General features: G+C 72.8%; 58 protein-coding genes and 3 tRNA genes (2 of these 61 running past the window's edge). 28 read left to right on the forward strand and 33 right to left on the reverse strand.

Going from position 1 to position 55457, the window contains the following annotated elements:
* The 6 genes from K8U61_RS20005 to K8U61_RS20030 all read right to left on the reverse strand — a co-directional run.
* A protein-coding gene (locus tag K8U61_RS20005; protein ID WP_224124826.1) for an ABC transporter permease crosses the window boundary here: on the reverse strand, positions 1-250 show its start. It extends 2417 nt beyond the left edge of the window; the window shows 250 of its 2667 coding nt (coding positions 1-250); it begins with the start codon at positions 248-250; its stop codon lies off the left edge, out of view.
* Positions 247-3411 carry an FtsX-like permease family protein gene (locus tag K8U61_RS20010; protein WP_224124827.1) on the reverse strand — a complete coding sequence of 1055 codons (3165 nt, stop codon included), beginning with the start codon at positions 3409-3411 and terminating at the stop codon, positions 247-249. Before K8U61_RS20010 ends, K8U61_RS20005 begins: the two co-directional genes overlap by 4 nt.
* A gap of 24 nt (positions 3412-3435) precedes the next feature.
* On the reverse strand, positions 3436-4107 hold the full coding sequence (locus tag K8U61_RS20015; protein WP_224124828.1) for an ABC transporter ATP-binding protein: 672 nt from the start codon (positions 4105-4107) through the stop codon (positions 3436-3438).
* Positions 4104-5039 carry an ATP-binding cassette domain-containing protein gene (locus K8U61_RS20020; RefSeq protein ID WP_224124829.1) on the reverse strand — a complete coding sequence of 312 codons (936 nt, stop codon included), beginning with the start codon at positions 5037-5039 and terminating at the stop codon, positions 4104-4106. The genes K8U61_RS20015 and K8U61_RS20020 overlap by 4 nt, the downstream gene beginning before the upstream one ends.
* Positions 5040-5129: 90 nt before the next feature.
* Positions 5130-5765, reverse strand: a complete 636-nt coding sequence (locus tag K8U61_RS20025; RefSeq protein ID WP_224124830.1) for a response regulator transcription factor — start codon at positions 5763-5765, stop codon at positions 5130-5132.
* Positions 5766-5914: 149 nt separating this feature from the next.
* Positions 5915-6283, reverse strand: a complete 369-nt coding sequence (locus tag K8U61_RS20030; protein WP_224124831.1) for a metallopeptidase family protein — start codon at positions 6281-6283, stop codon at positions 5915-5917.
* 64 nt (positions 6284-6347) lie between these two features.
* Between K8U61_RS20030 and K8U61_RS20035 the strand changes: the two genes are divergently transcribed.
* Complete coding sequence (locus K8U61_RS20035; protein ID WP_224124832.1) at positions 6348-7226, forward strand: DUF1295 domain-containing protein; 879 nt, start codon at positions 6348-6350, stop codon at positions 7224-7226.
* The gene (locus K8U61_RS20040) at positions 7223-8335 is read left to right on the forward strand and encodes an FAD-dependent oxidoreductase (RefSeq protein WP_224124833.1); all 1113 of its coding nucleotides are present in this window, start codon (positions 7223-7225) and stop codon (positions 8333-8335) included. Before K8U61_RS20035 ends, K8U61_RS20040 begins: the two co-directional genes overlap by 4 nt.
* A gap of 21 nt (positions 8336-8356) precedes the next feature.
* Here K8U61_RS20040 and K8U61_RS20045 read toward each other — a convergent pair whose 3' ends face one another.
* Positions 8357-8920, reverse strand: a complete 564-nt coding sequence (locus K8U61_RS20045; protein WP_224124834.1) for a TetR/AcrR family transcriptional regulator — start codon at positions 8918-8920, stop codon at positions 8357-8359.
* 59 nt (positions 8921-8979) lie between these two features.
* Here K8U61_RS20045 and K8U61_RS20050 point away from each other — a divergent pair, with 59 nt between their 5' ends.
* A complete protein-coding gene (locus K8U61_RS20050) occupies positions 8980-9984 on the forward strand; it encodes a hypothetical protein (protein WP_224124835.1) in 1005 nt (334 codons plus the stop codon).
* Here the strand turns inward: K8U61_RS20050 and K8U61_RS20055 are convergent.
* From K8U61_RS20055 to K8U61_RS20075, 5 genes are all read right to left on the reverse strand, one after another.
* A complete protein-coding gene (locus K8U61_RS20055) occupies positions 9977-11140 on the reverse strand; it encodes an alpha-hydroxy-acid oxidizing protein (RefSeq protein WP_224124836.1) in 1164 nt (387 codons plus the stop codon). The genes K8U61_RS20050 and K8U61_RS20055 overlap by 8 nt on opposite strands.
* 27 nt (positions 11141-11167) lie before the next feature.
* Entirely contained in the window at positions 11168-11683 is a 516-nt protein-coding gene (locus K8U61_RS20060) for a calcium-binding protein (RefSeq protein WP_224124837.1), read from the reverse strand.
* Positions 11684-11700: 17 nt separating this feature from the next.
* The gene (locus K8U61_RS20065; protein ID WP_224124838.1) at positions 11701-12402 is read right to left on the reverse strand and encodes a helical backbone metal receptor; all 702 of its coding nucleotides are present in this window, start codon (positions 12400-12402) and stop codon (positions 11701-11703) included.
* On the reverse strand, positions 12399-15533 hold the full coding sequence (gene icmF, locus K8U61_RS20070) for a fused isobutyryl-CoA mutase/GTPase IcmF (RefSeq protein WP_224124839.1): 3135 nt from the start codon (positions 15531-15533) through the stop codon (positions 12399-12401). Before icmF ends, K8U61_RS20065 begins: the two co-directional genes overlap by 4 nt.
* Positions 15534-15604: 71 nt before the next feature.
* Complete coding sequence (locus K8U61_RS20075) at positions 15605-16261, reverse strand: hypothetical protein (RefSeq protein ID WP_224124840.1); 657 nt, start codon at positions 16259-16261, stop codon at positions 15605-15607.
* Between the two features lie 211 nt (positions 16262-16472).
* On the opposite strand from K8U61_RS20075, the gene K8U61_RS20080 reads away from it, so the two are divergent.
* On the forward strand, positions 16473-17165 hold the full coding sequence (locus tag K8U61_RS20080) for an acyltransferase (protein WP_224124841.1): 693 nt from the start codon (positions 16473-16475) through the stop codon (positions 17163-17165).
* 119 nt (positions 17166-17284) lie between these two features.
* Here K8U61_RS20080 and K8U61_RS20085 read toward each other — a convergent pair whose 3' ends face one another.
* From K8U61_RS20085 to K8U61_RS20095, 3 genes are read right to left on the reverse strand one after another with little or no spacing between them, the layout of a single operon-like run.
* Entirely contained in the window at positions 17285-18010 is a 726-nt protein-coding gene (locus tag K8U61_RS20085) for a ZIP family metal transporter (RefSeq protein ID WP_224124842.1), read from the reverse strand.
* 7 nt (positions 18011-18017) lie between these two features.
* Positions 18018-18956, reverse strand: coding sequence for a metallophosphoesterase (locus K8U61_RS20090; protein WP_224124843.1), 939 nt, complete (start codon positions 18954-18956; stop codon positions 18018-18020).
* Between the two features lie 17 nt (positions 18957-18973).
* Positions 18974-19459: a MarR family winged helix-turn-helix transcriptional regulator gene (locus K8U61_RS20095; RefSeq protein WP_224124844.1), complete on the reverse strand. Its 486-nt coding sequence runs from the start codon at positions 19457-19459 to the stop codon at positions 18974-18976.
* A gap of 64 nt (positions 19460-19523) precedes the next feature.
* Between K8U61_RS20095 and K8U61_RS20100 the strand changes: the two genes are divergently transcribed.
* Positions 19524-20822, forward strand: coding sequence for a chloride channel protein (locus tag K8U61_RS20100; RefSeq protein WP_224124845.1), 1299 nt, complete (start codon positions 19524-19526; stop codon positions 20820-20822).
* Here the strand turns inward: K8U61_RS20100 and K8U61_RS20105 are convergent.
* Together K8U61_RS20105 and K8U61_RS20110 are read right to left on the reverse strand one after the other, a co-directional pair.
* Positions 20809-21276, reverse strand: coding sequence for a nitroreductase family deazaflavin-dependent oxidoreductase (locus tag K8U61_RS20105; protein ID WP_224124846.1), 468 nt, complete (start codon positions 21274-21276; stop codon positions 20809-20811). The genes K8U61_RS20100 and K8U61_RS20105 overlap by 14 nt on opposite strands.
* The gene (locus tag K8U61_RS20110; RefSeq protein WP_224124847.1) at positions 21276-21866 is read right to left on the reverse strand and encodes a TerD family protein; all 591 of its coding nucleotides are present in this window, start codon (positions 21864-21866) and stop codon (positions 21276-21278) included. Before K8U61_RS20110 ends, K8U61_RS20105 begins: the two co-directional genes overlap by 1 nt.
* Positions 21867-21933: 67 nt before the next feature.
* On the opposite strand from K8U61_RS20110, the gene K8U61_RS20115 reads away from it, so the two are divergent.
* A complete protein-coding gene (locus tag K8U61_RS20115; protein WP_224124848.1) occupies positions 21934-22332 on the forward strand; it encodes a PGPGW domain-containing protein in 399 nt (132 codons plus the stop codon).
* Here the strand turns inward: K8U61_RS20115 and K8U61_RS20120 are convergent.
* Complete coding sequence (locus K8U61_RS20120; protein ID WP_224124849.1) at positions 22317-22982, reverse strand: TetR/AcrR family transcriptional regulator; 666 nt, start codon at positions 22980-22982, stop codon at positions 22317-22319. The two genes, K8U61_RS20115 and K8U61_RS20120, sit on opposite strands and share 16 nt — an antisense overlap.
* Positions 22983-23037: 55 nt before the next feature.
* Between K8U61_RS20120 and K8U61_RS20125 the strand changes: the two genes are divergently transcribed.
* Positions 23038-23526 carry a cupin domain-containing protein gene (locus tag K8U61_RS20125; RefSeq protein WP_224124850.1) on the forward strand — a complete coding sequence of 163 codons (489 nt, stop codon included), beginning with the start codon at positions 23038-23040 and terminating at the stop codon, positions 23524-23526.
* A gap of 3 nt (positions 23527-23529) precedes the next feature.
* Here K8U61_RS20125 and K8U61_RS20130 read toward each other — a convergent pair whose 3' ends face one another.
* Complete coding sequence (locus tag K8U61_RS20130) at positions 23530-24633, reverse strand: fumarylacetoacetate hydrolase family protein (RefSeq protein ID WP_224124851.1); 1104 nt, start codon at positions 24631-24633, stop codon at positions 23530-23532.
* Positions 24630-25484, reverse strand: a complete 855-nt coding sequence (locus tag K8U61_RS20135; protein ID WP_224124852.1) for a hypothetical protein — start codon at positions 25482-25484, stop codon at positions 24630-24632. Before K8U61_RS20135 ends, K8U61_RS20130 begins: the two co-directional genes overlap by 4 nt.
* A 72-nt stretch (positions 25485-25556) precedes the next feature.
* On the opposite strand from K8U61_RS20135, the gene K8U61_RS20140 reads away from it, so the two are divergent.
* The gene (locus tag K8U61_RS20140) at positions 25557-26732 is read left to right on the forward strand and encodes a homogentisate 1,2-dioxygenase (RefSeq protein ID WP_224124853.1); all 1176 of its coding nucleotides are present in this window, start codon (positions 25557-25559) and stop codon (positions 26730-26732) included.
* Positions 26733-26751: 19 nt separating this feature from the next.
* Here the strand turns inward: K8U61_RS20140 and K8U61_RS20145 are convergent, their stop codons facing one another.
* A complete protein-coding gene (locus K8U61_RS20145; protein ID WP_224124854.1) occupies positions 26752-27441 on the reverse strand; it encodes an IclR family transcriptional regulator in 690 nt (229 codons plus the stop codon).
* 142 nt (positions 27442-27583) lie between these two features.
* On the opposite strand from K8U61_RS20145, the gene K8U61_RS20150 reads away from it, so the two are divergent.
* Genes K8U61_RS20150 through K8U61_RS20170 form a run of 5 tightly spaced genes read left to right on the forward strand, consistent with a single transcriptional unit; the run spans position 27584 to position 32412 of the window.
* Positions 27584-28042 carry a nuclear transport factor 2 family protein gene (locus K8U61_RS20150; protein WP_224124855.1) on the forward strand — a complete coding sequence of 153 codons (459 nt, stop codon included), beginning with the start codon at positions 27584-27586 and terminating at the stop codon, positions 28040-28042.
* Positions 28039-28869 (forward strand): SDR family NAD(P)-dependent oxidoreductase, encoded by an 831-nt coding sequence (locus K8U61_RS20155; protein ID WP_224124856.1) that lies wholly within the window; start codon positions 28039-28041, stop codon positions 28867-28869. The genes K8U61_RS20150 and K8U61_RS20155 overlap by 4 nt, the downstream gene beginning before the upstream one ends.
* Entirely contained in the window at positions 28862-29641 is a 780-nt protein-coding gene (locus tag K8U61_RS20160) for an SDR family NAD(P)-dependent oxidoreductase (protein ID WP_224124857.1), read from the forward strand. Before K8U61_RS20155 ends, K8U61_RS20160 begins: the two co-directional genes overlap by 8 nt.
* Positions 29641-31065, forward strand: a complete 1425-nt coding sequence (locus tag K8U61_RS20165; RefSeq protein WP_272491977.1) for an FAD-dependent oxidoreductase — start codon at positions 29641-29643, stop codon at positions 31063-31065. Before K8U61_RS20160 ends, K8U61_RS20165 begins: the two co-directional genes overlap by 1 nt.
* 24 nt (positions 31066-31089) lie before the next feature.
* Positions 31090-32412 (forward strand): MFS transporter, encoded by a 1323-nt coding sequence (locus K8U61_RS20170; RefSeq protein ID WP_224124858.1) that lies wholly within the window; start codon positions 31090-31092, stop codon positions 32410-32412.
* A gap of 75 nt (positions 32413-32487) precedes the next feature.
* On the opposite strand, the gene K8U61_RS20175 is transcribed toward K8U61_RS20170, so the two are convergent.
* Positions 32488-33270, reverse strand: coding sequence for a hypothetical protein (locus tag K8U61_RS20175; RefSeq protein WP_224124859.1), 783 nt, complete (start codon positions 33268-33270; stop codon positions 32488-32490).
* An 80-nt stretch (positions 33271-33350) separates the two neighbouring features.
* Between K8U61_RS20175 and K8U61_RS20180 the strand changes: the two genes are divergently transcribed.
* Positions 33351-35717: an FdhF/YdeP family oxidoreductase gene (locus tag K8U61_RS20180; RefSeq protein WP_224124860.1), complete on the forward strand. Its 2367-nt coding sequence runs from the start codon at positions 33351-33353 to the stop codon at positions 35715-35717.
* 14 nt (positions 35718-35731) lie between these two features.
* Positions 35732-36703: a pirin family protein gene (locus K8U61_RS20185; RefSeq protein WP_224124861.1), complete on the forward strand. Its 972-nt coding sequence runs from the start codon at positions 35732-35734 to the stop codon at positions 36701-36703.
* On the opposite strand, the gene K8U61_RS20190 is transcribed toward K8U61_RS20185, so the two are convergent.
* The 3 genes from K8U61_RS20190 to K8U61_RS20200 form a co-directional block, all read right to left on the reverse strand.
* Positions 36687-37088: a DUF779 domain-containing protein gene (locus K8U61_RS20190; RefSeq protein WP_224124862.1), complete on the reverse strand. Its 402-nt coding sequence runs from the start codon at positions 37086-37088 to the stop codon at positions 36687-36689. The genes K8U61_RS20185 and K8U61_RS20190 overlap by 17 nt on opposite strands.
* Positions 37089-37092: 4 nt before the next feature.
* On the reverse strand, positions 37093-38616 hold the full coding sequence (gene exaC / locus K8U61_RS20195) for an acetaldehyde dehydrogenase ExaC (RefSeq protein ID WP_224124863.1): 1524 nt from the start codon (positions 38614-38616) through the stop codon (positions 37093-37095).
* A gap of 87 nt (positions 38617-38703) precedes the next feature.
* Complete coding sequence (locus tag K8U61_RS20200) at positions 38704-39957, reverse strand: GAF domain-containing protein (RefSeq protein WP_224124864.1); 1254 nt, start codon at positions 39955-39957, stop codon at positions 38704-38706.
* Between the two features lie 87 nt (positions 39958-40044).
* Between K8U61_RS20200 and K8U61_RS20205 the strand changes: the two genes are divergently transcribed.
* Entirely contained in the window at positions 40045-40620 is a 576-nt protein-coding gene (locus tag K8U61_RS20205; protein WP_224124865.1) for a DNA-3-methyladenine glycosylase I, read from the forward strand.
* Here the strand turns inward: K8U61_RS20205 and K8U61_RS20210 are convergent.
* The 4 genes from K8U61_RS20210 to zwf are packed head-to-tail and all read right to left on the reverse strand — an operon-like array spanning position 40601 to position 45428.
* The gene (locus tag K8U61_RS20210; RefSeq protein WP_224124866.1) at positions 40601-41440 is read right to left on the reverse strand and encodes an alpha/beta fold hydrolase; all 840 of its coding nucleotides are present in this window, start codon (positions 41438-41440) and stop codon (positions 40601-40603) included. The two genes, K8U61_RS20205 and K8U61_RS20210, sit on opposite strands and share 20 nt — an antisense overlap.
* 22 nt (positions 41441-41462) lie before the next feature.
* A complete protein-coding gene (gene eda, locus K8U61_RS20215) occupies positions 41463-42047 on the reverse strand; it encodes a bifunctional 4-hydroxy-2-oxoglutarate aldolase/2-dehydro-3-deoxy-phosphogluconate aldolase (RefSeq protein ID WP_263427480.1) in 585 nt (194 codons plus the stop codon).
* 13 nt (positions 42048-42060) lie between these two features.
* Entirely contained in the window at positions 42061-43935 is a 1875-nt protein-coding gene (gene edd, locus K8U61_RS20220) for a phosphogluconate dehydratase (protein WP_224124868.1), read from the reverse strand.
* The gene (zwf, locus tag K8U61_RS20225) at positions 43932-45428 is read right to left on the reverse strand and encodes a glucose-6-phosphate dehydrogenase (protein ID WP_224124869.1); all 1497 of its coding nucleotides are present in this window, start codon (positions 45426-45428) and stop codon (positions 43932-43934) included. The genes edd and zwf overlap by 4 nt, the downstream gene beginning before the upstream one ends.
* A gap of 88 nt (positions 45429-45516) precedes the next feature.
* Here zwf and K8U61_RS20230 point away from each other — a divergent pair, with 88 nt between their 5' ends.
* The 6 genes from K8U61_RS20230 to rpmG all read left to right on the forward strand — a co-directional run bounded on the left by K8U61_RS20230 (position 45517) and on the right by rpmG (position 49083).
* A complete protein-coding gene (locus K8U61_RS20230) occupies positions 45517-46746 on the forward strand; it encodes an ROK family protein (protein WP_224124870.1) in 1230 nt (409 codons plus the stop codon).
* A 50-nt stretch (positions 46747-46796) separates the two neighbouring features.
* Positions 46797-47177 (forward strand): DoxX family protein, encoded by a 381-nt coding sequence (locus tag K8U61_RS20235; RefSeq protein ID WP_224124871.1) that lies wholly within the window; start codon positions 46797-46799, stop codon positions 47175-47177.
* Positions 47177-48574, forward strand: a complete 1398-nt coding sequence (locus K8U61_RS20240; RefSeq protein ID WP_224124872.1) for an amidase — start codon at positions 47177-47179, stop codon at positions 48572-48574. The genes K8U61_RS20235 and K8U61_RS20240 overlap by 1 nt, the downstream gene beginning before the upstream one ends.
* Before the next feature lie 74 nt (positions 48575-48648).
* A tRNA-Thr gene (locus tag K8U61_RS20245) sits at positions 48649-48721 on the forward strand.
* Positions 48722-48794: 73 nt separating this feature from the next.
* A tRNA-Met gene (locus K8U61_RS20250) sits at positions 48795-48871 on the forward strand.
* 41 nt (positions 48872-48912) lie between these two features.
* On the forward strand, positions 48913-49083 hold the full coding sequence (gene rpmG, locus K8U61_RS20255) for a 50S ribosomal protein L33 (protein WP_224124873.1): 171 nt from the start codon (positions 48913-48915) through the stop codon (positions 49081-49083).
* A gap of 61 nt (positions 49084-49144) precedes the next feature.
* Here the strand turns inward: rpmG and K8U61_RS20260 are convergent, their stop codons facing one another.
* Positions 49145-50098 carry a hypothetical protein gene (locus tag K8U61_RS20260; RefSeq protein WP_224124874.1) on the reverse strand — a complete coding sequence of 318 codons (954 nt, stop codon included), beginning with the start codon at positions 50096-50098 and terminating at the stop codon, positions 49145-49147.
* Positions 50099-50118: 20 nt separating this feature from the next.
* On the opposite strand from K8U61_RS20260, the gene K8U61_RS20265 reads away from it, so the two are divergent.
* From K8U61_RS20265 to K8U61_RS20275, 3 genes are read left to right on the forward strand one after another with little or no spacing between them, the layout of a single operon-like run.
* On the forward strand, positions 50119-50520 hold the full coding sequence (locus K8U61_RS20265) for an FAS1-like dehydratase domain-containing protein (protein ID WP_224124875.1): 402 nt from the start codon (positions 50119-50121) through the stop codon (positions 50518-50520).
* The gene (locus K8U61_RS20270) at positions 50517-50891 is read left to right on the forward strand and encodes a MaoC/PaaZ C-terminal domain-containing protein (protein WP_224124876.1); all 375 of its coding nucleotides are present in this window, start codon (positions 50517-50519) and stop codon (positions 50889-50891) included. The genes K8U61_RS20265 and K8U61_RS20270 overlap by 4 nt, the downstream gene beginning before the upstream one ends.
* Positions 50884-51900 carry a UDP-N-acetylmuramate dehydrogenase gene (locus K8U61_RS20275; RefSeq protein ID WP_224124877.1) on the forward strand — a complete coding sequence of 339 codons (1017 nt, stop codon included), beginning with the start codon at positions 50884-50886 and terminating at the stop codon, positions 51898-51900. Before K8U61_RS20270 ends, K8U61_RS20275 begins: the two co-directional genes overlap by 8 nt.
* Before the next feature lie 7 nt (positions 51901-51907).
* On the opposite strand, the gene K8U61_RS20280 is transcribed toward K8U61_RS20275, so the two are convergent.
* The 3 genes from K8U61_RS20280 to K8U61_RS20290 are packed head-to-tail and all read right to left on the reverse strand — an operon-like array spanning position 51908 to position 54755.
* Positions 51908-52411 (reverse strand): DUF4190 domain-containing protein, encoded by a 504-nt coding sequence (locus tag K8U61_RS20280; RefSeq protein WP_224124878.1) that lies wholly within the window; start codon positions 52409-52411, stop codon positions 51908-51910.
* A 12-nt stretch (positions 52412-52423) separates the two neighbouring features.
* On the reverse strand, positions 52424-53449 hold the full coding sequence (locus K8U61_RS20285) for an adenosine deaminase (RefSeq protein ID WP_224124879.1): 1026 nt from the start codon (positions 53447-53449) through the stop codon (positions 52424-52426).
* A 13-nt stretch (positions 53450-53462) separates the two neighbouring features.
* A complete protein-coding gene (locus K8U61_RS20290) occupies positions 53463-54755 on the reverse strand; it encodes an aspartate aminotransferase type Ic (RefSeq protein ID WP_224124880.1) in 1293 nt (430 codons plus the stop codon).
* 136 nt (positions 54756-54891) lie between these two features.
* Between K8U61_RS20290 and K8U61_RS20295 the strand changes: the two genes are divergently transcribed.
* From K8U61_RS20295 to nusG, 3 genes are all read left to right on the forward strand, one after another.
* Positions 54892-54964 (forward strand) — tRNA-Trp (locus tag K8U61_RS20295).
* 57 nt (positions 54965-55021) lie between these two features.
* Complete coding sequence (gene secE, locus K8U61_RS20300; RefSeq protein ID WP_224124881.1) at positions 55022-55258, forward strand: preprotein translocase subunit SecE; 237 nt, start codon at positions 55022-55024, stop codon at positions 55256-55258.
* 38 nt (positions 55259-55296) lie between these two features.
* Positions 55297-55457, forward strand: partial view of a transcription termination/antitermination protein NusG gene (gene nusG / locus K8U61_RS20305; RefSeq protein WP_224124882.1) — the start only. It continues 715 nt past the right edge of the window; the window shows 161 of its 876 coding nt (coding positions 1-161); it begins with the start codon at positions 55297-55299; the stop codon falls past the right edge of the window.

Below are 55457 nucleotides of genomic sequence, written 5' to 3' on the forward strand. Positions count from 1 at the left end.
GGGGGTCGCGGGTGAACCCGACCGATCCGTAGGGGTCGCGCGGCAGCGTGGCGACGACGGCGCCGTCCAGCCCGGCGTCGCGCACCGCCGCGACGATCGCGCGGTCCGCCGCGCCGTCGCTGACGGGCCCGACCGCCGCGGTCAGCAGGGTCGTCACCGCCACCACCAGGCCCATCAGGACGAGGAGGGGCGCGTCGCTGCGCAGTCGGCCGGCGATGGTCGGGCCGTGCCAGTGCGGTCGCCGGCTCATTCCGCGTCTCCCGCGTGCAGGCGGGCGGGGTCGGCCCGGCGTACGTGCGCCACCGTGAGCACCACGGCGATGCCGAGTGCGCCGACGAGCGCCGAGCAGACGAGCAGCGCCTCGGCTCCCCACGGCCAGGCGCCCACGGCGGCCGGGACCGGCGCGGCCCCGACGTCGGAGCGGATCAGCAGCGGGCTCAGGACCGCCGACGTCGTCAGGCCCACGAGCGCGCCGACGACCACCAGGGGGAGGAGGAACGCGGCGTTCTCAGCGAGGAGCACCCGCCGGGCGTCCCGCGACGACAGGCCGAGCGCGCGCAGGCGGGACACCTCGGTGGAGCGTCGCTGCCGGTCGCTGGCCAGGAGCAGGCCCACGCTGAGCAGCAGCATCAGCGTCGCGGCGGCGACCAGGGTCAGCAGCGCGGTCGGTACGGCGACCCGCAGTGGCCCGGTCGAGAGCCGGGCGGCCGCCTCGGTCCGGCTGGTGACCTCGCCGACCCCGAGCCGCTCCGCCACGCGCACGGTCGCGGGCGTCGGGTCGCCGATCCACCAGGCGTCGTAGCCCGGGTCGAGGTCGCCGGCGTCGACCAGGGCTCGGGTGAGCAGGTCACCGTCGGCGAGCACCGCCGGCCGGCCCGGGGCCGACGGGACGTCGGGCACGATCGCGGCCACTCGCAGCGGCACCGAGGTGCCGTCCAGGCTGGCGGTCAGCCGAGTGCCGATCGGGGCGTCGAGGTCGTCGACCAGGTCCTGCGACACGGCCACGGGTACGTCGGGCTCGACCGGGATGCCGGTCGCCAGCAGGGTGTTGCTCGCCCAGCTGAAGTAGGTGAGGTCCGCGTCGGCGGTCGTGGTGACCACGGTGTCGTCGCCGTCGGGTGCGACGGCCACATCGGCCAGGCTGAGCACGCTGTTCTCGCCGGTGGGCAGCGCGCCCCACGAGGTGCCGGCCGGCGCCGCCTCCGGGCCGGGGATCCGGAGGGAGACCGACAGGTCCGCCGTCATCGGGGCGCCCGGCCCGTCGAGGTCGAGCCGGACGCCGACGAGCTCCTGCCTCGGGCTGATCGGGCCGAGCCACGACACGGGGTGCACCCGCCCGTCCATGGGCACGGGCACGGCGTCGACCGAGCTGCGGATGCCCGCCGGGTCCTGGAGGACGGCCGTCACCCTCACCTGCAGGGCCGCGCGGGCCGGGGCCTGTCCGTCGACCTCGATGCCGGCGCCGTCCGCGGGCAGGTGGATGCCCTGCACCGGCTCCGTCGGAGCCAGACCGGCCCCGACCTGCGCCCAGGACCGTCCGCCCTCGAGGCGGCCGCGCAGCAGCGTCCCGGCCTGCGTCGTGTCGACGGCGACCAGGACCGGGGGCTCGCCCTTCTGCCCGACGTAGCTGCCGAGGGTCAGCGGCCGGTCGATGACGGGCGAGACCGCGGGGCCGAGCGCGCCGCGCTCCGCCGCGGACTCCACGGCCGTGGTCGCCCGCCGCCCGGCCGTCGCCGCGGGGTCGAGCGACAGGTCGGTCCCGAGGAGCAGCGCCGCCTGGTCGTCCTGCGACCGCTCCCAGGTCGCGTGCAGCCCGAGCCCGAAGGTGGCGGCGGCGACGGCGGCGGCGATCGCCACCATGGCGGTGCCCGAGTGGGGTCGACGCGCGGCCTGCTGGGCCGCGAGCGGCAGCACCAGGCCCCGCGAGCGCGTGCCGGCCCGGGCGGCGACGCCGAGCGCGAGCGGGACCAGGCGGACCACCAGCACGGTCACCGCCGCCAGGCAGAGCACGGGTGCGACGGTCACCACGACGTCCCCGTCGGAGCTCGCCGACGGGGTGGAGCGCAGCTGCAGCCAGCAGACGACCACCACGGCGGCGAGCAGGAGGTCGAGGCCCCCGCGGAGGACCGCGCGGTGCCGGGCGCTCCGGTCGGTCGCGGTGCCCGTGTCCAGCGCGGTCGGGACCAGGCTGAGGGCCAGTGCGAGGCTGCCGGCCAGCACGCACGCCACCAGCGGCCACGTGATCGTCGGCCCCTGGGTGAGCCCGGCGGCCTCGAGACCCGAGAGGCGGGTGAGCCCGGCGTGGACGAGCGAGGCGGCGGGCACGGCGATCACCGCGGCCGCGGCCGCGAGGAGCCCCGCCTCCGCCAGGGCGGCCCCGACCTGCTGGCGCCGACTCAGTCCCAGCGCGACGAGCAGGGCGCGCTCGTCGTCGCGGCGCGAGGCGACGAGCCAGCCCGCCAGGATCGCGGCCGCCACGGACAGTGCCACCCCGAGCAGCACGACCACCAGCACGGTCGACCGGGTGGTGGCCTGCTGGGCGTCGATCCGGTCGAGGGTGCCGGGCAGGTTCGACGCCACCCGGGTGATCTGCACGTCGTCGCCGACGCCCGCGGTCAGCTCGGCCGACGCGCGACCGAGGCCTCGGACCGCGTCGTCCAGGGTGGAGCGCTCGGCCAGCGTGAGCGTCGGGTGGGCGGTGACGCGCAGCCCGGTCACGTAGGAGCCCGAGGCGCGGAACGCCGCGTCCTCGACGAGGACCGGCCCGTACGCCGCGGGCGACGCCGATCCGTGCGTCCAGGTCCCGATCCCCTGTCCCGACAGGGGATCGGTCTCCCATCCGCGGCCGGGTCGGGCCTCGAACGTGCCGACGACCTCGACGGTGAGGGTCTCCGCGGCGCTCGTCACGCCGGTCAGGCCGAGCTCGTGACCCATCGTCACCGTGTCGCCGAGGTGCAGCCCGAGCAGGCGGGCGGCCGCGGCCGGGACGACGGCCTCGGGTCGCGGCGTACGCGTGTCGCGCGGCCAGTGCCCGCTGGTCAGGACGGCGCGGCTGCGGGTGTCGCTGTCGGTCCCGAGGTAGGCGACGCGGTCGCCGTCGAGCTGTCGCATCGGCCCCACCGCGCTGGCCGTGACCGTCGGGCGCATCGGAGCCAGGACGTCGGTGACGACGCCCTGCGCCTGGGACCGGGCGTCCGCGAGGGCGCTGCCGGGGAGGTCGACCAGGTAGGCCGTCACGTCGACGTCGTCGGGCTGCGCGCGCTCCACCTCGGCGTGGAAGGCACGCGCCTGCGTCGCGGTCAGCAGCAGGGTGCAGACACCCACGAGGCAGGCCGCTGCCGCGATCAGCCCGACGACGGCGGCGAGCATCCCGCGCTGCACCCGGGCGCGCCGGAGAGCCAGGGTCAGCACGGGTCGGTCATCGGGCGCGGCACCCTAGACGCGCCCGTCCGCGATGGTCAGGACCCGGTCGGCGAGCGCCATCATCGTCGGGTCGTGGGTCGCCACGACGGCGGTGACGCCCTCGGAGTCGACGATCGCCCGCAGCAGCGCCATCACGGCCAGGCCGGTGTCGGCGTCGAGCTGGCCGGTGGGCTCGTCCGCCAGGAGGAGGCGCGGCGAGCCGGCGAGCGCCCGCGCGATCGCCACCCGTTGCTGCTGGCCGCCGGACAGCTCCCCGGGGCGCTGCGCCGCATGGTCGCGCAGCCCGACCAGGTCGAGGAGCAGGGCGACCCGCTCCTCGCGCTCGGCGACCGGCATCCGCCGCATCCGCAGCGGCACCCCGACGTTCTCGCTCGCGGTCAGCGCCGGGATCAGCCCGAAGGTCTGGAAGACGTAGGAGATGGTCTCGCGGCGCAGGCGGCTGAGCCCCTGGTCGTCGAGCGCGGTGACGTCCGTGCCGGCCACGTGCAGCGTGCCGGAGTCCGGCTTGTCGAGGCCGCCGAGCAGGTTGAGGAGGGTGGTCTTGCCCGATCCCGAGCGACCGGCCACGGCCACCATCTCCCCGGGCCGGACGTCGAAGGAGACCTCGCGCAGGGCGTGCGTCGTCGTGGGTCCCGACCCGTAGGTACGGCGCAGCTCCCGCGCGGCGATGATCGGCTCGGTCACGGCTGCTCGCCGCGGACGTCGGAGCGGTCGTCGGAGCGGATCTCCACGTGGTCGGCGGTCAGGGCGAGCCGGACCCGACGCGTGAGGGCGAGCGCCTCGCGGAACTCCCGGGGCACCTGCACCCGGCCCGCGCGGTCCATGACGGCGTACTCCTCGGCGACGCCCGGGACGTCGCCGGTCGCCTCGCCGCGGAGGATCTCGCTGCTGGTCCGCCCGTCGCGGATCGCGACGCTGCGGGCGACCTGCCCGCTCACCGCGGCGTCGTGGGTGACGACCACGACGGTCGCCCCCAGCTCGCGGTTGGCGGTCCGCAGCGCGGCGAACACCTCGGCGGCGGTCTCGCTGTCCAGCTCGCCGGTCGGCTCGTCGGCGAGCAGCACGCGGGGCTGGTTGGCGAGGGCGACCGCGATCGCCACGCGCTGCTGCTGACCACCCGACATCTGGTGGGGCCGGCGGTCGGCGCAGTCCGCGACCCCCAGGGTCTCCAGCACGCTGTCGGTGCGGGCCCGCCGCTCCTGGCGGCGTACGCCGGCGATGGTCAGGGGGAGGTCGACCACCTGCCGGGCCGTCAGGTAGGGCACCAGGTTGCGCGCCGACTGCTGCCGCACGAACCCGACGACGTGCCGGCGGTAGTGGACCCGTTCGGGGCGGCCCATGTCGACGAGGTCGTGCCCGGCCACCCGTGCGCGGCCCGCCGTCGGTGCGTCGACGCCCGCGAGGACCTGAAGCAGCGTCGACTTCCCGGACCCGGAGGCCCCGACCAGCGCGATCATCTCGCCCTCGTGCACCAGCAGGTCGAGACCCTGGAGCGCCTGCACCTCGACGCTCGCGGTCTGGTAGATCCGCACGAGGTTGTCGCACACGATGAGCGCGTCGTGCCCGAACTCCGCCTCCCGTGGGGCAGCCGCCGGCAGCGCGAGCTCTCGTGCCATGCGTTCCTCCCGTCGACGACCCGCGTGATCGTAACCACACGCCGGTCGCGACGTACCCCGATCGGACGGGGCCGACGCCATGGGGGTCCGTCAGTCGGTGGAGCCGAAGCCGTGGCGGATCGCCCAGCCGACGGCGGCGCCCCGGCTCTGGACGCCGATCTTGCGGTAGGCGGTGCGGATGTAGGACTTCACCGAGTTGATGCTGACGAAGAGCTCGGCGGCGATCTGCTGGTTGGACCGGCCGCGCGCGATCAGCGCGATCACCTGGACCTCGCGCTCGCTGAGCCCGAGGTCGCCACCGAGCTGGTTGGCCCGGGCCGCCGAGGCGGAGGAGCCGACGGTGGGGTTCTCGCCGGGGTCGCCGGCCCGCCAGCCCGTCGCGGCGGACTCGACGGCGGCCAGCAGCTCCTTCTCGTCGGCGCCGATCGAGAAGAAGCCGTCGACGCCGGTGGTCAGGGCCGTGCCGACCAGGTCGGGACGCAGGTCGTGGCCGACCGCGAGGACCTTCGACGCGGTCATGTCGACGAGGTAGCCCAGCGGGCCGGTGTCGCCGTCGAGCAGGGCCATCACGTCGTAGAGCACGACGTCGGGGTCCGGGTCGCCGGGGTGGGTCGGTGTCGGGACCACCGCGACCTTGTCGGGATGCCGGGAGAGGAGGGACATGATGCCCTCGCGGACGATCTCCTGATGGCTGTAGACACCAACACTGACGGGCTGGCTGGTCATCGGTTGCTTCCTCTTCCTGCTCTCACCGTCCAGTCGAAACACTGTTCAGGTACCCGTGGCCGGGCGCGCGGCAAACGTGGCGCGGGCCATGCCCGGCCGTGGTGGGAGAGGGAACGTGTTCGAGACGCGGCCGCGTCGACGGCGCGGCCTCAGGCCCAGCCGAGCTCGCGCAGCCGGGCCTCGCCCAGCCCCATGGCGTGCCCGACCTCGTGCACCAGCACGGTGCGCACCTTGGTCGGCACGTCCTCGGCCCGGGCGCACACCTCGACGATCGGGACCCGGTAGAGGGTGATCGTGTCCGGCAGGGTGCCGGGTGCGCGGCCGTAGTGGCTGGTGCGGGGGACGCCGCGGTAGAGGCCGAGGAGGAGGGTGCCGGGCTTGCGCTCGGCGGCCGGCTGCTCGTCCTCGACGAGCACGGCGATCTCCGCCACGACCGGCTGCACCCACGCGGGGAGCGAGTCGAGCGCGTCGACGACCATCGCCTCGAAGGCGTCGAGCGGGACGGCGGCGGGATCCATGACCTGAGTATGTCGAGCGGATCCTAGACAAGAACGTGTTCTAGTTCTCCGCTACCGTCTGCCCATGAGCAAGAGCGCCTCGCTGGTGCGCGTGGGCATCGCCTACCTGGTCGCGGTCGCGGTCGGTGCGGCCTGGCTGTGGTGGGGCCCGGACACGTCGCACCTCTGGCTGGACGGGCTGATCGCCGACTCCCTCGCGACGCTGGTGATCTTCGGCTTCAGCCGGGCCCACCACAACTCCAGCTTCTACGACGCCTGGTGGAGCGTGCTCCCGCCGCTGCTCGCGGCGTACTGGTGGTGGGCCGGCCCGCTCCCGCTCGACGACACCCGCTCCTGGCTGGTGCTCGTCGTCATCCTGGTCTGGGCGGTCCGGCTCACCGGCAACTGGGTCTACGCGTTCCCCGGCTTCCCGCACGAGGACTGGCGCTACCCGCTGCTGCGCGACGGCAAGGGCGCGATGGAGCCGCTGGTCGACCTCTTCGGCATCCACCTCGTGCCGACCTGGCAGGTCTTCCTCGGCATGACGCCCGTGTACGTCGCCGTCACCCACGGCGGCCGCGACGTGGGGTGGCTCGACGCGGTCGCGGTCGTCATCGGCATCGGGGCGGCGCTCCTGGAACTGGTCGCCGACGGGCAGATGTACCGCTTCGCGCGCACCAAGCAGCCCGGCCAGTGCCTGGACCAGGGTCTGTGGGGCTGGTCGCGGCACCCCAACTACTTCGGCGAGATCAGCTTCTGGTTCGCGCTCGGACTCTTCGGCCTGGCCGCCTCGCCCGCCGACTGGTGGTGGGTCTTCCTCGGCGCCATCGCGATGGTCGCGCTCTTCCTCGGCGCCAGCATCCCGATGATGGAGCAGCGCTCGCTCGAGCGCCGCCCGCAGTACCAGGACGTCATCGACCGCGTGTCCAAGCTCGTGCCCCGACCCCCGCGAGTGCGCACGTGACCCGGCCCCGGGTCGTGGTCGCCGGCCTCGGCGACAGCGGCCTGCTCACCGCCCGCCACCTCTCCCGGTACGTCGACGTCGTCGGCATCTCCAGCAAGCCCGCGCTGGTCAGCGGGCAGGAGCTCGGGATGCGGCTCGCGACCCCGGAGGCCTGGGCACGGGAGTACCTCGTCGGCTTCGAGCGCTACCGGAAGCTCGACGCCGTACGCCGGGTGCACGGCACCGTCACCGGCCTCTCGACCGCCGACCGGCAGGTGACGGTCGCGCTCGCGGACGGGTCGACGCAGGTCGAGCCGTACGACGTCCTGGTCATCTCGACCGGGGTCACGAACGGCTTCTGGCGCCGGCCCGACCTCCAGTCCGCGGAGCAGGTCGACGACGCGATCACCGGGGCGCACCGGCAGCTCGCCGACGCCGATGCGATCAACGTCATCGGTGGCGGGGCAGCCGCCGTCAGCGCCGCTGCCCACCTCGCGCTCGCCTGGCCGGACAAGCCGATCGCCCTCTACTTCCCCGGTGAGCGCGCCCTGCCCCAGCACCACGGGCGGGCGTGGTCGACGGTCGCGCACCTCCTCGAGGACCGCGGCGTGGCGCTGCACCCCGGCCACCGGGCGGTGGTGCCCGACGGCTTCGACCTCGACCGGATCACCACCGAGCCGGTCGCCTTCAGCACGGGCCAACCGGACGCCCCGGCCGGTGCGACCGTGTGGGCGATCGGGCGGGTCGCGCCGAACACGTCCTGGCTGCCGCCGGACCTGCTCGACCAGCAGGGCTTCGTCCGGGTCGCGCCCGACCTCTCCGTGATCGGCGCCCCCGACGTCTTCGCGATCGGCGACGTCGCCGCGACCGACCCGCTGCGCGGATCGGCCCGCAACCGGGCCGACCGGCTGCTCGCCCGCAACGTCCGCCGGCACCTGGCCGGGCGGCCGCTCGACACCTACCGCCCCGCGCGCCGCCGCTGGGGATCGGTGCTCGGCTTCCAACCCGACGGGCTGCGGGTCTTCACCCCGACCGGGCGGTCGTTCCGCTTCCCGGCGTGGTCGATCCAGACCGTGCTCCAGCCCTGGATCGTGCGGCGCGGGATCTACGGCGGCGTACGGCGGCGCTGACCTGCCGGGCCGGTGCCCGCGTCAGAGCAGGCCGGCGGCGCGGATCGTGGCGTCGAGGTCCTGGGGGCCGAGCGCGCCGGCGCGGACGATGTAGCCCTGGCAGACCAGGAGCATGGCGCGTGCGGTGTCCGTCGCGGTGCCGCGGTCGCCGCCGGTCGCCTCGAGCCAGCGGTCGGCGGCCACCTCGAAGGCCGCCTCGATCGCCGCGACGCGCCGCTGGACGACCTCCCGGATGCCCGGGTCGGAGGCCGCCTCGCCCCAGATCTGCAGCACGGCGCCGAAGGGCATCGCGTCCTCCTCGAGCCCCGCTAGCCACCAGCGCACGACCTCGAGCGGCGGGCGGGGGGCCTGGTCGTCGGCGAGCAGGCGGTCGGCCCGCTGGCCGATGACGTGCTCGGCCACCCGCTCCACGAGCTCGTCCTTGGTCGCGAAGTGCGAGTAGACCGATCCGGCGGAGAGCCCGGACTCCCCGATGATCTCGGCCATGGTCAGTCCGCGCAGCCCGCTCCGGGCGATCACCCGGAGCGTCGCCGCGGTGATCTGGTCGCGGCGGGCCTGACGGTAGGCGTCGCTCACTCTGGGCACGCCGCGAGGTTAGCGTGTACGGTGCCCTAAACAAAACGTTCATTCTGTTTGGAGATGTCATGTCGTCGCACCCGGAGACGGCCGCACCGCGGTCCCGCCCCGCCGCCGCCCTCGTCATCGGCGTCCTCGCCGGCGCGATCGTGGCGGTGGTCGCGCTCGCGTTCCTGTGGCCGGTCGCCACCTCGGAGACCGGCGGACTGCCGGTCGGCGTGGTCGGCGGGTCCCTCCCGACGGGCGCCGACCTGCCGGTCGACGCGACGTCGTACGACACCCGTGACGACGCCGTCGCCGCGATCCGTGAGCGGGAGGTGTACGGCGCCTACGTCCTCGGCGGCGCCACCCCGGAGGTGCTGGTCGCCAGCGCGAACGGGTCCGCGACCGTCTCCGTCGTGGAGGGCGTCGGCCGGCAGCTGGCGGCGGCGACCGGCGGTCAGCCGACCGTCACCGACGTCGTCCCGCTCTCCGACGACGACCCGACCGGCGCCGGCCTGAGCGCGATGGGCTTCCCGCTGGTCCTCGGTGGGATCGTCGGCGGCGTCGTGGTCTCCCTCCTCGTCGCCGGCGTCACGCGGCGCCTGCTCGCCCTGGTCGTGTACGCCGTCGCCGGCGGCCTGCTGGTCGCGGTGGTCACCGGCCCCCTGCTCGGCATCCTCGGCGGCCACTTCTGGCTGGAGGCGCTGGCCATCGGTGCCGGCATGCTCGGCACCGCCTCGACGGTCGTCGGCCTCAATGCCCTGCTCGGTGCGCCCGGGATCGGCGTCGGCGCCGTCCTGACGATGCTCGTCGGCAACCCGATCTCCGGCGCCTCGATGCCCTACCAGTTCATCACCGGGCCCTGGGGCTCGATCGGGCAGTACTTCGTCCCCGGGGCCGCAGCCAGCCTGGTCCGCGAGGTCAACTACTTCCCGGACGCCTCCAGCCTCCACGAGTGGGTGGTCCTGCTCGCGTGGATCGGCGCGGGCGTCCTGCTCTCGGTGCTCGGTCACTTCCGCAGCTCCACCCCGGTGCACCTCCCCGAGGGCGAGCTCGAGCATCCGCACGGAGCGCACGCAGCGGTCAGGTGACGCGGACGAGCACCTCGCGCGTGAGCTCGGTGATGCTGGCGTAGCCGTTGAGACCCATCGTGAGGTCGGCCTCGGCCAGCAGGCAGGACAGCACGAACTCGATGCCGGCCTGGCCGCCGAGCACCGCGCCGTACCCGTAGGGGCGGCCGATGCCGACCGCGGTCGCGCCGAGGGCGAGCGCCTTGACGACGTCGGCACCGGAGCGGACGCCGGAGTCGAAGAGGACGGGCATGTCGTCGGCCGCGTCGACCACCGCCGGCAGCAGGTCGAGGGCCGGGGCGCTCGCGGCCTGGCGACCGCCGTGGTTGGAGCAGTAGATGCCGTCGACGCCCGCGTCCTTGGCGCGGCGTACGTCGTCGGGGTGGCAGATGCCCTTGAGCAGCAGCGGCAGGTCGGTCAGCCCCCGCAGCCAGGCGAGGTCGTTCCAGGTCAGCGTCGGGTTGCCGAACATCAACGCCCACGCGATCGCCGCCGCGCCGGGGTCCTCCTCGGGCGTGGCCTGGAGGCGGGACCGGAAGACCGGGTCGGAGAAGTAGTTGGCCAGGCAGTAGCCGCGCAGCTGCGGGAAGGTCGCGTGCTGCAGGTCGCGCGGCCGGAAGCCGAGGGTCCAGGTGTCGAGGGTGACCACGATGCCCTGGAAGCCGGCCGCCTCCGCGCGGTGGACGAAGCTCTCCGCGACCTCGCGGTCGTGGGGCGTGTAGAGCTGGAAGAAGCCCGGGGTGTCGCCGAGCGCCGCGCCGACGTCCTCCATCGGGTCCTGCATCAGCGTCGAGGCGACCATCGGGATCCCCGAGCTGGCGGACGCCGCGGCCGCGGCGAGGTCGCCGTGCTCGTCGTCGGTCATCACGCCCAGGACGCCGATCGGCGCCATGAAGACGGGTGCGGGGTAGCGATGGCCGAAGAGCTCGACCGACAGGTCGCGCTCGGCCGCACCCGACAGCATCCGGGGGAGCACGCCCCACCGGTGGAAGGCGTCGATGTTGGACTGCTGGGTGTGGCCGTCGCCGGCGCCGCCCGCGACGTAGTCCCAGAGCCGGTGCTCCATCTTCTCCTGCGCGGCCGCCTCCAGACCCGCGAAGGTGAGCGGGTACGGCGGCAGCTGGCCGCCGAGGCCGGCGAAGTAGAGCCCGATCTGGAAGTCGGCGAAGTTGGCCATGCCGGGTATCCAACCACCGGCCGCCGGCTACTCGCAGCCGGTGGCGAGCTCCACGTAGCAGGCGTCGGTGCCGGCGCCGCCGCGGCCGCGGTCGGTGCCCGGGCCGCCGTCGAGGTAGTCGGGGCCGGCGGCACCGAAGAGCCGGTCGTCGCCGGCCGCGCCGTCCAGGTGGTCGGTGCCCTCGCCTCCCCGGAGGACGTCGTCGGCGTCGCCGCCGTCGAGGAGGTCCGAGCCGGGGCCGCCCACGAGCCGGTCCTCGCCGCCGTGCCCGCGGAGCCGGTCGTCGCCGGCGCCCCCGCAGAGCAGATCGTGGCCGCGGAGGCCGAGGAGCCGGTCGTCGCCGCCGAGGCCGACGATGACGTCGTCCCCGCGGGTGCCCGTCAGCTCGTCGTCGCCGTTGGTGCCCACGATGGTCGCCACCTGCCCGCCGCAGGTGGGTCGGGCCGCGTGCCCGGCCTCCGGCAGCAGCACCACGAGGGCGGCGACCAGGGCGAGCACGCTCCCGCGCGCGACGGTCCGAGATGACAGGTGCCGAGATGACATGTGGAGCCCCCGTTCGGTCAGGGCGTCAGGCTACGTGCCTCCAGCAGCGACGGGCCGTACCACGTGATCAGCCGCCCGCTCACGAGCCGCGTCGGCGTCCGCTCGAACGCCTCGGGTCCGTCTGCGGGGGTGAAGACGTAGGGCTCGTCGGGGAGCAGCACGACGTCGGCGCCGACGACGTCCAGGTCGGCGACCTCGACCTTCGGGTAGCGGTCCTGGTGCGTCGCGTAGACGTTCTCCCAGCCGAGCCGGCGCAGCAGGTCGCCGGTGAAGGTCCGGCTGCCGACCACCATCCAGGGGTCCCGCCAGATCGGCACCGCGACCCGGGCGGTGACCGGCGGCATCGGGCGCGTCCAGAAGTCGCGCGCCTCCTCGAGCCAGGCCGGCCGCGGCCAGCCGAGCACGTCGTCGAAGAGCTCGTCGTACGCCGCGAACGCCGCCGGCACGGTCTCGATCTCGGTCACGTGGACGGCGATGCCCGCGTCCCGGAGGCGGCGTACGTCGAGCTCGCGGTTCTCCTCCTTGTTGGCGACCACCACGTCGGGCTCGAGCGCCCGGATCGCCGCGAGGTCGGGGTTCTTGGTGCCCCGCACGCGGACCACGTCGAGGTCGCCCGGCTGGGTGCACCACTCGGTCGCCCCCACCACCGCCTCCGGCCGTGCGTCGGCGAGTGCCTCCGTGATGGAGGGGACCAGGGAGACGACGCGTTCGGCGCTCACACGTTCCGACGATAGGCCCCGCCGACCTCGAAGAACGCCTCGGTCACCTGGCCGAGCGAGCAGACCCGGGCGGCGTCCATGAGGACGGCGAAGACGTTCTCGCCGGAGGTCGCGGCCTCCTTGAGGCGGGCGATCGCTGCGGTCGCCTCGTCGCGGTGGGCGTCCTGGAAGTCGTGCACGCGGCGCAGCTGCGACTCCTTCTCCGACGAGGTCGCGCGGGCCAGCTCGACGTGGTCGGGGGTGCCGTCGTCGCCGCCGGGCTTGCGGAAGGTGTTGACGCCGATGATCGGCAGCGAGCCGTCGTGCTTGCGGTGCTCGTAGAGCATCGACTCGTCCTGGATCCGGCCGCGCTGGTAGCCGGTCTCCATCGCACCGAGCACGCCGCCGCGCTCGTTGATGGCGTCGAACTCCTTGAGCACGGCCTCCTCGACGAGGTCGGTGAGCTGGTCGATGATGAAGGAGCCCTGGAGCGGGTTCTCGTTCATCGCGAGGCCCCACTCGCGGTTGATGATCAGCTGGATCGCCAGCGCGCGGCGCACCGACTCGGCGCTCGGGGTGGTCACGGCCTCGTCGTACGCGTTGGTGTGCAGGCTGTTGGCGTTGTCGTAGATCGCGATCAGCGCCTGCAGCGTGGTGCGGATGTCGTTGAAGTCCATCTCCTGCGCGTGCAGCGACCGGCCGCTCGTCTGGACGTGGTACTTCAGCTTCTGCGAGCGCTCGTTGGCGCCGTACCTCTCCTTCATCGCGACCGCCCAGATGCGGCGCGCGACGCGGCCGATCACGGAGTACTCCGGGTCCATGCCGTTGGAGAAGAAGAAGGAGAGGTTGGGTGCGAAGTCGTCGATGTCCATGCCGCGAGCGAGGTACGACTCGACGTAGGTGAAGCCGTTGGCGAGCGTGAACGCCAGCTGGCTGATGGGGTTCGCCCCGGCCTCGGCGATGTGGTAGCCGGAGATGCTGACCGAGTAGAAGTTCCGCACGCCCTGCTCGATGAACCACTCCTGGATGTCGGCCATGCAGCGCAGGCTGAACTCCGTCGAGAAGAGGCAGGTGTTCTGGCCCTGGTCCTCCTTGAGGATGTCGGCCTGCACCGTGCCGCGCACCGTCTTGAGCGCCTCCACCGGGTCGATGCCGCGCTCGCGGGCCTGGTCCATCGCGGTGTTGAGGAAGAACGCGAGCACCGTCGGCGCCGGGCCGTTGATCGTCATCGACACCGACGTGGTCGGCGACAGCAGGTCGAAGCCGTCGTATAGCTCCTTCATGTCGTCGAGCGTCGCGACGCTGACGCCGGAGGTGCCGACCTTGCCGTAGATGTCGGGGCGCTCGTCGGGGTCGCGGCCGTAGAGCGTCACCGAGTCGAACGCCGTCGACAGCCGGGTCGCCGGCTGGCCCTCGGAGAGCAGCTTGAAGCGCCGGTTGGTGCGCGCCGGGTCACCCTCGCCGGCGAACATCCGGGCCGGGTCCTCGCCCTCGCGCTTGAGCGGGAAGACGCCGGCGGTGAAGGGGTAGCGGCCGGGGAGGTTCTCGCGCCGCCAGAAGCGCACCAGCTCGCCGTGGTCGGCGTACGACGGGAGCGCGACGCGGGGCACGAGGTTGCCGGAGAGCGACTCGCGCCCGGGGATCGCGGCGTACTCCTCGACGACGGCGGGCCAGCCCGCGACCTGCTCGGCGACCTCGTCGGGCAGGGCGCTCCGGGTCTTGTCGAGCAGGGCGGTGACGTCGCCGTTGTCGGGCAGCTCGGCGGCGACCGCCTCGACCTGCTGGGCCTTGCGCGCGAGGAGCGCGAGCTCGTCGGTGCGGTCGTGGTAGTCACGCACGGTCGCGGAGATCTCGGAGAGGTAGCGGACCCGCTCACCCGGGATGACCTGCCGGATCCGGGTCGAGTGCCGCACGTCGACGCGGTCGAGGGTGCCGTCCTCGAGCGGCAGGCCCTGCTCGGCCAGCAGGCCGCGGAGGTGCTGGTAGAGCGCGGTGACGCCGTCGTCGTTGAAGGTCGCGGCGGACGTGCCGAAGACGGGCATCTCGGTCGGCTGCTTGCCGAAGGCCTCGCGGTTGCGGACGAGCTGGCGGCCCACGTCGCGCATCGCGTCCTCGGCGCCGCGGCGCTCGAACTTGTTGATCGCGACCACGTCGGCGAAGTCGAGCATGTCGATCTTCTCCAGCTGGGACGCGGCGCCGAACTCCGGCGTCATCACGTACATCGACACGTCCACGAACGGCACGATCGCCGCGTCGCCCTGGCCGATGCCGGGGGTCTCGACGACGACGAGGTCGAAGCCGGCGGCCTTGAGCACGTCGACCACGTCGGGGAGGTGGTCGGGCAGCTCGTGGGCCCCGCGGGTGGCCAGCGAGCGGAAGAAGACGCGGTCGCCGTCGACGGAGTTCATCCGGATCCGGTCGCCGAGCAGCGCGCCGCCGCCCTTGCGCCGGGTCGGGTCGACGGCCAGCACGGCCACGCGGACCTTGTCCTGCTGGTCGACGCGGAGCCGGCGGACGAGCTCGTCGGTCAGCGAGGACTTGCCGGAGCCGCCGGTGCCGGTGATGCCGAGCACCGGGACCGTACGGCGCGCCGCGGCGTCGCGGACCGCGCCCAGGAGGTCGTCGGGCAGCCGGCCCTCCTCGGCACCGGTGATCGCCCGGGCGACGGCGAAGCGGTCCCCGCTGAGCACCTGGTCGGCGTCGACCTGGCGCTGTGCCCACAGGTCGGTGTCGCAGTCGGCGACGACGGAGTTGATCATCCCGGTGAGGCCCATCCGCTGGCCGTCCTCCGGGGAGAAGATGGTGACACCCGACGCGCGCAGCCGGGTGATCTCGTCGTGCACGATCACGCCGCCGCCGCCTCCGACGACCTTGACGTGGCCGGCGCCCTGGGCGCGCAGGAGCTCGACGAGGTACTCGAAGTACTCCACGTGTCCGCCCTGGTAGGACGACACCGCGACGCCCTGGACGTCCTCCTCGATCGCTGCGTCCACGACCTCCTGGACCGAGCGGTTGTGGCCCAGGTGGATCACCTCGCAGCCCTGCGACTGGAAGATCCGCCGCATGATGTTGATCGACGCGTCGTGGCCGTCGAACAGGCTCGAGGCCGTCACGAGGCGGACCGGGTTCTGCGGCACGTGGAGGTCGGTCATACGGAGATAGTAGGACGTCCTAGTATTTTTCGGAAACGAGACCCCGGTCACCCGCTCGGGGTCCCGCAGGCTCAGGCGTTCGCGACGCCCGGGATCCGGTAGCCGTTGATCGAGTCCGACCACCCGGCGTACTGGAGCCCCCACTCGCGGGTCAGCCGCTCGAGCTGGATGGTGCCGACGACGCCGTAGCCACCGGCATCGGAGGAGCGGACCCGGCCGTCGCCGAGCGAGATCGCGACGTGCCCGTGCCCGCTGCTGCCGCCGAGCCAGTAGACGGCCGCGCCCTTCGGTGGGCTCGTGTCGCCGGGGTGGCGGTCGGAGGCGTGCTCCCACGCCGTGGCGGCGTCGTCGTAGCGCGAGGGGATGTCGGCCTGCTCGCGGGTCCAGCCGAGGCACTGCCCGGGCACGTTGTACGACGAGGCCTCGGCCGCCGCGACGGTCTCGGCGGCGTCGCTGGTCGCGACCGGGATCGAGGGCTCGACCGGCTTGCGCACCAGGCGGACCGCATCGACGACCCGCTCGGCCGGCGGGGTGACGGAGGCGGTGACCGGCGCGACCGCGGCCTGTGTGGCCTGTGCGGCCTCCGGGGCGTCCGGGGCGTCCGGGGTCGGGTCCGCGTGCCGCACGCCGGCGACGACACCGGTGGAGGTGACGGCGACGACGGCGAGGGTCGACAGGACCCAGGTGGGGGCGTGGGCGAGACGGGTGACGGGACGGGACAGGGGCAACGCTGGCTCCTTCGATCGGGCCAGCGGTCCTGGCTGAGCGAGTGAGGAAAAGGGGCGCGCAGCGGGTCATCGCCCGCCGCAGGCGCCACGGGGTCCAACGTCCCGGGCGGCGCCTGTTATCCCGAATCGGACGTGATCAGTCGCATATACGCGGGGAGGAGGACGTGGTCTCGGCCACACAGGGCGCCCCGGACCGTTAGCCTCGCGGACCGTGAAGACGTTCGTGAGGCGCCTGGCCGGCTCGGCCGTGCACGCCGCGTGGGGCTGGATCGATCGCTTCGGCGAGATCGTGCCGGGCACCCGCGCCGCCGACGCGTTCGGCAGCTTCGGGCCGGGCACCAACATCGACTTCCCGCCCGCGACCCTGATGGGCACCCGCTCGATCCACCTCGGCTCCGGCACGCTGATCGGCCGCCACGTGACGCTCTCGGTCGGCTACGGCCCGGACGACCCGGGCGCGCCCGAGCGTGGCCTGGTGATCGGCGACCGATGCGTCATCGGCGCCCGGTGCTCGATCGTGGCGCACACGTCGATCGAGATCGGCGACGACGTGTGGTTCGGCCAGGACGTCTTCGTCTGCGACTCCAGCCACGGCTACCTCGACCCGGACCTCCCGATCGGCGAGCAGTTCGGCGAGCAGCTGCCGGTCTCGATCGGCGCCGGCACCTGGGTCGGCCACGGCGCGATCATCCTGCCGGGCGCCCGGATCGGCCGGAACGTCGTGGTCGCCGCCGGCTCGGTCGTCCGCGGCGAGGTCCCCGACCACACGGTGGTCGGCGGGGCGCCCGCCAAGCCGCTGCGCCGGCTCGAGCCGGGAGTCGGCTGGGTCGGCACCCGCGGCGACGTACGCCCGGTGATCCGCGGCCCCTTCGGGGAGGCGACCCCCGGCCTCGACGCCGGTTGACGTCGAGTCGAGGGTTTCCGCGGGTCGAGTCGAGGGTTTCCGCAGGAGACACGTCGAAGACCCTCGACTCGGCGGACGGAAAACCTCGACTCGGCGGACGGAAAACCTCGACTCGGCGGTCACTGCAGGACGGTGAGCACGCCGGCGACCAGGAAGCCGACCACGGTCAGCAGCCCGACCAGGCGGCCGCCGTGCCGGTAGGACTCCGGGATCATCGAGTCGGCGAGCATCATCAGGACCGCGCCGCCGGCGAACGCGCTCGCCCAGGTGCCGAGGTGGTGCAGGTGGTCGGCCACCAGGTAGCCGAGCAGCGAGGCCGCGCCGCACGCGAGCGTCAGCAGCGTCCACATGACGGTGATCCGCCGGTCGGGGGTGCCGGCCTCCTGCAGCGAGGTGGTGCCGGCGAGGCCCTGCGGGATGTTGGAGACGAAGATCGCCGCCACGAAGGCGACGCTGATGTCGCCGCCCAGGGCCAGGCCGAGCCCGAGGATGAAGGCTTCGGGGATGCCGTCGAGCAGCGCGCCGAGGAACATCGCCATCCCGGACCCGCCCTCGCCGCCGCCCTGGGCGACGGTCGAGCGTGCCGCGCCGCCGCGGCTGTCGATCAGCCGGTCGCCGCCGTAGTAGACGACGGCGCCGACCAGGGCCCAGGCGATGATCTGCCAGCCGTCGGTGAGGGTCTGCTCGGGGATCAGCTCGTAGGCGACGGCGGCCAGCAGGGTGCCGCCGCCGAAGCCCATCATCAGGCCGATCGCGCGCTCGGACCGGCCGAGCGGGCGGGCGAGCAGCTGGCCGAGGTAGAGGGCGGCCGAGGAGCCGAGTCCCCAGAGGAGTGCCGAGATCACGCGCGGCTCAGATCGCCCCGGGGATCGTGAGCTCGCCCGTGTAGAGCGGGGAGTCCTTGCGCGACAGGAGCTCGCGTCGCTCGTCCGGGCTCATCGCCGCGACCTGGGCGCGTACGTCGGACGGGAAGCCGCTGACCTCCTGCGCCTCGTCGACCGGCACGATCGTGTGGACGACCCGGTCGTCGTAGAGGTGCACCATCGTCATGGCCTGGTGGCCGTCGACGCCGGAGACGAACCGCGCGAGCGGTGCCGGGTCGGAGGTGTAGCAGGTGGCGGACGCGACCGAGACGGGGATGCCCGCGAAGGTGGAGTAGGTCGAGTAGTGGAAGTGTCCGCCCAGGATGGCGCGCACGTCGGTGCCGTCGAGCACCTCGGCCAGCCGGTGCTGGTCGTAGAGCTCGATCACCTCGGCCGCCGGCATCATCGGGATCGGGATCGGCGGGTGGTGCATCGCGAGCAGGGTGCCGTACGGCGCGGGCGTCGCGAGCGCGTCGGCGAGCCAGGCCAGCTGGTCGTCGGTGATCTCGCCGTGGTGGTAGCCGGGCACGCTGGTGTCGAGGGAGACGATCCGCAGGCCGGCGACGTCGTGGACCCGGTCCTGGGTCTGCTCGTCGGGGGCCTCGGCGCCGAAGAGCTCGGCGGCGTACGACGCCCGCTCGTCGTGGTTGCCCATCACCCACACGACCTCGGCCCCGAGCTCGTGCGCGAGCGGCTCGACCAGCTCACGCAGCCGCGCGTAGGCCGCGGGCTCCGCCTTGTCGGCCAGGTCGCCGGTGAGGACGAGCGCATGGGGGAGTGGGTCGAGCCGGGCGATCCGGGCCAGCGCGAGCGCCAGCCCGATCTCGGTGTCGACCACGCCGTACTGCTTCGCCCCGCCCGCGAGCAGGTGCGGGTCGCTCAGGTGGGCGACCGTGTGTCGCGGTGGCGGGTACTGACCGAGCTGCACATCGCCACGCTAGCCGCTCAGTCGCCGACGAGGGACCAGCCCCAGAGACTCCCGGCGACGGCATCCGGCTCGCCGGCGGCGTCCGTGAAGGCCCGCAGCGCGTCGACCGCGGCGCTGCGGGTCTCGGGCGGCATGCGGCGCACGATCGTCTGGATCTCGCGTCGCCGTCGGCGGGTCACCAGGTCGACGACCTCCGCGCCCGCCGCGGTGAGCGTCACCACGACCTCGCGCCGGCTCCTGGGGTTGGGCTGCCGGTCGACGAGACCGGCAGCCTCCAGTCGGTCGACCATCCGCTGCGTGGTCGACGCGTTGACTCCCAGGAGCTCGGCCAGCCCACCCTGTCGGAGCGGGCCGTGCGCCGAGAGGACGACGAGGGTGCGGAACTGAGTGACCGTGACCCGACCCTCGATCTCGGCCAGGGATCGCGCCGCGACGCCGACCAGCACCCGCGAGGCGGTGAGCAGGCCGGTGACGACGTCATCCGTGGACGCTTTCTCATGCACACAGCAACTATTGCATACTGCAACAATGCGAGCCTCTCTTCCCCGTAGCGCGTCGGACACCGGCATGTTGGCCCTGGCACTCACGATCGGGGCCGGCGCCGGACTCGGCGCGGTGGCGTTCCGGTGGCTGGTGCTGACCTTCACCAGGGTCTTCTCGGGTCACGACGACTACTCCGACGCGGGACATGCCGCGCACCCGTGGCTCCCGGGCCTCGGCCCGTGGTTCGTCGTGGCCGCACCGGTCGTCGCCGGTCTCCTCTACGGCCCGTTGGTGCACGCCTTCGCCCGTGAGGCCCGTGGGCACGGCGTCCCCGAGGTCATGGATGCCGTCGCTCGGCGTGGAGGGCGCATCCGTCCGCAGGTGGCGGTGGTCAAGGCCCTCGCGTCGGCGCTGTGCATCGGCGGCGGTGGCTCCGTGGGTCGCGAGGGGCCGATCGTGCAGATCGGGTCGGCGCTCGGCTCGACGTTGGCTCGCCTGGTCCGCTCCGACGTCGAGCACACCCGCCTGATGGTCGCGTGCGGCGCGGCGGGCGGGATCGCGGCGACCTTCAACGCGCCGCTCGCGGGCGTCTTCTTCGCGATGGAGCTGATCCTCGTCGACTTCGCGGCCCGCAGCTTCGGCATGGTGGTGATCTCGTCGGTCACGGCGAGCGTGATCGGACGCGCGATCCTGGGGAACGACCCCTTCCTGACGCTCCCCGAGTTCCGCGTCGAGCACGTGTCGGAGTACCTCCTCTTCGCCCTGCTGGGTGTGCTCGCCGGACTGGTCGGCGTCGGCTTCACGAGGGCCCTCTACGCGATCGAGGACGCCTGCGACGCCGTCTGGCGCGGGCCGGAGTGGCTGCGCCCCGCGGTCGGCGGGATCGTCCTCGGGCTCCTCCTGCTCGCGCTCCCCGAGATGTACGGCGTGGGCTACCCGGTCCTCGGGAACGGCGTCGCCGGCGCCTACACGGTCGGGTTCCTCGTGGTGCTCCTGCTCGCGAAGGTGGTCGCGACCAGCCTCACGATCGGCATCGGTGGGTCGGGTGGTGTCTTCGCCCCGAGCCTGTTCATCGGCGCGATGCTGGGCGCGGCGTTCGGGCAGTCCGCCCAGGCGCTCCTGCCCGGCGTCGTCGGGGCGGCCGGAGCCTACGGGCTGATCGGCATGGGCGCGGTCTTCGCGGGCGCGGCCCGGGCTCCGATCACCGCGGTGGTGATCATGTTCGAGCTCACCGGCGAGTACACGATCATCCTGCCGCTGATGGCGGCGATCGTGCTGGCCACCGGCATCAGCCACCTCGTGTCGGCGGACTCGATCTACACGCTCAAGCTGCGGCGGCGCGGCGTCGATCTCGCGGCGGCCGTGCCGGTCACCTCCGGGTGAGGCGGAAGACCGGGATCAGCCGGTCGGTGCGCTCCTCGTACTTCGCGAAGTTGGGCCAGGTGCGCAGCATCACCTGCCAGGCCGCGGCCCGGTCGGCGTCGTGCAGCTCGGTCGCGGTGACCGGAACCTGCTTCCGGTCCCAGGTGATCTCGGCCTCGCCGGCGGCCCGGATGTTGCCGACCCACACCGGCATGTTCGGTCCGCCGAAGTAGGAGCCGGCGATCAGCCAGGTGTCGCCGTCGGGGACGCAGAGCAGCGGCGTGGTCCGGGGGATGCCGCTCTTGCGGCCGACCACGGTCAGCATCAGGTTGGGCAGGCCGGCGATGTCGAGGATGGTCACCCGTCCACCCGTGACCTTCTGCAGGTTGCGATCCGTCCACACGACCTGCGGCAGCAGCTTGGGCATCCACGGGATCGCGCCGATGCGGATCGCGAGCGGGGTGAGCAGACCCATCAGAGGAACCTCTCGAGGACGGCGACCGAGTCGGTCGGCTTGGTGGCGTCGACGCCCTCGCCGATGGCGAAGACCCGCCAGGCGCCCGCGTCATCGGGGTCGCGGACCAGCTTGGCCATCACCAGGCCGGTCTGCGGGACGCCGAGGGTGAGGGTGAAGCGGGCGATCTCGGTGCCCTCGCCCTCGCCGCTGTCGTCGACCAGACGGCAGTAGGCGTTGGCGATCCACTCCAGCGAGTGGCCCTGGTAGCTGGAGACGAGGAAGACGATGGTGTCGACCGGCGGGTGGACGCGGCCGAGGTCGACGTCGATCTGCTCGTCGTCGCCGCTCCCGCTGCCGGTGAGGTTGTCCCCACGGTGCACGACGGAGCCGTCGCGGGTCGCGAGGTTGTTGTAGAAGGCCACGTCGAAGAGGCGGCCGCCGGAGAACTGGAAGGCGGTCGCGTCGAGGTCGATGTTGCGGCTGCCGCCGGCACTGAGGGCGCCGGCGCCGGGCGCCTGGTCCCAGCCGACGCCGACGCGGAGCCGGCGTACGGGCGTGCCGTCAGCGGTCGCGACCGCGACCTCCTGGCCCTTGCTGAGCTCGATCACGACGCCGAACCTACCCACGTCGGCGGCTTCAGGAACGTCTCAGGGGAGACGGGGACCATGGGTGCTGATGCAGCACCATCTCTCGCCCCGCTCCCAGGCCTTCCTCGACCGGATCGACGCCTGGTCGGACGCCGGACCCCTGCGGTCCGTCGCGGTCCGGGTCGGGGTCACCGTCCTCGGTCCGCTCGTGGTGCTCGCCGGGCTCGCGATGACGGTGCTGCCGGGCCCGGGACTCGTGGTCATGGTGCTCGGCCTCGCCCTGCTGGCCCTGGAGTACCAATGGGCCCGCTCGGTGCTCGGCGGCGTCGGCGGTGTGGTCACCTGGGCCCGAGAGCTCGTCCTGCCGCGAGGCGCGTCGCCCCGTCGCCGGGCCTTCGGCCTGGCCGTCGTCGGCGCCGGGGTGGTCGCGACGACGCTGCTGACCGCCACGATCTCGACGTATGTCGGAGCTCAGGCCTTCGCCTGAGGGCGATCGGCGAGCAGGGTGCGCTGCAGCACGTCGGCCAGGAGGTCGGCGTAGCTCTCCGGCGGGTAGCCGCGCCCGGCGAGCAGGGTGAACCACTCCGGGCTGTTCAACGACCAGATCAGGTCGGCGACCTGGTCGTCGCCGAGGTCCTCGCGGAGCCGCCCGGTCGCCCGGAGGTCGGCGGCGAGGAGGCGCATGTGTGCGGCGCGCCGGTCGGAGAGCGCCTGGTACTGGGCAGCGCACTCGGGCTCGGTGCGGCCGGCCTCGCGGAGCGCCAGCGCGAGGGGCACCGTGCGCGGGAGCAGGCGGCCCAACGCGGTGGCGTAGGTCCGCAGCATCTCCTCCGCGGAACCCGCGGCGCGGACCGCCCGGACGTAGTCGCGCTGCTCGGCAGGGAGTGGGGCTGGTCCCTCGGCCAGCGCCATGTCGTGGACCGCCAGCAGCAGTCGCGGTTTGCGCCCGACGGTGGTGTAGACGGTGTCGACCGAGACGCCCGCCCGGGCGGCCACGTCCTGGACCGAGGTCGCGGTGTACCCGTGCTCCGCGAAGAGGTCGCGCGCGGCGGCCAGGATCGCCTCCCGGGTGCGCTCGGCCGCCGCGCGACGCCGGCTGCCGTCGTACCTCCGGGGTGCGTTGACGTGGTCGGACACGGTGCCTATCGTATTGATCCGAGACAACTTCGGATGAATGTGTGGGCGGTGTGTCATGGCCGAGCAGCTCGTCTTCCGTGAGCCGGGTGGTGGACGTGCCACCTGGGCGATGCAGTCGCTCTTCGAGCACCTGCTGGAGCCCGGCGAGAGCGACCGGCTGGGCGTCGCACTCGTCACCCAGCCGCCCGGTGTGGCCACCCCGCTGCACCGGCACGACCGCGAGGCCGAGGCGTTCTACGTGCTCGAGGGTCGGCTCAGCTACCAGGCCGGGGAGGAGCTCCTCGAGCTCCACGCCGGCTGCTTCATCCACCTGCCGCAGGGCGTGCCGCACGCGTTCCGCATCCGCGGGGACGCGCCGGCCAGATTGCTGGCACTCACGGCACCGGCCGGCCTCCTGCACCTCTACGACGAGGTCGGCATCCCGGCGGCCGAGCGGCGCCTGCCCGGCGAGGACGGCCTCACTCCCGAGGTCGAGATCCCGCGTTGGATCGAGGTGGGCCCACGCTACGGGCTCGAGGTCGTCGGTCCGCCGATCCCGGAGTAGGCGTCAGCGGGCGGGCGCGATCCGTCCGGTCACGTCGCCGAGGGCGATCCGGCCGCCGTCGGTGCCGGGCGCGGAGTAGCGCAGCGTGACGTCGGCGCCGTCGGCGAGGAACGCCGACTCGTCTCCCCAGCCGATCTCCAGGAACGACCCCCGCTGGTCCGTCTCGGGACCGCTGATGGTGCCCGAGCCGTAGAGGTCGCCGGTGCGCAGGCGGGCGCCGTTGACGGTCATGTGGGCGAGCATCTGGGCCGGCGACCAGTACATCGAGCGGTAGGGCGGCCGGCTGACGACCGCGCCGTCGACGACCACCTCGACGTCGATGTCGAGGCCCTTCGTGGCACCAGGACCCAGGTAGGGCAGGGGCTCCGGGTCCTGGCCGGGCAGGTCGACCCAGGCCGCGTCGAGCGCCGCGAGCGGCGTCACCCAATGGGAGATCGAGGTGGCGAAGGACTTGCCGAGGAAGGGGCCGAGCGGCACGTACTCCCAGGCCTGGATGTCGCGCGCCGACCAGTCGTTGAGCCCGACGACGCCGAAGACGTGGTCGGCGAATGCGTCGTAGGGGACCGGCGTGCCGAGCTCGGAGCCGACGCCGACGACGAAGCCGAGCTCCGCCTCGATGTCGAGCCGCGCGGACGGGCCGAAGGCACCGCCGGGCCGCTGCCCGCTCGGGCGTACGACGGGGGTGCCCGACGCGACGACCGTGCCGGCGCGGCCGTGGTAGCCGACCGGCAGGTGCTTCCAGTTGGGCAGCAGCGGCTCCTGGTCGGGCCGGAAGATCCGGCCGACGTTGGAGGCATGGTGCTCCGACGCGTAGAAGTCGACGTAGTCGGCGACGTCGATCGGCAGGTGCAGCTCGACGTCGGCCAGCGGCACGCGGTGCTCGCCGGACTCGGCGTAGGACCTGGCCGCCTCACGGGTCTCGCGCCAGACCTGCGGGCCGAGGCCGAGGAAGGCGTTGAGCGACGGGCTGGTCAGCTCGGGCCGGCCGGTCGCCGCGGCCAGGTCGACGACGGCGTCCTCGTGGCGGACGCCGATCCGGCGCTCGCCGCCGGCGACGGAGAAGACGCCGTACGGCAGGTGGTCGAGGCCGAAGCCGGGCGTGGTCACGAGAGGTCCTCCAGGAGTCCGAGGGCGAGCAGGTCGTCGAGCGGCTCGGAGATCGAGCAGGACCCGAACGAGGTGAACCAGCGGCGCGCGCCGGCGAGGTCGGCCTCGGCGGCGGCCTCGACCAGGGCGGCCGGCTCCCGCTGCTCGAGCGTCGCGACGACGTCATCGCGCGAGCCGCCGTCGAAGGCGAGCCGGGTCGCGAGCAGCACGTTGAGGAAGCCGTGGTGCTCGAAGCCGTCGTCGCCGGTGTGGCGTACGGCGCGGTGCAGCCCGGCCGTGCACTTGAACGGCGTCTCCCGGTCGAGTGCCGCATCGATCCAGGCGGCCACCGTCGGGGCGTCGGGGAACGCCTCCGGCGCCAGCCCACCGGTGCGGAACTTGAGCCGGTGCTCGGCTGCCGCCACCTCGTCCGCGGCGGCGAGGAAGCCCCGCTCGGAGCAGGAGGCGGGGATCTCGACGAAGACGGGCACGTGGTCGTCCAGGATGCCCTCGCTGCGGGCGGCGTCGACCGCAGCGACCACGCGCCGGGCCGCGCCCGCCGGGTCGTCCGGGTCGCGCAGCGCGAGCTCGAGGCCCTCGATCGCGACGTGCAGCTTGCGACCCAGCGTCGCGGTGCCGGCGATCTGCCCGGCGCCGCCGGTCACCACGACGGACAGGGCGAGCGGCGTCGCCTTGAGCGCGGGGATGTCGGTGTCGCGCACGACGAAGGTGCCGACGAGATCGGCGTACCAGTCGTGCCGCCTCTCCTGATGGGCGGCCGCGGCGTCGGCGAGCGGCGCGTCGCCGGGCGGGAAGATCGCTGCATCGTCGACGAGGGCGGACCAGGGGGCCGGGAGTGCTGTGGTTGACATCGCGGGTACCGTAGCACGCAGCATGAATATCGAACGATAGCGTTCGATAAACGGACAGGCGATGAGGCAGTGATGGCGTACTACCGGCAGGTCGGCGAGGTCCCGCAGAAGCGACACACCCAGTTCCGCGACCCGGACGGCAAGCTCTTCTACGAGGAGCTGATGGGGGAGGAGGGCTTCTCCTCCGACTCCTCGCTGCTCTACCACCGCGGGGTGCCGTCGGCGATCGTGGCGGCCGAGGTCTGGGAGCTGCCCGACCAGTCGCGCACGCCCAACCACCCGCTCAAGCCCCGCCACCTCAAGCTGCACGACCTCGCGACCGGGACGGACGCCGTCGCCGACCGGCGCCTCGTGCTCGGCAACAGCGACGTGCGGATCGGGTACGTCGCGACCGGCGCGGAGCCGTCGGCGTACTACCGCAACGCGATCGGTGACGAGTGCGTGTACGTCGAGGCCGGGTCGGGCGTCGTCGAGACCGTGTTCGGGGTGCTGCCCTACCGGACCGGCGACTACGTGATCGTGCCGCGGGCGACCACGCACCGCTGGGTGCCCGCCGAGCCGAGCCGGCTCTACCCGATCGAGGCCAACAGCCACGTCGCGCCGCCGAAGCGCTACCTCTCCCGCTACGGCCAGCTCCTGGAGCACGCGCCGTACTGCGAGCGCGACCTGCACGGCCCGACCGAGCCGTTCCTCGTCGAGGGCACCGACGTCGAGGTGCTGGTGAAGCACCGCGTCAACGGCCAGGTCGTCGGCACTCGGATGGTCTACCCGACCCACCCCTTCGACGTCGTCGGCTGGGACGGCTGCCTCTATCCGTACACGTTCAACATCGACGACTACATGCCGATCACCGGCAAGGTCCACCAGCCGCCGCCGGTCCACCAGGTCTTCGAGGGCCACAACTTCGTGGTCTGCAACTTCCTGCCGCGCAAGGTCGACTACCACCCGCTCGCGATCCCGGTGCCCTACTACCACTCCAACGTCGACAGCGACGAGGTCATGTTCTACGTCGGCGGCGACTACGAGGCGCGCAAGGGCTCCGGCATCGGCATCGGCTCGATCTCCCTGCACCCGGGCGGCCACGCCCACGGCCCGCAGCCGTCGGCGATCGAGGCCTCGCTGGGTGCGGAGTACTTCGAGGAGTCGGCGGTCATGGTCGACACCTTCGCCCCGCTCGACCTCGGCGAGGGCGGCCTCACCGCCGAGGACGACTCCTACGCGTGGACGTGGGCCGGCCGCAAGCTCTGAGAACCCCGGCGTCCGCAGATCACCCCAGCGCGCGGGCCAGCCGGTCCGCGCAGTCACCGACGAGCCCGGCGAGCCGCTGCTCGTCGGCCAGGTCGAAGAGCGACACTCCGACGCTGATCGGGGCGCTGTCGCGCCTCCCGGGGACGGCGCAGGAGATGCCGTAGATCGACGGGATCACCTCGCCGTAGCTGACGGCGTAGCCGCGGGTGCGGGCCTCGCCGACCTCGGTGCGCTCGTCGGCGCGCGCGGGCCGGGCGGCCAGGATCGCCATGCCCGCGGACCCGCGGTCGATGCGGTCGAGCTGGCCGGGCCGGAAGGCGATGTGCACCGACGCACGACGGGGCTCGACGACCAGCAGCGCGCGCACGTGGTCGTCGTCCTCCTGCGAGACCAGGTGTGCCGTCGCGCCGCACTCGTCGGCGAGCTCCTCGAGCAGCGGCGTCGCCACCGCGCGCAGGTCGCGCTCGACCGGCTCCGCCAGCGGCACCAGACCGGCGCCGGGCCGGATCCGCTTGGCGCGGTCGCGGCGGACCAGTCGGTGCGCCTCGAGCGTGCGCACGAAGCGGTGCGCCACCGTCCGGTGCACGCCGATGCCGTCGGCGATCTCGGTGACGGTCAGGCCGTCGGGGTGCGCGCTGAGCAGCTCCAGCACGCGCAGTCCCGAGTGCAGCGTCTTCGACATCCCGCCGTCGAGCTCGACGTCCTCCATGGCGCCATCCTCCCGTGTCCGCCGGCGGTCCGCCGGCTTCTTTGCCCTCGAGGGGGTTGACGCCCGCGATGTGACGTGCCTAACCTCCCGTGCAGTTATAGCACAGCGCGTGCGAATAACGCACGAATCGCAGGAGGCGGAGATGACCGAGGTCCCGGACGCGGTGGCGACGCAGGTGCTGCGTGCCTACGCCCGGCAGTCGCGGCTCATCGACACCGGCGACGCGAGCGGGTGGGCCGCGACGTTCACCGCCGACGGGGAGTTCCACTCGCCGTCGTACCCGGCTCCGGCGGTGGGCGCGGAGGCGCTGCGCGACTTCGCCGCGGCCTTCGCCCGTACGGCGCTCGAGACCGGTGTCGTGAGCCGGCACGTCGTCACGAACGTCGACGTCCTGCCGGGCGCCGACGTCGACCACGTCGTCGCCCATGCCTACCTGCAGATCGTGGCCACGCCGACCGGGGGCGAGAGCCGCCTGGTCCGCCTCACCACCCTCACCGACCAGCTGGTGCGCCGCGACGGCCGCTGGCTGGTCGCGCACCGCGAGGTCCGGCGCGACGACGCCGGGCTGCCCGTCACTACCGGAACAGGAACCCACGCATGACCCTCAGCATCCCCGCCGACAACCACCCCGGCCGCGTCCAGGGCGACCTCATGCAGGTCGAGCACCCGGACCTGCGCGGGAAGGTCGCCGTGATCACCGGCGCCGGTCGCGGTATGGGCCTGCGCTTCTCGGCGGCCCTGGCCCGGCGCGGCGTGCACGTCGTCGGCGCCGACATCGACGGCGCACTGATGGACGAGGCGGCGCGCTCCGTCGAGCTCGAGCACGACGGCATCGACGGCGTCGGCGACGTCGTCGGGACCACCGTCGACGTCCGCGACCGCGACGCCCAGCAGGCGGTCGCCGAGCTCGCCGTCGAGCGCTTCGGCCAGGTCGACCTCTGGATCAACAACGCCGGCATCTTCCCCGAGTCCCCGGCGACCGACATCCCGGTCTCCCAGATCCAGGCGACCCTGTCGATCAACGTCGAGGGCGTCCTGTACGGCGCGCAGGCCGCGGCGTCGGTCATGCGGCCCGGCGGCTCGATCGTGAACATGGCCTCGGTCGCCGCGGTCCGGGTCCGGCGCGGCCGGGCGGCGTACTGCTCCTCCAAGGCGGCCGTCTCCCACCTCACCGAGTGCCTCGCGGTGGAGTACGGCGACCTCGGCATCCGGGTCAACGCGATCGCGCCCGGCTTCGTCGACACCGAGATGACCCGCTGGGTCCAGGACGACCCGGAGGCGCTGGCCAAGGCGCTCGACGCGATCCCGCTGCACCGGCTCGGATCGCCCGAGGAGATCGTCGGCCCGATGCTGTTCCTGCTCTCGGACAGCGCCCGCTACGTGACCGGCCACATCCTCGCCGTGGACGGCGGCTCGCGGCATGTCTGAGCTCCGCACCGACCGAGTCGTCCTCGTCACCGGCGCCGCCGGCGGCATGGGGGCGGGCCACGCGCGGGCCCTGGCCGCCGACGGCTGGCGGGTCGCCCTCGCCGACGTCGCCGACGCCGGCCCGGTCGTCGAGGAGATCCGAGCGGCGGGGGGCACGGCCAGCGCCCACCACCTCGACGTCACCGAGGCCAAGCTCTGGGACCGCGTGGTCGCCGAGGTCACCGACCAGTACGGCGCCCTGCACGGGCTGGTCAACAACGCCGGCGTCAGCCGCCGGCTGCGCTTCATGGACACCACCCACGAGGTCTGGCACCGCGTGATGGCGATCAACGTCGACGGGCCGTTCTACGGCATCCAGGCGTGCGCGCCGCTGCTCCGCGACTCCGGCGGCGGCTCGATCGTCAACATCTCCTCGATCGCCGGGCAGATCGGCTACTTCTCGCCGTCGTACTCCACCAGCAAGTGGGCCCTGCGGGGCCTCACCAAGTCGGCTGCCGGTGAGCTCGCCGCGTGGGGCATCCGGGTCAACTCGGTGCACCCCGGCCTCGTCGAGACCCCGCTGCTCGAGGGCGCCGACGGCTTCGTCGACAGCGCCGTCGCGAGCATCCCCGCCGGCCGGATGGGCCGCCCCGAGGAGATCACCGACGTCGTGCGGTTCCTCCTCGGCGACGGCTCGCGCTACATGACCGGCGGCGAGCTCACCGTCGACGGCGGCCTGGTCTCCAACGGCCTCTACCACCGCATCCTCACCGAGATGGACGGAGACCTCTGATGAGCGAGACCGAGTACGACGTCGTGGTGATCGGCGGTGGCGGCGCCGGTCTGGCCGCGGCCGTGTCGGCCGCCGAGCGCGGCGCGAGCGTGATCCTCTTCGAGTCCGAGGGCGAGCTCGGCGGCTCGACCCAGCTCTCGGCCGGCATGTTCACCGCGGCCGCGACCCGGGTGCAGAAGGAGCTGGGTGTCGACGACACCGTCGACCGCTTCTTCCAGCACTACATGGACCTCAACCAGTGGCTCCTCAAGCCCGGCCTGGTCCGCCGCTTCTGCGAGCTCGCCGGGCCGACCCTCGAGTGGCTGCTCGACCTCGGCGTCGACGTGCCCGCCCAGCTGTCCGGGAACGCCCACACCCCCGGCCTGTGCCGGGCCGGAGTCGAGGACGTCTGGCGTGCCCACGTGCCGAAGGACCAGGGCTACGGGCTCGTGCAGGTGCTCGACAAGGCGCGGAAGGCGGCCGGCGTCGAGGTCGTGCTGCACACCCGTGTCGAGGGTCTGCTGGTGCGCGACGGCCGGGTCGGCGGCGTCGTCGTCGACGGCATGGAGCTCACCGCCGGCGCGGTCGTGGTCGCCAGCGGCGGCCTCGCCCAGAGCCCCGAGCTCGTGGCCCGCTGGTTCCCCGACGCCCTCCGCGCCGGCGACTCGCTCTTCGTCGTCGCCGCCCCCGGATCACGTGGCGACCACCTCGCCTTCGGCGAGCAGGTGCGCGCCTCGGTGTCCGGTGGCGGCTGGGGCCTGATGCTGCCGACCGCCGAGTTCGTCCGCTCCCACCACTGGCAGGCCGGCTTCCCGCCCGCGTCGCGCGTGCACGTCAACCGCCACGGCCGCCGCTTCATGGACGAGGACGCGTCGTACGCCGTCTCCGGCGGGCTCATCGACGCCCAGGGCGGACCGACGTGGATGGTCTTCGACGAGGCGGCCCGGCAGGCGCTGCCCGAGGGGTACGCCGACTGGACGCCCGCCCGCGTCGAGGAGCTCGTCGGCACCGGCGCCGTCGTCCGCGCCGACGACCTCGCATCGCTGGCCGAGCGGATCGGCGTACCTGCCGACAACCTGGCCGCCACCGTCGCCCGGTGGAACGACCAGCTGCCGCAGGGCAGCGACACCGACTTCCAGCGCGACCAGACGCTGGCAGCCAAGGGGGCCACGGCCCCGCTCGCGGCGATCGCCGCACCACCCTTCCACGCGACCCGCGTGCTGCCGGCCGAGCTGGTCTGCACCCACGCCGGTCTCGAGATCGACGTCAACGCGTCGGTGCTCGACGAGCAGGCCCGGCCGATCCCGGGTCTCTTCGCCGCCGGTGAGGCCGGCGGCGGGGTGCTCGGCAACCGCTACGTCGGCGGCGGCAACGCCGTCGCCAACGCCCTCACGATGGGGCGCCTCGCGGGACAGTCCGCGGCCAGCACGGCCCGGCAGCTCTGATCTACCCTGACCACAGGAGAAACCATGTCCATCAGCACCCCCGCCGCGCGGGCCGTGGATGGCGCGACCGTCCTCGCGAAGGTCCAGCGCAACATCATCCCGATCGTCTTCCTGCTCTACATGTTCAACTACATGGACCGGGCAGCCGTCGGCTACGCGCAGCTCGAGATGTCGACCGACCTGGGCATCAGCCTGGCGACGTACGGCTCGGTCGCGGCGATCTTCTTCGTCGCCTACGTCGTGCTCGAGATCCCGAGCAACATCGTCATGAAGAAGGTCGGCGCCCGGCTCTGGCTGGCCCGGATCGGCATCACGTGGGGACTCATCACGATCCTCACCGGCTTCGTGCAGAACACCACGCAGCTCTACGTCGCGCGGATCGCGCTCGGCGTCGCGGAGGCCGGCCTCTTCCCGGGCCTGCTGCTCTACCTGACCTTCTGGTTCCGCACCCAGGACCGCAGCCGCAGCATCGCCGGCATGTCGCTCGCCCAGCCGATCGCGCTGCTGATCGGCAGCCTGTCCGCCGGCCTGATCCTCGACCACGTCGACTGGTTCGGGCTCGCCGAGTGGCGCTGGATCTTCATCCTCCAGGGCATCCCGCCGGTGCTGATCGGCATCTGGGTCCTCTTCCGCCTGGCGGACCGCCCGAACGAGGCGCGCTTCCTCGACGCGGGTGAGAAGGCCTGGCTCGAGGGCGAGATCAGCAAGGAGTACCGCGCCGAGGACGACGGCTCGATGCACATCGAGCTGGACGCGATGAAGGACCCGAAGATCCTCTACCTGGCCCTCATCAACCTGCTCTACGCCGTCGGCCTCTACGGCATGACCTTCTTCCTGCCGCAGATCGTCAAGCAGCTCAACCCCGACTACTCCGGCACCAACATCGGCCTGCTCGGCGCGGTGCCCTACGTCTGCGGCGCGGTCGCGATGCTGCTGGTCGCCCGCTGGTCGGACCGGATCGGGAACCGCAAGGGGATCGTGATGGCGGCGCTCGCGACGGCCGTGGTCGGACTGGTCATCACCATGGTCTTCCGCGACACCCCCAACGCGGGCCTGCTCGGCCTGTGCCTGCTCGCGATCGGCGTCTTCTCCTACCTCGGCCCCTTCTGGGCGCTGGCCAGCGAGGCGCTGACCCGGGCCCAGACCGCGGTCGGCCTGGCGACGATCAACTGCATCGCGGCCGCGGGCGGCTTCTTCGGCCCGTACTTCATCGGCAAGACCTCGAAGGCCGACGACGTCACCTTCGGCCTGGTCTTCCCGGCCGTGTGCATGGCGGTCGCCATCGTGCTGCTGGTCTGGGTCAAGCCGGCCGCGCAGTCCCCGGCGGAGAACCTCGAGGTCTCCTGACCGGTCCACGAACGACGACGCCGCACCGGCAGACCCGGTGCGGCGTCGTCATGTGCGGCGTGTGGCGGGGTGCGGTCAGGCCGCGACCTCCTGGCCGCTGAGCTTCTTGTAGGTGAAGGCGGTGCCGATGATGACCATCGGGATGGTCACGACCAGGCCGATGAAGCAGGCGATGATGCCCGCGAGCGCGACCAGGCCGCCGACGATGTACCAGACGATCGTGTTGCCGAGGTTCTTCGTCGTGAAGTCGAAGCTCGCCTTGATCGCGTCGACCGGCGAGAGCCCCTTGTCGATGACGAAGAAGAGCGTGTACGACGTCAGGAACGCCACCGCGATGCCGGGCAGGTAGCACAGTGCGTAGCCGATGGTGGTGAGGACGCCGACCAGCAGGCTGGCCACGACGACCGGGCCGATCTGGTCGGTCTTGAAGATCTCGGCGGTCTCGAACTTGCGGCCCTCGGTGATGCCCAGGGCGCCGCGGATGATGCCCGCACCGATGATCTGGCCGACCACGAAGAGCAGGCCGGCGACGAGCGCGCCGACGACCATCCGCCAGAGGAAGCCGGACCCCTTGTCGCACACGAGCGCGCCCGACGACGCCACGTGGCACTCGGCGTCGGAGGTCAGCAGGGCCTGGATGCCGAACCCGATCGCACCGACGATCGCGAAGGCGACCACGAGGACGATCGCGGCGATGATGATCTGCCCGACGTTCTCCTGGAACTTCTTCCAGCCGTAGGACAGGGCGTCGCCCAGGTTCCAGGCGGGGCCGCCGGGACCTGGCGGCATGGGGGCGCCGTACCCGTAGCCGCCCGGGGGCGGGGTCTCCGGCGGGGGAGGGGGCTCGTTCGTCGACATGGCAGAGAACCTAGTGATCACATCGGCCGCGCGACAGGGGTCGGACGGACTATTGCGCGGGCGCGAGGCAGGATGGGTGCATGAGTCGGAGAGCCCCTCGGCACGACATCGACGAGACACGCCTGGAGGTCGAGTCGCCGTCGACGGCCGCGGCCGGGCCCAAGGCCGTGGCCATCTCGATGAAGCTCGCGGTCGAGCAGATGGGGGTGCGGCGTACGGCGCAGACGCTGCTGCGCCTCAACCAGGCCGACGGCTTCGACTGTCAGGGCTGCGCCTGGCCCGACCCCGACCCGAGCCATCGGCACACCGCGGAGTTCTGCGAGAACGGCGCCAAGGCGGTCACCGAGGAGGCGACCCTGCGCCGGGTCGAACGCTCCTTCTTCGCCGAGCACTCGATCGAGGACCTGCGCGACAAGACCGACTACTGGCTCGGCCAGCAGGGCAGGATCACCGAGCCGATGGTGCTGCGGGCCGGCTCGACCCACTACGAGCCGATCGCGTGGGACCAGGCGTTCGAGCTGATGGGCGGCGTCCTCAACGGCCTGGCCTCGCCGGACGAGGCCGTCTTCTATACCTCCGGCAAGGTCTCCAACGAGGCGGCGTTCGTCTACCAGCTCTTCGCCCGCGCCTTCGGCACCAACAACCTCCCCGACTGCTCCAACATGTGCCACGAGTCCAGCGGCACCGGCCTCACCGAGTCGATCGGCATCGGCAAGGGGTCGGTCAGCCTGGAGGACATCCACGACGCCCAGCTGATCGTCGTCGCCGGCCAGAACCCGGGCACCAACCACCCGCGGATGCTCAGCGCCCTCGAGATCGCCAAGCAGCGCGGCGCCAGGATCATCTCGGTCAACCCGCTGCGCGAGGCCGGCCTGGTCCGCTTCAAGAACCCCCAGAAGGTGCGCGGAGTGGTCGGCCGCGGCACCGGCCTCTCCGACCTGCACCTGCCGGTCCGGATCAACGGCGATCTCGCGCTCTTCCAGGCGATCGGGTCGCTGCTGCTCGAGTGGGACGCCCTCGACCACGACTTCATCGCCGAGCACACCCACGGGTTCGAGGAGTGGGCCGTGGCCGCGCGCGGGCTCGACTGGGACGCCGTACGACGGGCGACCGGCCTCGAGCGGGCCGAGATCGAGGCGGCAGCCCGGATGTTCGCCGACTCCGACGCCACCGTCGTCTGCTGGGCGATGGGCATCACCCAGCACCGCAACGCGGTCGCGACGGTCAAGGAGATCGTCAACCTGGTGCTGCTCCAGGGCAACATCGGCAAGCCCGGCGCCGGCGTCTGCCCGGTGCGTGGCCACTCCAACGTGCAGGGCGACCGGACGATGGGGATCTGGGAGCGGGTGCCCGACCACTTCCTCGACGCGCTGCGCGACGAGTTCGGCTTCGAGCCGCCGCGCGACCACGGCTTCGACACCGTCAAGTCCATCGAGGCACTGCGCGACGGCAAGGCCAAGGTCTTCCTCGGCCTCGGCGGCAACTTCGTCTCGGCCGCACCCGACACCGAGGTCACCGAGCAGGCCTTCCGCAACGCGGACCTCACCGTCCACGTCTCGACGAAGCTCAACCGCTCGCACGTCGTCACCGGCCGCGAGGCGCTGATCCTCCCGGCGATGGGCCGCAGCGAGCGCGACCTCACCGGCGGCCGGCTCCAGCGCGTCACGGTGGAGGACTCCATGTCGGCGGTCCACGCCTCGCACGGACCGCTCAAGCCGGCCTCGCCGCACCTGCGCTCCGAGGTCGACATCGTCTGCTCGCTGGCGATCGCGACGCTCGGCGCCCGGCACGCCATCCCGTGGGACTCCTTCCGATCCGACTACACCGAGATCCGCCACCGGATCGCCCGGGTCGTCCCCGGCTGTGCGGCGTACGACGAGAAGGTGAGCCGGCCGGGCGGCTTCGTCCTCCCGCACCCGCCGCGCGACTCGCGGACCTTCACGACCCCGGTCGGCAAGGCGGTCTTCACCGTCAGCCCGCTCGACGTCCTGCACGTGCCCGAGGGCCGGCTGCTGCTCCAGACGCTGCGCTCGCACGACCAGTTCAACACCACGATCTACGGGCTCGACGACCGCTACCGCGGCATCCACGACGGCCGTCGCGTCGTCTTCGTGCACCCCGACGACATCGCCGCGCTCGGCCTCGAGGACGGCTCGATGGTCGACCTGGTCAGCGAGTGGTCGGACGGCTCGGAGCGCCGGGCGCCGCTCTTCCGCGTGGTGCCCTACGACCAGCCGCGCGGGTGTGCGGCGGCCTACTACCCGGAGACGAATCCCCTGGTCCCGCTGGGCTCCACGGCCGTCGGCAGCAACTGCCCGACCTCCAAGTCCGTGGTCGTGCGGCTCGAGGCGCCGCAGGGCGGACGCGGCCTGACCGAGGCCAGCGACGCCGGCGCGGTCTCGACCCCCGACCACAAGCGCACCCCCGAGCCGGAGCACCTGAGCTGATCCACAATGAGCCCGTGAGCAACCTCGAGGACAAGCCCGACGAGCTCGACTGCGAGGCCACCCCGGCCTCCGGCGTCGAGATCATGACGCCCCGTGACGTCCCGCTCGGCGGGCCGCGGGCGATGCGTGTCCGCCGCACCCTCCCGCAGCGGCACCGGTCGCTGATCGGCGCCTGGTGCTTCGTCGACCACTACGGCCCCGACCTGGTGGCCGACAGCGGCGGCATGGTGGTGCCGCCGCACCCGCACACCGGCCTCCAGACCGTGAGCTGGCTCTTCACCGGCGAGGTCGAGCACCGCGACAGCGCCGGCCACCACGCGATGGTGCGGCCCGGCGAGGTCAACCTGATGACCGCCGGTCGCGGCATCAGCCACTCCGAGGTCTCGCCGCCGGAGACGACCACCCTGCACGGCGCGCAGCTGTGGGTCGCCCTGCCCGACGACGCGCGCTTCACCGACCCCGGCTTCGCCCACCACGCGCCCGAGCCGGTGACCGGTGCCGGTTACGAGGCCCGGGTCTTCCTCGGCTCGCTGCTCGGCGACACCTCACCGGTCACGACCTACACGCCGCTCCTCGGAGCCGAGCTGCTGCTCGATCCCGGCACGACCCTCACGCTCGAGGTGGACCCGACGTACGAGCTCGGCGTCCTCGTCGACAGCGGCGTCCTCTCGGTCGGGAGCACCGACGCGAAGTCGAGCGACCTGGCCTTCGTGCCGCCGGGCTCCTCGACCCTCACCCTCACGTCGTACGACGAGCCCGTACGGCTGCTGCTGCTCGGTGGCCCGCCCTTCGGCGAGAGCATCGTGATGTGGTGGAACATCGTCGCCCGCACCCACGAGGAGGTCGTCGACTGGCGGGAGCGGTGGCAGCAGCAGATCACCGACGCGGGGCTCGTCGACGGCTGGTTCGGGATCCCCGTGGGCGACGAGCGGCCGCCGATCCCGGCCCCGCCGCTGCCCAACGCGCGGCTCAGGGAGCGGCGTTAGCCAGCTCCTCCATCTCGGCGTCGGTGAAGATCCGCGACCGGATGATGAAGCGGTTGCCGGTCGGGCCCTCGATCGAGAAGCCCGCGCCGCGGCCCGGCACGACGTCGATGGTGATGTGGGTGTGCGACCAGTACTCGAACTGCTCGCGGGAGATGTGCACCGGCACCACACCGGCCTCGTCGACGCCGGGCTCGGGGCCGATGTCGAGGTCGCCGAGGTGCACGTCCGTCGGGCCGACGAGGTAGAAGCCCTGCGTGAAGCACATCGGGGCCGAGCCGTCGCAGCACCCACCCGACTGGTGGAACATCAGCGGCTTGCCGTGGGACGCCCGCAGGCTGCGGAGGAGCTCCGCAGCCTGCGGGGTGATCGTGACCCGGTCGACCATCGGCTCAGAAGAACCCTTGGGCGTTCTCCGAGTAGGAGACCAGGAGGTTCTTCGTCTGCTGGTAGTGGTCGAGCATCATCGAGTGGTTCTCGCGGCCGATGCCCGAGGACTTGTAGCCGCCGAAGGCGGCGTGCGCCGGGTAGGCGTGGTAGCAGTTCGTCCAGACCCGGCCGGCCTGGATGTCGCGGCCCGCGCGGTACGCCGTGTTGGTGTCGCGCGACCACACGCCGGCGCCGAGTCCGTAGAGCGTGTCGTTGGCGATGCTCATCGCGTCGGCGTAGTCGTCGAAGCCGGTGACAGAGACGACCGGACCGAAGATCTCCTCCTGGAAGATCCGCATCTTGTTGTGGCCCTGGAAGATCGTCGGCGCGACGTAGTAGCCGCCCGAGAGGTCGCCGCCGAGGTCGACGCGCTCGCCGCCGGTGATGATCCGGGCGCCCTCCTGCACGCCGATCTCGAAGTAGCTGAGGATCTTCTCGAGCTGGTCGTTGCTGGCCTGCGCGCCGATCATCGTGTCGGTGTCGAGCGGGTTGCCCTGCTTGACGAGCTTGGTCCGCTCGGTCGCGGCGGGCAGGAACTGCTCGAGGATCGAGTTCTGGACCAGCGCCCGGCTGGGGCAGGTGCAGACCTCGCCCTGGTTGAGGGCGAACATCGTGAAGCCCTCGAGGGCCTTGTCGTAGAAGGCGTCGTCCTTGGCGGCGACGTCCTCGAAGAAGATGTTCGGGCTCTTGCCGCCGAGCTCCAGCGTCACCGGGATGAGGTTCTGGCTGGCCATCTGCATGATCAGGCGGCCGGTCGTGGTCTCGCCGGTGAAGGCGATCTTCCGGATCCGGCTGGACGACGCGAGCGGGGCACCCGCCTCGGTGCCGAAGCCGTTGACCACGTTGACCACGCCCGCCGGCACCAGGTCGGCGATGAGCTCCATCAGCAGCATGATCGAGGCCGGGGTCTGCTCGGCCGGCTTGATGACGACGGCGTTGCCCGCGGCCAGTGCCGGGGCGAGCTTCCACACCGCCATGAGGAGCGGGAAGTTCCACGGGATGATCTGGCCGACCACGCCGAGCGGCTCGTGGAAGTGGTAGGCGACGGTGTCGTCGTCGATCTGGGAGAGGTGGCCCTCCTGGGCCCGGATCGCGCCGGCGAAGTAGCGGAAGTGGTCGACGGCGAGCGGGAGGTCGGCCGCTAGGGTCTCGCGCACGGGCTTTCCGTTGTCCCAGGTCTCGCCGACGGCGAGCATCTCCAGGTTGGCCTCGATCCGGTCCGCGATCTTGTTGAGGATGACGGCGCGCTCAGCGACCGAGGTCTTCCCCCACGCGGGCGCGGCGGCGTGGGCGGCGTCGAGCGCGAGCTCGATGTCCTCCGCGGTGCCGCGCGCGACCTCGCAGAAGACCTTGCCGTTGACCGGCGAGATGTTCTCGAAGTACTGGCCCTTGACCGGCGCGACGTACTCGCCACCGATCCAGTTGTCGTAGCGGGACTTGTAGGTGACGACGCTGCCGTCGGTCCCGGGCTGTGCGAAGACGGGCATGTGGTGCTCCTCGGGATGGCTCTCGTGACTGGTCTGTGACGCTAGTCACGGGAGCGTTGCGAGGACGTTGCAGCGACGCCCGAGCCGTCAGCCGAGCTCGCGGTCGAGGCGCGCGACGTGGGCGGTCACCTGCGGGCGCCGCGGCGAGGACGGCGGCAGCACGGCGAGCGCGTGCGCCCACAGCTCGTAGTCGTCCCGGCCGTGCGGGGTGTCGGCGAAGCCGAGCAGGGCGTCGGCGTCCGACGAGGCGAGCAGTGCCGCCCGGACCTCGAGGTGCAGGTCGTCGCGCAGCTGGCTGATGAGGGGCGCCGCCGAGGTCGGCAGCACCGGCCCGGCGTACGCCGCGACCGCGGTGCGGAGGCGCCCGGCCCGCACGGCCGTGCGCACGTCGTCGGCGTCCGTGCGCAGCGCCGTCGTGAAGCGGTAGGGCCGCGAGGCGAGCTCGACCGGCCCGAGCAGCTGGCGCAGCCGCGAGATCTCGGCGCGGACCGTGACCGCGGCCTGCTCGTCGTCGCTCAGCGCGACGCTGAGCTCGCCGGTCGACAGTCCCTCGCGGCTCGCCGCGATCGCGAGCACGATCTCGCTGTGCCGCAGCGACAGCCGGCTGGTCGCGCCGCCGTGGCTCAGCACCGCGCCGGGCTTGCCCAGCACCTCGAGCCGCGGAGCCGTCCAGCCGACGCTCCAGGTGGTCGCGGGCGGGGCCTGCGCCGACAGCCGGGCGATCCGCAGCTCGGCCTCGGCGGCCGCCGCGGTCGCCCGGACCAGGGCGACGGCGCGTGCCTCGACGACGTCGGCGCCACCCGTGACGTCGAGGACGCCGAGCATGCTGCCGGTGTCGGGGTCCCGGATCGGGTGCGCCGAGCAGCTCCACGGGGTCACCTGGCGGGCCAGGTGCTCGGCGCCGCTGATCTGGACCGGCACGCCCAGGGCGAGCGCGGTGCCGGGGGCGTTGGTGCCGGCGGCGTCCTCGCTCCAGTCGGCCCCGGGGACGAAGTTCATCGCCTCGGCCCGGCCACGCAGGGAGTGGGAGCCCTCGACGTAGAGCAGCTGCCCCACGGCGTCGCTCACCGCGACCAGCAGACCGGCCTCCGCCGCGCTGTCGACCAGCAGTCGCCGGATGACGGGCATCACCGCGGTCAGCGGGTGCGCGGCCCGCACCTCGGCGAGGGCCGCGTCGTCGAGACGCAGCGGCGCGAGCCACGTCTCGGGGTCGACCCCCGCGGCCATGCTGCGCCGCCAGGAGTCGACGACGACCGGCCGCAGTGCGGGGTCGGTCGCGCCCGTGCTCAGGAACGCGTCGTGTGCCCGGTCGAGGTGCCGGGCGAGGTCCTGGTGCGGCACACCGCCGAGGCTAGCCCGGCACCGTGACGCCCGTCACCGGATCGGCGCCCACGCGGCACTGTCGGCGGACTCCGTCAGGATGGCGCCATGGGACCACTGACCGGTGAGGACGGGATCAGCCGCTGCCCCTGGGGCGGCGGCCCTGGCGTGATGCGCGACTACCACGACCGGGAGTGGGGCCGACGGGTCAGCGGTGAGTCGGCCTACCTCGAGCGCCTCACCCTCGAGGCCTTCCAGTCCGGCCTGTCCTGGTCGACGATCCTCAACAAGCGCGAGGCCTTCCGTGAGGTCTTCCACGGCTTCGACGCCGACGCGATCGCGGCCTTCGACGAGGCCGACGTCGAGCGGCTGATGCAGGAGCCGCGCATCGTCCGCAACCGGATGAAGATCGAGGCCGCGGTCACCAACGCCCGCGCGACCGTCGCGCTGCGGGACGTCGAGGGCCTGGAGGCGTTCGTGCTCTCCTTCGCCCCCGAGGACCCGCCGGCGTGGCACGACACCGCCGAGATGGCCACGACGTCGGCGGAGTCCAAGGCGCTGTCGAAGGAGCTGAAGAGGCGCGGCTTCGCGTTCGTCGGGCCGACCACCATGTACGCGCTGATGGAGGCGATCGGGATCTTCGACCCCCACCTGCTCGGCTGCTTCAGGCGAGGTAGCGCCTGATCTCGGCCGCCACCGCCTCGGGCTGCTCGAGCTGGAGGAAGTGGCCGGCGCCCGGCACCAGCGTCGCACCGGCCAGGCGGGCGAGCCCGGGCTCCATGCACCGGTCGCCGGCGCCGTGCAGCACCAGCAGCGGGTGGACGGGCTCCAGGGTCGCCGGGGTCACGCCGCGGCCGAGGAGCGCCCGGTAGTACGACACGACCGCCGTCGCCCGCGCGCGGTCCGGCACGGCGGCGCGCAGGTGCGCGAGCTCCTCGGTGGCGTCGTACCCCGGCGACCAGAGCCTCCACAGCCGCGTGGTCAGCCACTCGAAGCGCCGTTCCGAGAGCCCCGGCACCTGGTTGAGGGCGATGTACCAGGAGTGCAGCGGCTGCCGCACCATCGCCTTCGCCCACGGGCGGAGCGTCGCGCGGGTCGGGTTCATCGCCGAGAAGGGCGGCACCGCGAGCGAGACGTGCTTCGCGTACGGCGACGCCGGGTCCGCGGCGACCGCGTTGGTCGTGATCGCGCCCCAGTCGTGCCCCACCAGCGGCGTCTCCGCATCGCCCCCGAGCGCGCCGTGCAGGGCGATCGCGTCACCGACGAGTGCCCGCACCGAGTAGTCGCCGTCCGCCGGGAGCCCCGACGGCGCGTAGCCGCGCAGGAAGGGCGCGGCCACCCGCCACCCGTCCTCGGCCAGCAGCGGCGCGACCCGCCGCCACGTCCACGCCGTGTCCGGGAAGCCGTGCAGGGCGACCAGCAGCCGACCGTCCTCGGGCCCCCACTCCAGGACGTGTGCGGAGTGAGAAGGAAGCTCGACGTCGTACTCGCGCGGCGCGGTCACGGCGCTGAGACTAGAGCGCCCCTCAGCGCAGCGCAGCCGCCTCCGCCGCAAGGGCGGTGACCCGGCCCCAGTCGCCGGCGGCGAGCGCGTCGGCCGGGGTGAGCCAGGAGCCGCCGACGCAGCCCACGTTCGGGAGGGCGAGGTACGACGGCGCGGAGGCCGGCGTGATGCCGCCCGTCGGGCAGAAGCGGGCGGTCGGGACCGGCGAGGCCAGCGACTTCAGGTAGGCCGTGCCGCCGGACGCCTCGGCCGGGAAGAACTTCAGCTCGGTGCAGCCGGCCTCGAGCGCCGCGAGCACCTCGGAGACGGTCGCGGTGCCGGGCAGGAAGGGCAACCCGGTCTCCTGCATCGCGTGCAGGAGCTGGACCGTCGTGCCGGGAGAGACCAGGAACTGCGCGCCGGCGTCCGCCGCGAGCTTGGCCTGGCCCGGCGCCACGATGGTGCCGGCACCGACCAGGATCTCCGGGACCTCGGCCGAGATCGCCCGGATCGCCTCGAGCGCGACCGGGGTGCGCAGGGTCAGCTCGATCGCCGGCAGGCCGCCGGTGACCAGCGCCCGGGCGACCGGCACAGCGTGGTCGACGTCGTCGATGACGACGACCGGCATCACGGGAACCGCATCAAGCAGGCTGGACAACTCGCACCTCCTGGCCCGGGGCGGTGATGCCCGGGAAGACGCTGGCGCCGGTGTCGGCCGACCCGACGGTGGCTCGGAACGCCGCGAAGAGCTCGCGGCCGGTGCCGGCCCACTCGCCGCCCTGGGGCGCCCGGCCGGTGATCGGCCGCGCCTGGAGCTCGTCGTGGTCGACCTGCAGGTCGAGCAGCCCGGTGGTGGCGTCGACGGTGACGAGGTCGCCGTCCTGCACCCGCGACAGCGGCCCGCCGAGCGCGGCCTCCGGGGTGACGTGGATGGCGGCCGGGACCTTGCCCGACGCGCCGGACATCCGCCCGTCGGTGACGATCGCGACCCGCTGCCCGCGGTCCTGCAGGACGCCGAGGGCCGGGGTCAGCTTGTGCAGCTCGGGCATGCCGTTGGCGGCCGGGCCCTGGTAGCGGATCACGGCGACGAAGTCGCGGCCGTCGAGCGAGCCGGCCGCGAAGGCCTCGAGGAAGTCGTGCTGGTCGTCGAAGACCAGCGCCGGCGCCGAGACGAAGCGGTGCTCCGGCTTCACCGCCGAGGTCTTGATGACCGCGCGGCCCAGCGGGCCGGTGAGCAGCTGCAGGCCGCCGTCGGGAGTGAAGGGGTCCTCGGCCGGCCGCAGCACGTCGTGGTCGAGGGAGGCCTTGGGTCCCTCCTCCCACGTGAGGTCGTCGCCGCGCAGCACCGGCTCCTGCGTGTAGCGCCACAGTCCGTGCCCGACGACGGTCTGCACGTCGTCGTGGAGCAGGCCCGCGCGCAGCAGCGTGTGCACGAGGAAGGCGATGCCGCCGGCGGCGTGGAAGTGGTTCACGTCCGCCTCGCCGTTGGGGTACATCCGGCTGACCAGCGGCACCACGGCCGACAGGTCGGACAGGTCGTCCCAGGTCAGCGTGATCCCGGCGGCCCGCGCGATCGCGACGAGGTGCATGGTGTGGTTGGTCGACCCGCCGCTGGCGAGCAGCGCCACGCAGGCGTTGACGATCGCCTTCTCGTCGACGATCTCGCCGATTGGAGTCGGTTCGCCGCCCTGCCGGGTGAGCTCGGTGACGCGGCGACCGGCTGCCTTCGTCAGGGCCTCGCGCAGCGGGGTGCCCGGGTTGACGAACGAGGAGCCCGGCAGGTGCAGGCCGAGCACCTCCATCAGCAGCTGGTTGGAGTTGGCGGTTCCGTAGAAGGTGCAGGTGCCGGCTGAGTGGTACGACGCCGCCTCGGCCTCGAGCAGCTCCTCGCGGCCGACCTTGCCCTCGGCGTACAGCTGGCGGACCTTGGCCTTCTCGGAGTTCGGCAGCCCCGAGGTCATCGGACCGGCCGGGACGAAGACCGTCGGCAGGTGACCGAAGGACAGGGCGCCGATGAGCAGGCCCGGCGTGATCTTGTCGCAGACGCCGAGCATCAGAACGCCGTCGAACATGTCGTGCGACAGCGCGATCGCTGCCGACATCGCGATCACGTCGCGGCTGTAGAGCGAGAGCTGCATGCCGTCGCGGCCCTGGGTGATCCCGTCGCACATCGCGGGCACGCCGCCGGCGAACTGCGCGATGCCGCCCGCCCGGATGACCGCCTTCTTCAGGGTCTCCGGGTAGTCGCGGTAGGGCTGGTGCGCCGAGAGCATGTCGTTGTACGACGACACGATCGCGACGTTCGGCTTCACGGTGCCGATCAGCGCGCGCTTGCCCTCGGGCTCGGCGGCCGCGAAGCCGTGGGCCAGGTTGGCGCAGGCGAGCCGGCCGCGGGCGGGACCCGTCTCGGCGGCGGCGTGGATCCGGCGGAGGTACTCGGCGCGGGAGTCGGCGCTGCGCTCGGCGATGCGGGCGGTGACGTCGGCGACGACGCGGTGGATCCGGCTGCTGGTCACTGGTCGGTCTCCTGCCAGGTACGGCCGTCCCGCTCGAGGAGCGTGGCGGCGGCGGTCGGTCCGGTGGTGCCGGCGGGGTAGCGCTTCGGACGCTCGGAGCTCGAGGCCCAGCGCCGCAGGATCGGCTCGGTCCAGGTCCAGGCGGCCTCGACCTCGTCGCGGCGCATGAAGAGGGTCGGATTGCCCTTCATGACGTCCATGAGCAGCCGCTCGTAGGCGTCGGGCAGCCGGGCGTCGAACGCGGTGGCGTAGCTGAGGTCCAAGGAGACCGGCCGGAGGCGGTAGCCCCCGGGCCCGGGCTCCTTGGCGGTGAGGTGCAGGCGCATGCCCTCGTCGGGCTGGACCAGGATGTGCAGCCGGTTCGGCGCGGTGACGCCCTCGGCCCCGGGGAACATCGAGTGCGGCGGCTCCTTGAAGACCACCACGATCTCGGAGACCCGTCGGTCCATCCTCTTGCCGGTGCGCAGGTAGAACGGCACCCCGGCCCAACGCCAGTTCTGCACCTCGGTCTTGAGGGCCACGAAGGTCTCGGTGCGCGACCCCGCGTGGCCCAGGTCGTCGGCGTACGACGGCACCGGCTCGCCGTCGACGAGCCCGGCCTCGTAGCGACCGCGGACGGTGTCGGTGTCGACGTCGGCCGGCGACATCGGCCGCAGCGCCTGGAGGACCTTCACCTTCTCGTCGCGCACGGTCTCGCGGCCGACGTACGTCGGGGGCTCCATCGCGACCAGGCAGAGCAGCTGCAGCAGGTGGTTCTGCACCATGTCGCGCAACGCGCCGGCGTGGTCGTAGTAGGCGCCGCGCCCGCCGACGCCGACGGTCTCGGCCACGGTGATCTGCACGTGGTCGACCCAGTGGGAGTTCCAGAGCGGCTCGAGGAAGGTGTTGGCGAAGCGCGTGACCAGGAGGTTCTGGACGCTCTCCTTGCCCAGGTAGTGGTCGATCCGGAAGATCTGGTGCTCCGCGAAGACCTGGCCGACCGCGTCGTTGACCTCGCGGGCGGACTCGAGGTCGTGGCCGATCGGCTTCTCCAGCACGACGCGGGCGCGGTCGTCGACGACGCCGATCTCGTCGAGGCGGCGGCAGAAGGCGCCGAAGAGCGCCGGTGCGACGGCGAGGTAGAAGACGCGGACCGCCTCCTCCGGGTGCGGTCGGTCCTTGAGCAGGCTGTGGAAGCGGTCCCAGTCGCCGGGCTCGTTCGCGTCCAGCCGGAGGTGGAAGAGGCGGGCGAGGAAGCGGTCGACGGCCCCGTCGTAGAGGTCGGTCGGGTCGACGTGCTCGACGAGCGCGGCGCGGACCGCGGACCTCCAGCCGGCGTCGTCGAGGTCGGACATCGAGACGCCGAGGATGCGGTGGTCGGCGGGCAGCTGACCCTCGAGGTCACGGTGGTAGAGGGCCGGCAGCAGCTTGCGCAGAGCGAGGTCGCCCGTGCCCCCGAAGACGGTGAAGTCGCACCGGTCGGGGAGCGCGTGTGTGCCGGGGTTCGGATCCATGTCGTCCACGGTAGAAACCTCTTCGGCTCATCGCAAGCACAACTAAGGTTTTTTCAGGATCAAAGTAGACGGGTTTATGCTCTCCGCCGTGACCGAGACCTCGACGCGCCGGGCCGGCGTGCGGCCCGAGCCGCGCGAGAGCGCCGCCCCGGCGACCGCGGGCGAGCTGCTCGAGCTGGTCCGCGCCGGTCGGGCGAGCACCCGCTCCCAGCTGCGCGCCCTCACCGGGCTGTCCCGCACCGCGATCACCACCCGGGTCAGCTCGCTGACGTCCTCGGGCCTGCTGCTCCTCGGCGAGGAGCTCGCCTCCACCGGAGGCCGGCCCCCGGGCGCGCTCGTCTTCAACCACGAGGCCGGCGTGGTGCTGGCCATCGCGATCGGTCGCTCGCGCAGCCAGCTGGCCGTCTGCGACCTCGACGGCGGCGAGCTCGCCGCCGACTCGCGCGACCACGAGGTCGGCGTCGGGCCCGACGAGCTGATGCCGCAGATCGCCGACCGGCTCTCCGTCCTCCTCGGCAGCGTGCTGCCGGGGCTGGGCGATCCGCCGGTGCTCGGCATCGGACTCAGCCTTCCCGGCACCCTCGACCTGGTCCGCGGCCTGTCGATCGGCTCGCCGGTGATGTCCGGCTGGGACGGCGTCGAGCTCGCGTCCTACCTCGAGGGCGCCGCCAAGGCGCCGCTCTTCGTGGGCAACGACGCGGACGTGCTCGCCCGGTCCGAGCAGCTCGGCGGCGCGGGCACCCTCGACGACGTCCTCGTCGTCAAGGCCTCCACCGGCCTCGGCCTCGGCATCATCGCCGAGGGCCGTGTGCTCAGCGGCCACCTCGGCGCCGCCGGCGAGATCGGCCACACCAAGGTCGAGGCGGCCGCCGGGCTCGCCTGCCGGTGCGGTGCGACCGGCTGCCTGGAGACGCTCGCGGGCGGCTGGGCGCTGGTCGCCAAGGCGCGCGAGGCCGGCCACGAGGTCAGCCACGTCCGCGACCTCGTCGCGCTCGCGCTGCAGGGCGACCCGACCGCCCGGGGGCTGCTGCGCGACAGCGGTCGCGAGCTGGGCGAGGTGCTCGCCGTCGCGATCAACCTGCTCAACCCCGCCGCCGTCGTCATCGGCGGAGACATGGCCGCCGCCTTCGACTTCCACGTCGCCGGCGTCCGCGAGAGCGTCTACGCCCGGGCCGCGCCGCTGGCGACCCGCGACCTCCAGTTCCTGCCCGCCACCCACGGGGACCGTGCCGGCGTGGTCGGCTGCGCCGCCCTCGCCCTCGACCACGTGCTCGCGCCCGTGGCCGTCGACGCCCGCCTGGCGGCCGCCCAATCCTGAGCCCAGTCCTGAGCCCGGGTCCGGAGCGGCGCCCTGACTAGTCTTCGGGCGTGGACGCGAACGTCTGGCTCTGGATCCTCGCCGGCTTCCTCGCCCTGATCTTCCTGGGCACCGGCATCCTCAAGCTCACCCGCACCCGGGACGAGATCGTCGAGCAGGGCCTGGCCTGGGCCGAGGACTACCCCGAGTCGACCTTGCGCTGGCTCGGCTGGGCGGAGGTCCTCGGGGCGGTCGGGGTCGTCCTGCCCCCGTCCGTGGGCCTCGGCATCGTCGTGCCGGTGACCGCCGTCGCCCTCGGGCTGCTCATGGTCGGCGCGCTGGTCGTGCACGTGCGCCGCCGCGAGCTCCTCCCGGACGCCCTGCGCACCCTCGCACTGATCGCGATGTGCGCCGTCCTCGCCGGCTACCGCTTCGGGCCCGAGGCGTTCTGATGCGCGTCCACGCCTACGGCGACGACGCCCTCGGCGACCTCGACGCGGTCGGGCTGGTCGAGGAGATCCAGGAGGGCCGGGTCGCGATCCCCGAGGTGATCGAGGCGGCCATCGCCCGTACCGAGCAGGTGCGCGACGAGCTCGGCGCGGTCGCGTACGTCGCCTACGACCGCGCCCGGGTCGAGGCCCGGGACCCGCGCGGCGGCTACTTCGCCGGCGTCCCGACCTTCCTCAAGGACAACGTCGACGTCGCCGGGATGCCCACCCAGCAGGGCTGCGACGCCTACCGCGGCCACTCGCTGGAGCGCGACGGCGACGTCGCCCGGATGTTCCTCGCCACCGGCCTGGTGCCGCTCGGCAAGACCCAGCTCTCGGAGTTCGGCTTCAGCCCGTCGGCCGAGCACCCGCGGCTCGGCCCGGTCCGGTCGCCGTGGGACCCGGCGCGCACCGCCGGCGCCTCCTCGGCCGGTACGGCGGCGCTCGTCGCCGCCGGCGCGGTCCCGCTCGCCCACGGCAACGACGGCGGCGGCTCGATCCGCATCCCCGCGGCCGTCAACGGGCTCGTCGGCCTCAAGCCGACCCGCGACCGGCTCGCCCAGGACAAGCTCAACCGGCAGATGCCGATCCGGATCGTCTCCGACGGCGTGCTGACCCGCTCGGTGCGCGACACCGCAGCCTTCCTGCGCGAGTCCGAGCGCGTCTACCGGGCGCTGCGGCTCCCGCCGATCGGGGACGTCACGCGGCCCTCGCGCACCCGCCTGCGGGTCGCCGTCCACACCGAGGGCATCGGCCGCGGCGCCGACCCCGAGGTGGTCGATCTCACCCTCAAGACCGCACGCCTGCTCGAGGAGCTCGGCCACCGCGTCGACGTCGTCCCGCACCCGGCGCCGGCGTCCGTGCCCGACGACTTCCTCCTCTACTGGGCGATGCTCGCCGCGACGATCGTGCGCGGCGGCCGCCGGCTCGCCGGCCCGACCTGGGACCGCGGTCGCCTCGACCAGCTGACCCTCGGCCTCGACCGCCACTGCCGCAGCAACCTGCGGCGCCTCCCGGGCGCGATGCGCCGGCTGCGCGCCCTGCCCCGCGCCTCCGCCGAGTTCCACCGCACGTACGACGTCGTCCTGGCGCCGACGTTGGCCCTGCCCACGCCGCTGGTCGGGCACCTCGACCCGACCCAGGACTTCGAGACCGTGATGGAGCGGATCCTGGCCTGGGTGGCTTTCACGCCGTGGCAGAACGCGACCGGCGATCCGGCGGTCTCGCTGCCCCTCGCGACGACCGCTGCGGGGCTGCCGCAGGGGATGATGCTGTCGGCCGGAGCCGGCCGTGAGGCGACCCTCCTGGAGCTCTCCTACGAGCTCGAGGAGGCGTCTCCGTGGCCCCGGATCACGGCCTGATCAGGGGCCCGGAAGAGGGGTGCGGATCCCGATTTCGCGATCCCCGTGACCCGTGTGTAGTGTTCTCCGTCGTTGCCCCTTTAGCTCAGTCGGCAGAGCGTCTCCATGGTAAGGAGAAGGTCTACGGTTCGATTCCGTAAAGGGGCTCTGGGAGAGGCGTAGGCGCGATCCGGGCCAGTTGCTAGATTTGACTGGCCTGATCGCGACGCCGAGCCCTTGTGGCGGGGTAGCTCAGGCGGTTAGAGCACACGACTCATAATCGTGGTGTCGCGGGTTCGAGTCCCGCTCCCGCTACCAGACCGACCGAGCGACACCCAGTACCGACCGAAGGACTTCCCGTGGCCAGCAAGAGCAGCGACGTTCGCCCGAAGATCACTCTCGCCTGCGTGGAGTGCAAGGAGCGCAACTACATCACCAAGAAGAACCGTCGGAACGACCCCGACCGGCTCGAGATGATGAAGTTCTGCCCCCGCGACCGCAAGCACACGCTGCACCGCGAGACCCGCTGATCGCTCAGCACCGCAGACACCCGTCGGCCCGGCAGAGACTCTCTGCCGGGTCGGCGTCATTTCAGACCGTGCACGCGGGTCGGTCCCAGCTGTGGACGTCCGAGACGTCCAGCCGCACCAGGGTCGGTACGACGGGCCGCCCGCCCTCGCGCTGGTAGCGCCGGCTCCCCGACTCGCTGACCACCCACATGCCGTTCCTCCCGGCGGGCGCCATGCCTTCGGCGCCCGGCACCACCCCCCGGCGCCAGGAGGGCCCGACCAGGATCCCGCACCGGGTGTGCGACCGGGTGAGCCAGAGCCCCGGCTCCTCCTCGCCCAGACGGCCCCAGTACGCGCCCTGCGTGTTCGGTGGCAGCACCACGTGCTCGCGGACGTCGCCCCGGCCGATGACGGCCGACGAGCCGGCCAGCAGCGCCTTCGGGTCCAGCCAGTCCAGCCAGCCCCGGCGCGCCGTACGGAAGGCGCCGATGCCGAGCCGGCCCCGGTCGTCGACGACCGCGAACGAGCCCCGGATGCCGTCCGCGAGCACCCACCGGCGCTCCACGGTGAGGGTGTCGGGGTCCAGCAGCCACAGCTTGCCGGCCTCGGCCAGCCACAGGCCGTGCGACTCGATCGTGACGCCACCCGCGTGCCGGCAGCTCACCACCTCGCCGTCGACCGTGACGCCGCGCAGCACGGTCCGGTCCAGCTCGTGCCCGGTCCGGAGGTCCAGCCGGATCACCGTGCACCACAGATGGCCGTCGGGGGCGTCGCCGTCGAACCCGCTCACCCACGCCGTGCGCCCGCGCACGGCCACGCCCTGCGGCACGAAGCCCGCCCCCGCCGCGCGCAGCCACACCCCGGCGCACGCCGCATGGTCGTTGGCGAACCGGTCGAGGCCGCCCTCGATGTACGCCGGCGCCCGCCCGGCCACCGTCGTGGGCCGCAGCGGGCCGCACCCGGTCCGCTTGCTCGTCGTCCGCGCCGGGGCGTCATCGACGTCCGTGCAGCCGCCCGCCAGCAGGACCAGTGCCACCGCGGCGATAAGTTGGCGGCATGCCAGTCGACCAGAGTCTCGTCGGCCGGTCCTTCCCACCCACGCGACCCTATGTCGTGGTGGAGGAGAAGGTCCGCGAGTTCGTCGCCGCCACGGGGGGTGAGTACGCCGGGGGAGCGGCGCCCGCCACGTTCCCGATCGTGCTCGCCTTCGACGCGATGAACGCCTTCCTCGAGGCCGAGTCGATCGACCTCTTCCGGATCGTGCACGGCGAGCAGAAGTTCGCCTACGAGCGGCCGGTCGTCCCCGGCGACGTGCTCACCGCGACGCTCACCGTCGCGAGCCTGCGGCAGATCGCCGGCAACGACATCATCGGCACGGTCAGCGAGGTCACCGACGAGGCCGGCGCGCTCGTGTGCACGACCAGCGCGACCCTCGTCCACCGGGGGGTCGAGGCATGACGCTCGAGACGCGGACCTACGCCGTCACCCGGGCCGACCTGGTGACCTACGCCGCGGCCAGCGGCGACCCCAACCCGATCCACCAGGACGAGGAGGTCGCGCGCAGCGTCGGCCTGCCCGGCGTCATCGCGCACGGCATGCTCACGATGGCGCTCGCGGCCCGTGCGGTCGAGAGCTGGTTCCCCGGCGCCGAGGTCGTCAGCTTCGGCTGCAAGTTCACCAACCCGGTCGTCGTACCGGCCGACGGCGCCGCCGAGATCGAGGTGGCCGGCGAGGCGTCGGAGGAGGACGGCCTCACCACCGTGAAGCTGACCGTCACGTGCGCGGGTCAGAAGGTGCTGGGCATGCCGAAGGCGGTCGTGCGTGCCTGAGCTGCGCGACCGCACCACGCTGCGGCTCGGCGGACCGGCCGACGAGTGGGTCACGGTGACGACCGAGGACGACCTGGTCGCCGCGTTCGACACCGACCTGCCGGTCCTCGTCCTCGGTGGGGGCAGCAACCTCGTCGTCGCCGACGAGGGCTTCCGCGGACGGGTGGTCGAGATCGCCACCCGCGGCATTGCCGCCGACGTCGACGCCGCCGACGACCCGACCTGCGGCGGCGCGATGGTCACCGTCGCCGCCGGCGAGACCTGGGACGACCTCGTCGCGACGGCCGTCGAGCGCGGCTGGGTGGGCATCGAGGCCCTCTCGGGCATCCCCGGGTCCGTCGGCGCCACCCCGATCCAGAACGTCGGCGCCTACGGCCAGGAGGTCAGCCAGACGATCGCCCAGGTGCGGGTCTGGGACCGGGTCCTCCAGGGCGTCCGCACCTTCGCCAACGCCGACTGCCGGTTCGGCTACCGGACCTCGCGCTTCAAGGCTGACCCGGGCCGGCACGTCGTCCTCTCGGTGACCTTCCAGCTCCGCCAGGGCGACCTCGGCGCCCCGGTCGCGTACGCCGAGCTCGCCCGCACCCTCGACGTCGAGCTCGGCCGCCGCGCGCCGCTCGCCGACGTACGCCGCGCCGTCCTCGCCCTGCGCGCCGGCAAGGGCATGGTCCTCGACCCCGCCGACCACGACACGTGGAGCGCCGGCTCCTTCTTCACCAACCCGGTCGTCGACCCCGCCGTCGTGCCCGAGGGTGCACCCGCGTGGCCGCAGCCCGACGGGCAGGTGAAGACCAGCGCGGCCTGGCTCATCGAGCACGCCGGCTTCGCCAGGGGCCACGGCACCGACCGCGCGGCGCTGTCGGGCAAGCACACCCTCGCGCTCACCAACCGCGGCACCGCGACGACCGCGGACCTCCTCGCGCTCGCGCGGGAGGTCCGCGACGGGGTCGAGGCCAGGTTCGGGATCCGGCTCGTCAACGAGCCGGTCCTCGTGGGCTGCGAGCTCTAGGAGCCGCTCAGTAGGTGGAGTCGTCGAAGGCGCCGTTGGTCGCCGCGATGATGAGGACGACCACCAGGGCGATGGCGAGCACCAGCAGGATCGTGCCGATGATGCCGAGGATGAAGCCCGCCTGCGCGTAGCCACGGCCGCCGAGCGTGCCCTGCGACCGGTCGATCCGCTTCATCGAGATCCGGCCCATGACGAGCGCGGCCGGCGCACCGAGCAGGCCGATGCCGTAGCCGCACATGAGCACCAGCGACACGATGCCGATCACCATGGAGGCGATGCCGAGGCCGTCGTTCTGGGGCGCCTGGCCGTGCGGGGTGTAGCCGTAGGGCTGCTGGTACGGCTGCTGGTAGGGCTGCTGGTAGGGCTGGCCGTACGGCTGCTGGTAGGGCTGCTGCTGGTAGGGCGGCGGCGCGCCGTACGGCGGCGGGGTGGGCTGCTGGGGCTGGCTGGGCTGGCCGTAGGGGTTGGTGTCGTCCTGGCCGCCGTAGGGGTTGTCCGGACCCGTCGTCATGGGGTCATCCTGTCAGGCCGCGTCGGGCGAGGTCGCCAGCCAGGCGTCGATGTCGGCGAGCACCGCGCGGCGCACGTCCTCGGGAGCCCGCGAGGCCCGCACCGACATCCGGGCCAGCTCGGCGAGCTGGTCGTCGGTCAGGTCGTGCGCGGCGCGCATGGTGGCGTACTGGCCCGCCAGCCGGGAGCCGAAGAGCAGCGGGTCGTCGGCGCCGAGCGCCACCGTCGCGCCGGCCGCGAGCAGCTGCGGGAGCGGCACCGAGGTGAGGTCGGAGTAGACGCCGAGCGCGACGTTGGAGACCGGGCAGACCTCGAGGGCGACGCCGGCCTGCACGATCCGGTCGAGCAGCTCGGGGTCCTCGGCCGCGCGGACGCCGTGCCCGAGTCGCTCGGCGTGCAGCGCGTCGAGGCAGACCCGGATGTGCTCGGGTCCGCGCAGCTCGCCGCCGTGCGGCACGAGGGTCAGGCCGGCGCGCTCGGCGATGGTGAAGGCCGGCGCGAAGTCGGCGGTGGTGCCGCGACGCTCGTCGTTGGACAGGCCGAAGCCGACCACCCCGCGCTCGGCGTACTGGCTGGCGAGCCGGGCCAGGGTGCGCGCGTCGAGCGGGTGGCGGGTGCGGTTGGCGGCGATGACGACCGCCATCCCGAGGCCGGTGGTGGCCGACGCCTGCGCGACCGCGTCGAGGACGAGGTCGGTGAAGGCGGTGATGCCGCCGAAGCGCGCGCCGTAGCCGCTCGGGTCGACCTGGATCTCCAGCCAGCGGCCTCCGTCGCGCACGTCGTCCTCGGCGACCTCGCGCACGAGCCGGCGGATGTCGTCCTCGGTGCGCAGCACCGACCGGGCGACGTCGTAGAGCCGCTGGAAGCGGAACCAGCCCTTCTCGTCGGCGGCCGACAGCTTCGGCGGCCACTCGGTGACCAGCTGGTCGGGCAGCGCGATGCCGTCGCGCTCGGCGAGCTCGAGCAGCGTCTGGTGGCGCATCGCGCCCGTGAAGTGCAGGTGCAGGTGCGCTTTGGGCAGCTCGTGGAGGTCACGCATCGCGGGCGGCTGCTCAGGCGAGCAGCTGCTCCGCGGCGGCGAGCAGGACACAGGTCGTGACCGCCTCCATCGCGCCGGTGACCTCGCTGAGGACCGGGAACGACGGCGCGAGCCGGATGTTCGTGTTGTCCGGGTCGTCGCGGTAGGGGAAGGCCGACCCCGCCGGCGTCAGCGCGACGCCCGCGCCCTTGGCCAGCTCGATCACCCGGCTGGCGGTGCCGGGCAGCACGTCGAGGCTGACGAAGTAGCCGCCCCGCGGGTGGGTCCAGGTCGCGATGCCGAGCCCGCCGAGCTGCTCGGTGAGGATCCGCTCGACCTCGGCGAACTTCGGCGCGAGCAGCGCGCGGTGCTTGTCCATGTGGTCCCGGACGCCCTGCGGGGTCCCGAAGAACTCCAGGTGCCGCAGGTGGTTGACCTTGTCCGGGCCGATGGAGCCCAGACCGAGGTTGTCGTGGAACCAGGTCACGGTCTCGCGCGAGCCGCCGACGAACGCGACGCCGGCGCCGGCGTACGTGATCTTCGAGGTGGACGCGAAGAGCACCGGGCGGTGCGGGTGACCGGAGACCGCGGCCAGCGAGACGATGTCCGCCGACTTCGTCTCCTCCGGCGTCAGGTGGTGCAGGGCGTAGGCGTTGTCCCAGAAGATCTTGAAGTCCGGCGCCGCGGTCGGCATCGACGCGAGTCGCTCGGCCACCTCCTGGGTGGTGACCTGCCCGGTGGGGTTGGCGTACGTCGGGACCAGCCACATGCCCTTGATCGACGCGTCGTTCGCGACCAGGGCGGCGACCGCGTCGGCGTCGGGGCCGTCGTCGGTCATCGGGACGGGGACCATCTCGATGCCGAACCACTCGAGCAGCGTGAAGTGGCGGTCGTAGCCGGGCACCGGGCAGACGAAGCGGACCTTCTCCTCCTGGCCCCACGGGCGCTCGGAGTCGACGCCGCCCTTGAGCCACAGGTAGGAGAGCACGTCCTTCATGAGCGTCAGGCTCGAGGTGCCCTGCGCGGAGAGCTGCTCGACCTCGAGGCCGAGCAGCTCGGCGAACATCGCGCGCAGCGCGGTCACGCCGGCCAGGCCGCCGTAGTTGCGCGAGTCCACACCGTCGGGCGTGGTGGTCGTGGTCGGCAGGGCGAGCAGGCCGTCGGCGAGGTCGAGCTGCTCCGCCGAGGGCTTGCCCCGGGTCAGGTCGAGCTTCAGGCCGGAGGCCACCAGCTCGTCGTAGGCCGCCTGCTGGGTGTCGCGGAAGGACTCCAGCTCGCTGCGGGACCGCTCGGTCAGGGGGAGGGACAGGGGCTGCTGCTCGCTCACGGCTCCATCGTGTCAGAGTCCCGTCGGCCGTCGGTTAGGCGGCCCACCCAGGCACCCCCTATGCTTGACCCACCGGTGAGATATCAGGCTGCTTTGCCATGCCCACGTGTGGCGCAGCAGTCCGGGACCGCACCGAAGGGCACTAGCTCAACTGGCAGAGCATCGGTCTCCAAAACCGAAGGTTGGGGGTTCAAGTCCCTCGTGCCCTGCAGGGATCGACAGCAACACCGATACACATCCAGCAACAACGAGGAGAGGTGGAGGACGTGCCGGACAGCAAGGCAGTCCAGGGGTCGCGCGGGGGGTCCGCCCACAAGCGCACCAGCATCCCCACCTTCTACCGCCAGGTCGTCGCAGAGCTCCGCAAGGTGGTCTACCCGACCCAGGAGCAGCTGATCACCTACTTCATCGTGGTGATGGTCTTCGTGATCTTCCTGATGACGTTCGTGTCGCTGCTCGACCTGGGCTTCGGCAAGCTGATCTTCGCGATCTTCGCCGGCTGAAGCAGCCCCCAGCACAACCCGACCTGATGGAGCAGTACGTGTCTGAGCAGGAGTACGACTCGGTGGACACCGAGGAGACGGCCGCGACCGAGCCGAGCCTCGAGGACCAGTACGGCGAGCCGAACGACGGCCCCGAGGTCGAGGACGACCCGCGTCTGGACGCCGAGCCGACCGGCGAGGACAGCGACGACGAGATGGG

This window comes from Nocardioides mangrovi (genome assembly GCF_020073815.1).
In the GTDB taxonomy this organism is placed as follows: domain Bacteria; phylum Actinomycetota; class Actinomycetes; order Propionibacteriales; family Nocardioidaceae; genus Nocardioides; species Nocardioides mangrovi.

Excerpts from the sequence above, each read along its gene's own strand:
- K8U61_RS20150 (WP_224124855.1), top strand. The coding sequence starts at position 27,584 with ATGACCGAGGTCCCGGACGCGGTGGCGACGCAGGTGCTGCGTGCCTAC.
- K8U61_RS20280 (WP_224124878.1), bottom strand. The coding sequence starts at position 52,411 with ATGACGACGGGTCCGGACAACCCCTACGGCGGCCAGGACGACACCAAC.
- eda (WP_263427480.1), bottom strand. The coding sequence starts at position 42,047 with ATGCCGGTCGTCGTCATCGACGACGTCGACCACGCTGTGCCGGTCGCC.
- K8U61_RS20145 (WP_224124854.1), bottom strand. The coding sequence starts at position 27,441 with ATGGAGGACGTCGAGCTCGACGGCGGGATGTCGAAGACGCTGCACTCG.
- K8U61_RS20035 (WP_224124832.1), top strand. The coding sequence starts at position 6,348 with ATGAGCAAGAGCGCCTCGCTGGTGCGCGTGGGCATCGCCTACCTGGTC.
- K8U61_RS20025 (WP_224124830.1), bottom strand. The coding sequence starts at position 5,765 with ATGACCAGCCAGCCCGTCAGTGTTGGTGTCTACAGCCATCAGGAGATC.
- K8U61_RS20240 (WP_224124872.1), top strand. The coding sequence starts at position 47,177 with ATGCGCGTCCACGCCTACGGCGACGACGCCCTCGGCGACCTCGACGCG.
- K8U61_RS20140 (WP_224124853.1), top strand. The coding sequence starts at position 25,557 with ATGGCGTACTACCGGCAGGTCGGCGAGGTCCCGCAGAAGCGACACACC.
- K8U61_RS20165 (WP_272491977.1), top strand. The coding sequence starts at position 29,641 with ATGAGCGAGACCGAGTACGACGTCGTGGTGATCGGCGGTGGCGGCGCC.
- K8U61_RS20160 (WP_224124857.1), top strand. The coding sequence starts at position 28,862 with ATGTCTGAGCTCCGCACCGACCGAGTCGTCCTCGTCACCGGCGCCGCC.
- K8U61_RS20055 (WP_224124836.1), bottom strand. The coding sequence starts at position 11,140 with ATGGCCAACTTCGCCGACTTCCAGATCGGGCTCTACTTCGCCGGCCTC.
- K8U61_RS20125 (WP_224124850.1), top strand. The coding sequence starts at position 23,038 with ATGGCCGAGCAGCTCGTCTTCCGTGAGCCGGGTGGTGGACGTGCCACC.
- K8U61_RS20105 (WP_224124846.1), bottom strand. The coding sequence starts at position 21,276 with ATGGGTCTGCTCACCCCGCTCGCGATCCGCATCGGCGCGATCCCGTGG.
- K8U61_RS20180 (WP_224124860.1), top strand. The coding sequence starts at position 33,351 with ATGAGTCGGAGAGCCCCTCGGCACGACATCGACGAGACACGCCTGGAG.
- K8U61_RS20190 (WP_224124862.1), bottom strand. The coding sequence starts at position 37,088 with ATGGTCGACCGGGTCACGATCACCCCGCAGGCTGCGGAGCTCCTCCGC.
- K8U61_RS20060 (WP_224124837.1), bottom strand. The coding sequence starts at position 11,683 with ATGTCATCTCGGCACCTGTCATCTCGGACCGTCGCGCGCGGGAGCGTG.
- K8U61_RS20135 (WP_224124852.1), bottom strand. The coding sequence starts at position 25,484 with ATGTCAACCACAGCACTCCCGGCCCCCTGGTCCGCCCTCGTCGACGAT.
- K8U61_RS20170 (WP_224124858.1), top strand. The coding sequence starts at position 31,090 with ATGTCCATCAGCACCCCCGCCGCGCGGGCCGTGGATGGCGCGACCGTC.
- K8U61_RS20100 (WP_224124845.1), top strand. The coding sequence starts at position 19,524 with ATGTTGGCCCTGGCACTCACGATCGGGGCCGGCGCCGGACTCGGCGCG.
- K8U61_RS20270 (WP_224124876.1), top strand. The coding sequence starts at position 50,517 with ATGACGCTCGAGACGCGGACCTACGCCGTCACCCGGGCCGACCTGGTG.
- K8U61_RS20205 (WP_224124865.1), top strand. The coding sequence starts at position 40,045 with ATGGGACCACTGACCGGTGAGGACGGGATCAGCCGCTGCCCCTGGGGC.
- K8U61_RS20155 (WP_224124856.1), top strand. The coding sequence starts at position 28,039 with ATGACCCTCAGCATCCCCGCCGACAACCACCCCGGCCGCGTCCAGGGC.
- K8U61_RS20020 (WP_224124829.1), bottom strand. The coding sequence starts at position 5,039 with ATGGCACGAGAGCTCGCGCTGCCGGCGGCTGCCCCACGGGAGGCGGAG.
- K8U61_RS20030 (WP_224124831.1), bottom strand. The coding sequence starts at position 6,283 with ATGGATCCCGCCGCCGTCCCGCTCGACGCCTTCGAGGCGATGGTCGTC.
- K8U61_RS20175 (WP_224124859.1), bottom strand. The coding sequence starts at position 33,270 with ATGTCGACGAACGAGCCCCCTCCCCCGCCGGAGACCCCGCCCCCGGGC.
- K8U61_RS20050 (WP_224124835.1), top strand. The coding sequence starts at position 8,980 with ATGTCGTCGCACCCGGAGACGGCCGCACCGCGGTCCCGCCCCGCCGCC.
- zwf (WP_224124869.1), bottom strand. The coding sequence starts at position 45,428 with ATGGATCCGAACCCCGGCACACACGCGCTCCCCGACCGGTGCGACTTC.
- K8U61_RS20265 (WP_224124875.1), top strand. The coding sequence starts at position 50,119 with ATGCCAGTCGACCAGAGTCTCGTCGGCCGGTCCTTCCCACCCACGCGA.
- K8U61_RS20115 (WP_224124848.1), top strand. The coding sequence starts at position 21,934 with ATGCAGCACCATCTCTCGCCCCGCTCCCAGGCCTTCCTCGACCGGATC.
- exaC (WP_224124863.1), bottom strand. The coding sequence starts at position 38,616 with ATGCCCGTCTTCGCACAGCCCGGGACCGACGGCAGCGTCGTCACCTAC.
- icmF (WP_224124839.1), bottom strand. The coding sequence starts at position 15,533 with ATGACCGACCTCCACGTGCCGCAGAACCCGGTCCGCCTCGTGACGGCC.
- K8U61_RS20285 (WP_224124879.1), bottom strand. The coding sequence starts at position 53,449 with ATGCGTGACCTCCACGAGCTGCCCAAAGCGCACCTGCACCTGCACTTC.